General features: G+C 70.3%; 51 protein-coding genes, 1 tRNA gene and 1 riboswitch (1 of these 53 cut by a window edge). Of the genes, 22 read left to right on the top strand and 30 right to left on the bottom strand.

What is annotated here, in order from left to right; all coding sequences use genetic code 11:
- Window positions 1-30: 30 nt before the first annotated feature.
- From ACFC0D_RS21940 to ACFC0D_RS21950, 3 genes are read right to left on the bottom strand one after another with little or no spacing between them, the layout of a single operon-like run.
- Window positions 31-1,200, bottom strand: a complete 1,170-nt coding sequence (locus ACFC0D_RS21940) for a cystathionine gamma-lyase (RefSeq protein ID WP_376438385.1) — start codon at window positions 1,198-1,200, stop codon at window positions 31-33.
- Complete coding sequence (locus ACFC0D_RS21945) at window positions 1,197-1,685, bottom strand: low molecular weight protein-tyrosine-phosphatase (RefSeq protein WP_376438387.1); 489 nt, start codon at window positions 1,683-1,685, stop codon at window positions 1,197-1,199. Before ACFC0D_RS21945 ends, ACFC0D_RS21940 begins: the two co-directional genes overlap by 4 nt.
- A 9-nt stretch (window positions 1,686-1,694) precedes the next feature.
- Complete coding sequence (locus ACFC0D_RS21950) at window positions 1,695-2,072, bottom strand: phage holin family protein (RefSeq protein ID WP_376438389.1); 378 nt, start codon at window positions 2,070-2,072, stop codon at window positions 1,695-1,697.
- A 51-nt stretch (window positions 2,073-2,123) separates the two neighbouring features.
- Between ACFC0D_RS21950 and ACFC0D_RS21955 the strand changes: the two genes are divergently transcribed.
- From ACFC0D_RS21955 to ACFC0D_RS21970, 4 genes are all read left to right on the top strand, one after another.
- Window positions 2,124-2,441 carry a cupin domain-containing protein gene (locus ACFC0D_RS21955; protein WP_329118392.1) on the top strand — a complete coding sequence of 106 codons (318 nt, stop codon included), beginning with the start codon at window positions 2,124-2,126 and terminating at the stop codon, window positions 2,439-2,441.
- Between the two features lie 132 nt (window positions 2,442-2,573).
- On the top strand, window positions 2,574-2,792 hold the full coding sequence (locus ACFC0D_RS21960; protein ID WP_376438394.1) for a DUF5326 family protein: 219 nt from the start codon (window positions 2,574-2,576) through the stop codon (window positions 2,790-2,792).
- Window positions 2,793-3,073: 281 nt separating this feature from the next.
- Window positions 3,074-3,844 (top strand): IclR family transcriptional regulator, encoded by a 771-nt coding sequence (locus ACFC0D_RS21965; RefSeq protein ID WP_376438397.1) that lies wholly within the window; start codon window positions 3,074-3,076, stop codon window positions 3,842-3,844.
- Between the two features lie 136 nt (window positions 3,845-3,980).
- Window positions 3,981-4,415, top strand: a complete 435-nt coding sequence (locus tag ACFC0D_RS21970; protein WP_362369274.1) for an SsgA family sporulation/cell division regulator — start codon at window positions 3,981-3,983, stop codon at window positions 4,413-4,415.
- 61 nt (window positions 4,416-4,476) lie between these two features.
- Here the strand turns inward: ACFC0D_RS21970 and ACFC0D_RS21975 are convergent, their stop codons facing one another.
- Entirely contained in the window at window positions 4,477-5,817 is a 1,341-nt protein-coding gene (locus tag ACFC0D_RS21975) for a YibE/F family protein (RefSeq protein WP_376438400.1), read from the bottom strand.
- A 71-nt stretch (window positions 5,818-5,888) separates the two neighbouring features.
- Window positions 5,889-6,035, top strand: a riboswitch (TPP riboswitch).
- Between ACFC0D_RS21975 and thiC the strand changes: the two genes are divergently transcribed.
- Window positions 6,029-7,801 (top strand): phosphomethylpyrimidine synthase ThiC, encoded by a 1,773-nt coding sequence (gene thiC, locus ACFC0D_RS21980; RefSeq protein WP_376438403.1) that lies wholly within the window; start codon window positions 6,029-6,031, stop codon window positions 7,799-7,801. Its footprint overlaps the riboswitch before it by 7 nt.
- An 87-nt stretch (window positions 7,802-7,888) precedes the next feature.
- On the opposite strand, the gene ACFC0D_RS21985 is transcribed toward thiC, so the two are convergent.
- The 3 genes from ACFC0D_RS21985 to ACFC0D_RS21995 form a co-directional block, all read right to left on the bottom strand.
- Window positions 7,889-8,725 carry a hypothetical protein gene (locus ACFC0D_RS21985; RefSeq protein ID WP_376438406.1) on the bottom strand — a complete coding sequence of 279 codons (837 nt, stop codon included), beginning with the start codon at window positions 8,723-8,725 and terminating at the stop codon, window positions 7,889-7,891.
- Between the two features lie 159 nt (window positions 8,726-8,884).
- Complete coding sequence (locus ACFC0D_RS21990; protein WP_376438409.1) at window positions 8,885-10,231, bottom strand: metallophosphoesterase; 1,347 nt, start codon at window positions 10,229-10,231, stop codon at window positions 8,885-8,887.
- A 251-nt stretch (window positions 10,232-10,482) separates the two neighbouring features.
- Window positions 10,483-11,589: a LacI family DNA-binding transcriptional regulator gene (locus ACFC0D_RS21995; RefSeq protein ID WP_137994523.1), complete on the bottom strand. Its 1,107-nt coding sequence runs from the start codon at window positions 11,587-11,589 to the stop codon at window positions 10,483-10,485.
- 378 nt (window positions 11,590-11,967) lie between these two features.
- On the opposite strand from ACFC0D_RS21995, the gene hisC reads away from it, so the two are divergent.
- The gene (gene hisC, locus ACFC0D_RS22000) at window positions 11,968-13,065 is read left to right on the top strand and encodes a histidinol-phosphate transaminase (protein WP_376438514.1); all 1,098 of its coding nucleotides are present in this window, start codon (window positions 11,968-11,970) and stop codon (window positions 13,063-13,065) included.
- Window positions 13,066-13,098: 33 nt separating this feature from the next.
- On the opposite strand, the gene ACFC0D_RS22005 is transcribed toward hisC, so the two are convergent.
- Window positions 13,099-13,479 (bottom strand): cyclophilin-like fold protein, encoded by a 381-nt coding sequence (locus tag ACFC0D_RS22005; RefSeq protein ID WP_376438412.1) that lies wholly within the window; start codon window positions 13,477-13,479, stop codon window positions 13,099-13,101.
- Window positions 13,480-13,683: 204 nt separating this feature from the next.
- Between ACFC0D_RS22005 and ACFC0D_RS22010 the strand changes: the two genes are divergently transcribed.
- From ACFC0D_RS22010 to ACFC0D_RS22025, 4 genes are read left to right on the top strand one after another with little or no spacing between them, the layout of a single operon-like run.
- Window positions 13,684-15,192 carry a cytochrome ubiquinol oxidase subunit I gene (locus ACFC0D_RS22010; protein WP_376438414.1) on the top strand — a complete coding sequence of 503 codons (1,509 nt, stop codon included), beginning with the start codon at window positions 13,684-13,686 and terminating at the stop codon, window positions 15,190-15,192.
- Window positions 15,193-15,210: 18 nt separating this feature from the next.
- The gene (gene cydB / locus ACFC0D_RS22015) at window positions 15,211-16,215 is read left to right on the top strand and encodes a cytochrome d ubiquinol oxidase subunit II (protein ID WP_376438417.1); all 1,005 of its coding nucleotides are present in this window, start codon (window positions 15,211-15,213) and stop codon (window positions 16,213-16,215) included.
- Between the two features lie 34 nt (window positions 16,216-16,249).
- Entirely contained in the window at window positions 16,250-19,840 is a 3,591-nt protein-coding gene (gene cydD, locus ACFC0D_RS22020; RefSeq protein ID WP_376438420.1) for a thiol reductant ABC exporter subunit CydD, read from the top strand.
- 20 nt (window positions 19,841-19,860) lie between these two features.
- Window positions 19,861-21,573 (top strand): GAF domain-containing sensor histidine kinase, encoded by a 1,713-nt coding sequence (locus ACFC0D_RS22025; RefSeq protein ID WP_376438423.1) that lies wholly within the window; start codon window positions 19,861-19,863, stop codon window positions 21,571-21,573.
- A gap of 17 nt (window positions 21,574-21,590) precedes the next feature.
- Here ACFC0D_RS22025 and ACFC0D_RS22030 read toward each other — a convergent pair whose 3' ends face one another.
- Window positions 21,591-22,448 (bottom strand): Cof-type HAD-IIB family hydrolase, encoded by an 858-nt coding sequence (locus ACFC0D_RS22030; RefSeq protein WP_376438425.1) that lies wholly within the window; start codon window positions 22,446-22,448, stop codon window positions 21,591-21,593.
- Between the two features lie 126 nt (window positions 22,449-22,574).
- Between ACFC0D_RS22030 and ACFC0D_RS22035 the strand changes: the two genes are divergently transcribed.
- Window positions 22,575-23,477, top strand: coding sequence for an LLM class flavin-dependent oxidoreductase (locus ACFC0D_RS22035; protein WP_376438427.1), 903 nt, complete (start codon window positions 22,575-22,577; stop codon window positions 23,475-23,477).
- A 168-nt stretch (window positions 23,478-23,645) separates the two neighbouring features.
- Here the strand turns inward: ACFC0D_RS22035 and ACFC0D_RS22040 are convergent, their stop codons facing one another.
- The 5 genes from ACFC0D_RS22040 to ACFC0D_RS22060 form a co-directional block, all read right to left on the bottom strand.
- Window positions 23,646-24,098 carry a hypothetical protein gene (locus ACFC0D_RS22040; RefSeq protein ID WP_376438430.1) on the bottom strand — a complete coding sequence of 151 codons (453 nt, stop codon included), beginning with the start codon at window positions 24,096-24,098 and terminating at the stop codon, window positions 23,646-23,648.
- 55 nt (window positions 24,099-24,153) lie between these two features.
- Window positions 24,154-24,708 carry an RNA 2'-phosphotransferase gene (locus ACFC0D_RS22045; RefSeq protein WP_376438433.1) on the bottom strand — a complete coding sequence of 185 codons (555 nt, stop codon included), beginning with the start codon at window positions 24,706-24,708 and terminating at the stop codon, window positions 24,154-24,156.
- A 141-nt stretch (window positions 24,709-24,849) separates the two neighbouring features.
- Window positions 24,850-25,785: a MerR family transcriptional regulator gene (locus tag ACFC0D_RS22050; RefSeq protein ID WP_376438516.1), complete on the bottom strand. Its 936-nt coding sequence runs from the start codon at window positions 25,783-25,785 to the stop codon at window positions 24,850-24,852.
- Window positions 25,786-25,962: 177 nt separating this feature from the next.
- Complete coding sequence (locus tag ACFC0D_RS22055; RefSeq protein ID WP_376438435.1) at window positions 25,963-27,741, bottom strand: SDR family oxidoreductase; 1,779 nt, start codon at window positions 27,739-27,741, stop codon at window positions 25,963-25,965.
- Window positions 27,741-28,586, bottom strand: coding sequence for a M24 family metallopeptidase (locus tag ACFC0D_RS22060; RefSeq protein ID WP_376438438.1), 846 nt, complete (start codon window positions 28,584-28,586; stop codon window positions 27,741-27,743). Before ACFC0D_RS22060 ends, ACFC0D_RS22055 begins: the two co-directional genes overlap by 1 nt.
- Before the next feature lie 247 nt (window positions 28,587-28,833).
- On the opposite strand from ACFC0D_RS22060, the gene ACFC0D_RS22065 reads away from it, so the two are divergent.
- Genes ACFC0D_RS22065 through ACFC0D_RS22080 form a run of 4 tightly spaced genes read left to right on the top strand, consistent with a single transcriptional unit; the run spans window position 28,834 to window position 32,384 of the window.
- Entirely contained in the window at window positions 28,834-29,796 is a 963-nt protein-coding gene (locus tag ACFC0D_RS22065; protein ID WP_376438519.1) for an ABC transporter ATP-binding protein, read from the top strand.
- Complete coding sequence (locus ACFC0D_RS22070; RefSeq protein WP_376438441.1) at window positions 29,793-30,689, top strand: ABC transporter permease; 897 nt, start codon at window positions 29,793-29,795, stop codon at window positions 30,687-30,689. The genes ACFC0D_RS22065 and ACFC0D_RS22070 overlap by 4 nt, the downstream gene beginning before the upstream one ends.
- Before the next feature lie 49 nt (window positions 30,690-30,738).
- Complete coding sequence (locus ACFC0D_RS22075) at window positions 30,739-31,650, top strand: ABC transporter ATP-binding protein (RefSeq protein ID WP_376438444.1); 912 nt, start codon at window positions 30,739-30,741, stop codon at window positions 31,648-31,650.
- Between the two features lie 14 nt (window positions 31,651-31,664).
- The gene (locus tag ACFC0D_RS22080; RefSeq protein ID WP_376438447.1) at window positions 31,665-32,384 is read left to right on the top strand and encodes an ABC transporter permease; all 720 of its coding nucleotides are present in this window, start codon (window positions 31,665-31,667) and stop codon (window positions 32,382-32,384) included.
- Between the two features lie 304 nt (window positions 32,385-32,688).
- Here the strand turns inward: ACFC0D_RS22080 and ACFC0D_RS22085 are convergent, their stop codons facing one another.
- Together ACFC0D_RS22085 and ACFC0D_RS22090 are read right to left on the bottom strand one after the other, a co-directional pair.
- A complete protein-coding gene (locus ACFC0D_RS22085; RefSeq protein ID WP_376438450.1) occupies window positions 32,689-33,945 on the bottom strand; it encodes a CynX/NimT family MFS transporter in 1,257 nt (418 codons plus the stop codon).
- The gene (locus ACFC0D_RS22090; RefSeq protein WP_376438453.1) at window positions 33,942-34,739 is read right to left on the bottom strand and encodes a FadR/GntR family transcriptional regulator; all 798 of its coding nucleotides are present in this window, start codon (window positions 34,737-34,739) and stop codon (window positions 33,942-33,944) included. The genes ACFC0D_RS22085 and ACFC0D_RS22090 overlap by 4 nt, the downstream gene beginning before the upstream one ends.
- A gap of 135 nt (window positions 34,740-34,874) precedes the next feature.
- On the opposite strand from ACFC0D_RS22090, the gene lpdA reads away from it, so the two are divergent.
- The 3 genes from lpdA to ACFC0D_RS22105 all read left to right on the top strand — a co-directional run bounded on the left by lpdA (window position 34,875) and on the right by ACFC0D_RS22105 (window position 37,250).
- Complete coding sequence (gene lpdA, locus ACFC0D_RS22095; protein WP_376438456.1) at window positions 34,875-36,278, top strand: dihydrolipoyl dehydrogenase; 1,404 nt, start codon at window positions 34,875-34,877, stop codon at window positions 36,276-36,278.
- A 35-nt stretch (window positions 36,279-36,313) separates the two neighbouring features.
- Complete coding sequence (locus ACFC0D_RS22100) at window positions 36,314-37,000, top strand: rhomboid-like protein (protein ID WP_376438458.1); 687 nt, start codon at window positions 36,314-36,316, stop codon at window positions 36,998-37,000.
- A gap of 165 nt (window positions 37,001-37,165) precedes the next feature.
- A tRNA-Ser gene (locus tag ACFC0D_RS22105) sits at window positions 37,166-37,250 on the top strand.
- Window positions 37,251-37,360: 110 nt separating this feature from the next.
- Here ACFC0D_RS22105 and ACFC0D_RS22110 read toward each other — a convergent pair.
- The 9 genes from ACFC0D_RS22110 to ACFC0D_RS22150 all read right to left on the bottom strand — a co-directional run bounded on the left by ACFC0D_RS22110 (window position 37,361) and on the right by ACFC0D_RS22150 (window position 47,173).
- Window positions 37,361-38,167: an HAD family hydrolase gene (locus tag ACFC0D_RS22110; protein WP_376438461.1), complete on the bottom strand. Its 807-nt coding sequence runs from the start codon at window positions 38,165-38,167 to the stop codon at window positions 37,361-37,363.
- Complete coding sequence (gene serS, locus ACFC0D_RS22115; RefSeq protein ID WP_376438463.1) at window positions 38,164-39,453, bottom strand: serine--tRNA ligase; 1,290 nt, start codon at window positions 39,451-39,453, stop codon at window positions 38,164-38,166. The genes ACFC0D_RS22110 and serS overlap by 4 nt, the downstream gene beginning before the upstream one ends.
- Window positions 39,454-40,030: 577 nt before the next feature.
- Window positions 40,031-40,966, bottom strand: coding sequence for a prephenate dehydratase (gene pheA, locus ACFC0D_RS22120; protein ID WP_376438466.1), 936 nt, complete (start codon window positions 40,964-40,966; stop codon window positions 40,031-40,033).
- Window positions 40,967-41,016: 50 nt separating this feature from the next.
- Window positions 41,017-42,288, bottom strand: coding sequence for an iron uptake transporter deferrochelatase/peroxidase subunit (gene efeB / locus ACFC0D_RS22125; RefSeq protein ID WP_376438469.1), 1,272 nt, complete (start codon window positions 42,286-42,288; stop codon window positions 41,017-41,019).
- A 5-nt stretch (window positions 42,289-42,293) separates the two neighbouring features.
- The gene (locus tag ACFC0D_RS22130; protein ID WP_376438472.1) at window positions 42,294-44,237 is read right to left on the bottom strand and encodes a copper resistance protein CopC; all 1,944 of its coding nucleotides are present in this window, start codon (window positions 44,235-44,237) and stop codon (window positions 42,294-42,296) included.
- Between the two features lie 24 nt (window positions 44,238-44,261).
- A complete protein-coding gene (locus ACFC0D_RS22135; protein ID WP_376438475.1) occupies window positions 44,262-44,732 on the bottom strand; it encodes a copper chaperone PCu(A)C in 471 nt (156 codons plus the stop codon).
- Window positions 44,729-45,460: an SCO family protein gene (locus tag ACFC0D_RS22140; protein ID WP_376438478.1), complete on the bottom strand. Its 732-nt coding sequence runs from the start codon at window positions 45,458-45,460 to the stop codon at window positions 44,729-44,731. The genes ACFC0D_RS22135 and ACFC0D_RS22140 overlap by 4 nt, the downstream gene beginning before the upstream one ends.
- A gap of 29 nt (window positions 45,461-45,489) precedes the next feature.
- A complete protein-coding gene (locus ACFC0D_RS22145) occupies window positions 45,490-46,230 on the bottom strand; it encodes a YcnI family protein (protein WP_376438481.1) in 741 nt (246 codons plus the stop codon).
- A gap of 139 nt (window positions 46,231-46,369) precedes the next feature.
- The gene (locus ACFC0D_RS22150; RefSeq protein WP_376438484.1) at window positions 46,370-47,173 is read right to left on the bottom strand and encodes a hypothetical protein; all 804 of its coding nucleotides are present in this window, start codon (window positions 47,171-47,173) and stop codon (window positions 46,370-46,372) included.
- 221 nt (window positions 47,174-47,394) lie between these two features.
- Between ACFC0D_RS22150 and ACFC0D_RS22155 the strand changes: the two genes are divergently transcribed.
- A complete protein-coding gene (locus ACFC0D_RS22155) occupies window positions 47,395-47,832 on the top strand; it encodes an ATP-binding protein (protein ID WP_376438487.1) in 438 nt (145 codons plus the stop codon).
- A gap of 73 nt (window positions 47,833-47,905) precedes the next feature.
- Here ACFC0D_RS22155 and ACFC0D_RS22160 read toward each other — a convergent pair whose 3' ends face one another.
- Together ACFC0D_RS22160 and ACFC0D_RS22165 are read right to left on the bottom strand one after the other, a co-directional pair.
- Window positions 47,906-49,363 (bottom strand): aminopeptidase P family protein, encoded by a 1,458-nt coding sequence (locus tag ACFC0D_RS22160; RefSeq protein WP_376438489.1) that lies wholly within the window; start codon window positions 49,361-49,363, stop codon window positions 47,906-47,908.
- Between the two features lie 163 nt (window positions 49,364-49,526).
- Window positions 49,527-51,134, bottom strand: coding sequence for a PP2C family protein-serine/threonine phosphatase (locus tag ACFC0D_RS22165; RefSeq protein WP_376438522.1), 1,608 nt, complete (start codon window positions 51,132-51,134; stop codon window positions 49,527-49,529).
- 381 nt (window positions 51,135-51,515) lie between these two features.
- Between ACFC0D_RS22165 and ACFC0D_RS22170 the strand changes: the two genes are divergently transcribed.
- Window positions 51,516-52,196, top strand: coding sequence for a bifunctional DNA primase/polymerase (locus ACFC0D_RS22170; RefSeq protein WP_376438492.1), 681 nt, complete (start codon window positions 51,516-51,518; stop codon window positions 52,194-52,196).
- A gap of 326 nt (window positions 52,197-52,522) precedes the next feature.
- On the top strand, window positions 52,523-53,104 hold the full coding sequence (locus ACFC0D_RS22175; protein ID WP_376438495.1) for a hypothetical protein: 582 nt from the start codon (window positions 52,523-52,525) through the stop codon (window positions 53,102-53,104).
- Between the two features lie 212 nt (window positions 53,105-53,316).
- Here the strand turns inward: ACFC0D_RS22175 and ACFC0D_RS22180 are convergent, their stop codons facing one another.
- From ACFC0D_RS22180 to ACFC0D_RS22190, 3 genes are all read right to left on the bottom strand, one after another.
- Window positions 53,317-54,285 (bottom strand): DUF5926 family protein, encoded by a 969-nt coding sequence (locus tag ACFC0D_RS22180; RefSeq protein ID WP_376438498.1) that lies wholly within the window; start codon window positions 54,283-54,285, stop codon window positions 53,317-53,319.
- A gap of 202 nt (window positions 54,286-54,487) precedes the next feature.
- Window positions 54,488-55,090 (bottom strand): ATP-binding protein, encoded by a 603-nt coding sequence (locus ACFC0D_RS22185; protein ID WP_376438500.1) that lies wholly within the window; start codon window positions 55,088-55,090, stop codon window positions 54,488-54,490.
- A 73-nt stretch (window positions 55,091-55,163) separates the two neighbouring features.
- Entirely contained in the window at window positions 55,164-55,985 is an 822-nt protein-coding gene (locus ACFC0D_RS22190) for a glycerophosphodiester phosphodiesterase (protein WP_376438503.1), read from the bottom strand.
- Between the two features lie 177 nt (window positions 55,986-56,162).
- Here ACFC0D_RS22190 and ACFC0D_RS22195 point away from each other — a divergent pair, with 177 nt between their 5' ends.
- Window positions 56,163-56,467 carry the start of a S1C family serine protease gene (locus ACFC0D_RS22195; RefSeq protein ID WP_376438506.1) on the top strand. It continues 1,120 nt past the right edge of the window, so only the first 305 of its 1,425 coding nucleotides appear in the window; the start codon lies at window positions 56,163-56,165; its stop codon lies off the right edge, out of view.

Consider the following 56,467-nt stretch of genomic DNA (forward strand, 5'->3'; position numbering starts at 1 on the left):
CCCTGCGGCTCTGCCGCAGGGCGCCGTAGGTCAGCCGGCCGCCTTCCCGGCTCCGTCGAGAGCGCGCAGTACGTCCGCGATCAGGTCCTCCGGGTCCTCCGCACCGACGGAGAAGCGGATGAAGCCCTCCGGCACGGAGTCACCGCCCCACCGTCCGCGCCGCTCGGCCGTGGAGCGCACCCCGCCGAAGCTGGTGGCGTCGTCCACGAGACGCAGCCCGTCGAGGAACCGCTCCGCCCAGGCCCGGTCGGGCAGGACGAAGGACACCACCGGCCCGAACCGCTTCATCTGCGTCGCCGCGACCGGGTGCGAGGGGTCGCCGGGCAGCCCCGGATACCGCAGCCCGGTTACGTCACCCCGCTCGCCCAGGGCCTCCGCGAGGGCGAGCGCCGAGGTGCACTGCCGGTCGATGCGGAGTTGGAGTGTGGCCAGGGAGCGGTGCGCGAGCCAGGCCTCCATGGGGCCGGGGATGGCCCCGACGATCTTGCGCCAGCGTCGTACCTCCGCCGCCCGCAGCGGATCACGGCAGCTGACATGGCCGAGCAGGATGTCGCCGTGCCCGGTCATGCCCTTGGTGTCGCTCGCGACGGAGAAGTCCGCGCCGAGCTCCAGGGGCCGCTGACCGAGCGGCGTGGCAAGGGTGTTGTCGACGGCGACGAGCGCTCCGCGTTCGTGGGCCGCGCGCACCAGGCGGCGGATGTCGCAGACGTCGAGCCCCGGGTTGGACGGGGTCTCGATCCACAGCAGCCGGGCTCCGTCCAGGACGGCCAGCTGGGCGTCGCCGCCGGTCGGCGCGGTGCGGACCTCGATCCCGTACGCCCTGAGCTGCTCGTGGACGAGAGGCAGCGCCTGGTAGCCGTCGTCCGGCATGACGACCGTGTCGCCCGCCTTGAGCTGGGAGAAGAGGACGGCGGAGATCGCGGCCATGCCCGAGGCGAAGACGAGCGTCTCGACAGCCGGCTCCCCCGGTGCCTCCAGTTCGCCGATGGCGCGTTCCAGATGGGTCCAGGTCGGGTTCTCGTCCCGCCCGTAGGTGTAGGGGCCGGTGGGGTCGCCCGGCAGGTGGAAGTGGGCGGCGAACACCGGCCCCGGCAGGGTCGGTTCGTACTTGACCGGCTCGGGGAGCCCGGCGCGCACCGCCCGTGTCCCGTCGCCGACGGCGTCGAGGCCCTCGGCGCCCCTGAACGTGTCCCTGCTCATACCGCTTGTTCCTCCACACGCTCGCGTACCGCGGCGAGGAGTCCCTCGCTCGCGGCCTCCACCATCTCCAGGCACTCCTCGAAGCCTTCCGTCCCGCCGTAGTACGGGTCGGGCACGTCGAGCTCGTCGGCGGCCGGATCGTACGAGCGAAGCAGCCGCACCTTCGCCACGTCGGCCGGGGTCGGGGCGAGTCGCCGAAGCTCCCGCAGATGGCTCTCGTCGAGAGCGATCACCAGATCCAGCGCCGGGAACCACGAGGCGCGGAACTGGCGGGCGGTGTGGTCGGAGTCGTAGCCGTGGTCCTCCAGGACGGCGACCGTGCGCGGATCGGCGGAGTGGCCCTCGTGCCAGCCCCCGGTGCCCGCGCTGTCGACCTCCACCGCCTCCGCCAGGCCGGCCTCCTCCACGCGGGCGCGGAAGACGGACTCGGCCATCGGCGAGCGGCAGATGTTGCCGGTGCAGACGAAACAGACGCGGTACGTCATCGTCCGCACTCAGTCCCCATCGGGAAGAACGACGTTGAGGGCCCAGGAGACGATGGAGATGATCAGGCCGCCGAGGACGGCGGTCCAGAAGCCCTCGACATGGAAGCTGAGATTGAGCTGGTCGGCCAGCCAGGAGGTGAGCAGCAGCATCAGGGCGTTGATCACCAAAGTGATCAGGCCAAGTGTGAGAAAGAACAGCGGAAGTGAGATCAGCTTGACGATCGGCTTCACCAAGAAGTTCACCAGACCGAAAACCAGGGCGACGAGTATCAGCGTCCAGGCCTTCTTGCCGGTGCTGTCACCGGTCAGGGTGATGTCCTGGAGCAGCCAGATGGCGACTCCCAATGCGCCCGCGTTCGCGAGCGTCTTGACTACGAAATTCTTCATGTGTCTGATCGTGGCAGACATGATCGGGCCAATGGCAGGGGCGGACGCACGATGAAGGCATTCCGACTGGACGAACTGGAGGCGGAGCGCGCCGCCAACGACGGCGCATACCTCCAGTTCCTGCGCGAGCGGAACATGTCGGTCGGTCTGTACGCGCTCGACGCGGGGGCGCTCGACCCGCAGCAGCCGCACGGCCAGGACGAGGTGTACTTCGTCGTCAGCGGCCGGGCCGCGATCACGGTCGGGATGGAGACGACCCAGGTCGCGCGCGGCAGCGTGGTCTACGTGCCTGCCGGGGTGGCCCACAAGTTCCACCACATCACCGAGGACCTGCGGGTCATGGTGGTCTTCTCGCCGCCGGAGTCCTGACCTCCCCTAGGGGTCGGATCAGGGGAGATCAAGGGCCACGAAGCCCCCGTCGACCCCATTGCCGCCCCTAGCATCGACAGTGTTCGGCGCAGAGCGCGCGGAGTGAGGTCTTCGGGAGACGAGGTAAGCGCGATGGCTGTACGAGAGATTCTCGCGGGGATGCCCTGGTGGGTGAAGTGGGTCGCCATACCGCTCATCGCCCTGGTCGTCTTCGGCGGCCTGATCACCAGCATCGCGATGTTCGTGATCGGACTGCTCTTCAAGGTCCTGGTCTTCGTTGCCCTGGTCGGTGGACTGATCTACGTCGTACGGAAGTTCACCGCCTCGTCGACCTCGCGTGAGGATTGGTAGCACAAGCTACCCAGCGGTATGACCGGGCTGCTCGCTGTTAGCCCGGCCGAGGGATGCGGAGAGGGAAACCGCGACCGTGCCTGGAGGCTGCCATTAGAGTGGAAATCTCTGCCGCCCCCGGGGAAAACTGGCGTAGACCTACACGCTGACCTGCGGGTTCTTCATCTGTCCCGGGAGGGTCCTTGACCGGACCCCACCGGTTCCCCAGGCCGCGGCGGGCGCGCGGGGGCGGCCCCCGCGGGCGGGTGCGAGGCACCCGTCACCACGCCTGGGGGTGACCTTTGGCCACGGCTACGCAGTCCGCCGTCCCTACCCTGATCGGCTCGGTGCAGCGGGCGCTGAGACTTCTGGAGGCCGTGGGCTCCCACGAGGACGGAGCCCCCGCCAAACAGCTCGCGCGCGAAGCGGGACTCCCGCTTCCCACCGCGTACCACCTGCTCCGCACCCTGACGCACGAGGGCTATCTGCGCCGCGAGAAGGGTGTGTTCGTGTTCGGCGACGCGGCCGGTCGGCTGGCCGGCGGCGGAGTTCTGCAGAATCGTCGCACCAAGATCGAAGACTCACTCGCACACTGGCGCGACGAGATCGGCGTCCCCATCTACTTCGCGATCTACCGCGAGGGCGAGATCGAGCTCGTCGCCGTCGCCGACACCCCCTCCGCCCCCGCCGTGGACGAGTGGGCCGGCTTCCGAGAGACCGGCCACGCCCATGCGATCGGTCAGTGTCTGCTCAGTCAACTCGATCTGAAGAGTCGTCAAGACCACCTCGACCGCCATCCGGTGGAGGCCATCACTCCGTTTACGGTGCGTAACCGGCGGGTGCTTTTGGAGCGTTTGGGCGGTATGGGGCGAATGGAGCCCCTGGTGGAACGTCAGGAATATGCACTGGGCACAGTTTGTGCGGCCATCCCCATCACCGCGGGGTCCACGGCGGCCACCCTGGCCATTTCCGTACCCCTTCACCAGGCAGAACGGTTGCTGCCCGCAGTCGCTCGACTACAGAATGAGATCGGAAGGCTCTTCAACTCCTTCGCTTTCTCTATCAGTATCTGAAAAATCACTCCTTGTGATCCGCTGGCGCTTACAGCACGATTGCGTCACCAAGGCCATGGGGATCATTCCTGGCCGTTTCGATCAAAGCTTCAGTAGCCGTGTGCACACAACTGCTTCATCTACTGCGGGGTACAAGATGCGAGAGTCGGTCCAGGCCGAGGTCCTGATGAGCTTCCTCGTCTCCGAGGAGCTCTCTTTCAGGATCCCGGTGGAACTCCGGTACGAGACCCGGGATCCCTACGCGGTGCGGATGACCTTCCATCTCCCCGGAGACGCGCCCGTGACCTGGGCGTTCGGGCGGGAACTGCTGCTGGACGGGATCAACCGACCGAGCGGCGACGGCGATGTGCACATCGCGCCGACCGATCCCGAGGCGCTCTCGGACGTCTCCATCCGGCTCCAGGTCGGCAGCGACCGCGCCCTGTTCCGGGCCAGCGCCCCGCCGCTCGTCGCCTTCCTCGACCGTACGGACAAGTTGGTTCCGCTCGGTCAGGAACGGACGCTGGGTGACTTCGAGGACAACCTGGAAGCCGCGCTCGGCCGGATTCTGGCAGAGGAGAACGCCGGCTGAACCACCCCCGGCGCCCCGTCGCCAAGAGCCCTCCGGGGCCGAAAGAGGGGCTCCGGAGCAGTCACTTCGCCCGACGCCGGCGTCCACCCCCGGACGAACGCTTCTCCGGATCGCCCGGCCGGTCGGCGGAGACCACCAGCGCGGCGAGCACGGTCGTGACGGGCACCGAGGCGACCAGACCGATCGATCCCACGAGCGTCCGGACGATCTCCTCCGCGACCAACTCGCTGTTCGCCACCGTCCCCACACTGCTCTGCGCGATGGTGAAGAGCAGCAACAGGGGCAGCGCCGCACCGGCGTAGGCAAGGACCAGCGTGTTCACCACGGACGCGATGTGGTCGCGGCCGATCCGGATCCCGGCCCGGTACAACGCCCGCGGTCCCATACGGGGATCGGCCTGGTGCAGCTCCCACACCGCCGAGGTCTGCGTCACCGTCACATCGTCGAGGACGCCGAGCGAACCGATGATGATGCCCGCGAGCAGCAGACCGGACATGTCGATGTCCGGGTACAGGCCGTGGATCAGACCGGTGTTGTCGTCCGTGTTGCCGCTGAGCGACGCCCAGCTGATGAAGTACGAGCCGAGCAGCCCGATCAGCAGCAGCGAGATCAGGGTGCCGAGCACCGCGACCGAGGTGCGCGCCGACAGACCGTGGCACATGTAGAGGGCGATCAGCATGATCGCGCTCGACCCGACCACCGCCACCACCAGCGGGTTCGATCCCTGAAGAATCGCCGGCAGGATGAAGAGGGTCAGGATCAGGAAGCTGATGGCGAGCGAGATGAGCGCCATCACTCCGCGCATCCGGCCGACCAGCACGACCACGACCGCGAAGATCAGCGCGAGGACGGTGAGTGGAACCTTGCGGTTCACATCCGTCACCGAGTACTGCAGATCACGTGGGGCGTCGGGCGCGTAGGCCACCACCACACCCTGCCCCTCGTCCAGTTGACGCGGCGCGTCCGGCTGCACGATCTCGATGAAGGTGCGGCCCTTGTCGGGGCCGTCCGTGACCTCGATCGTCGCCTTCTCGCACTGCCCCTGCTGGGCGTTGGCGGCCTCACGGCCCTGAGGTGTGGAGGGGTCCTCGGTCGGCGGGACCTGGGCGGCGTTCACATCCTTGCAGTCGACCTTCTCGACCGAGACGACCTTGCCCGCGTAGGTCTGCCGGTCGAAGCCGACGCCGGTGCGCTCGTGCTCAGGTGTGCCGCCCGGCCACAGCACGACAAGACCGACCACCACGGCCGTGGCGAACGGGATCAGGACCGCGGCGATGACTCTGCGCAGATGCCGGGAGACCGGCGCCGCCGGCCCGTGGCTGTGGCTGTGGCCGTGCCCGTGGCCGGCGTCCCCATGTCCATCGTGGCCGTCGGGTTCCGGGGTCTGCTGCGAGGAAGTCACCGACAGATCATCGCAAGAACGGTGGGGGCCCACTGTTCAGCACGCCCGGGTTGACGCTAGCGTGGTGGCACCTTTGCACACGCGGGAGCTCGGAGCACCGGGCTGAGAGGGCGCTGATCACCGTACGCGCGTACTGATGTACGTACGGGAGGAGGCTGCGCCGACCGCCGAACCTGTTACCGGGTAATGCCGGCGTAGGGAGATCGGTCTCATGACCATTCAGGATGCACGCACGCCTGCCACCAGCCAGGACGAGCGCAAGCCGGGCTGGCACAAGGGATACGTCGAGGGCTCGCGCCCCGACCTCCGAGTGCCTGTCCGACAGGTGCACCTCACCAACGGCAAGGACGTGACGCTGTACGACACGTCCGGTCCGTACACCGACCCCACCATCGACACCGACGTGCGGCGGGGCCTCCCGCCGCTGCGCGAGAACTGGATCATCAGCCGCGGCGACACCGAGGAGTACGCGGGCCGCCCCGTCCGTCCCGAGGACGACGGCATCAAGCACACCTCGCCGCGCGGTGGCCTCAAGAACCTCGACGCGGTCTTCCCTGGCCGCCCGCGCCAGCCCCGCCGGGGCCGCGACGGGGCCGCGGTGACCCAGCTCGCGTACGCCCGCCGGGGCGAGATCACCCCGGAGATGGAGTACGTCGCGATCCGCGAGAACGTCTCCCCCGAGGTCGTACGGGAGGAGATCGCCGCAGGTCGCGCAGTGCTCCCGGCGAACGTCAACCACCCGGAGATCGAGCCGATGATCATCGGCAAGCGGTTCCTGGTGAAGGTCAACGCCAACATCGGCAACTCCGCCGTCACCTCCTCCATCGAGGAGGAGGTGGAGAAGATGACGTGGGCGACCAAGTGGGGCGCCGACACGGTCATGGACCTGTCCACCGGCCGCAACATCCACACCACCCGCGAGTGGGTGCTGCGCAACTCCCCCGTGCCGATCGGTACCGTGCCGCTCTACCAGGCCCTGGAGAAGGTCGACGGCAAGGCCGAGGAGCTGACCTGGGAGATCTACAAGGACACGGTCATCGAGCAGGCCGAGCAGGGCGTCGACTACATGACGGTCCACGCCGGCGTGCTGCTGCCCTACGTGCCGCTGACCGCCCGCCGCAAGACCGGCATCGTCTCGCGCGGCGGCTCGATCATGGCCGCCTGGTGCCTCGCGCACCACAAGGAGAACTTCCTCTACACGAACTTCGAGGAGCTCTGCGAGATCCTCGCGACGTACGACGTCACGTACTCGCTGGGCGACGGTCTGCGCCCCGGCTCCATCGCGGACGCCAACGACGCGGCGCAGTTCGCGGAGCTGAAGACTCTCGGCGAGCTCAACACGATCGCCAAGCGTCACAACGTGCAGACGATGATCGAGGGCCCGGGCCACGTCCCGATGCACAAGATCAAGGAGAACATCGACCTTCAGCAGGAGATCTGCGAGGAGGCGCCGTTCTACACCCTAGGCCCGCTCACCACGGACGTCGCTCCGGCGTACGACCACATCACCTCGGGCATCGGCGCCGCGATGATCGCCTGGTGGGGCACGGCGATGCTCTGCTACGTCACGCCCAAGGAGCACCTGGGCCTGCCCAACCGCGACGACGTGAAGACCGGCGTCATCACGTACAAGATCGCGGCGCACGCGGCCGACCTGGCCAAGGGACACCCGGGGGCGCAGGAGTGGGACGACGCGCTGTCGGACGCGCGCTTCGAGTTCCGCTGGGAGGACCAGTTCAACCTGGCGCTCGACCCGGACACGGCGCGTGAGTTCCACGACGAGACGCTGCCGGCGGAGCCCGCGAAGACCGCGCATTTCTGCTCGATGTGCGGCCCGAAGTTCTGCTCGATGAAGATCTCGCAGGACATCCGGCGCGAGCACGGCGGCGACCTCGGGTCGCAGGAGATCGAGGCCGGGATGGCGGAGAAGTCCAAGGAGTTCGCGGCCGCCGGCAACCGCGTGTACCTCCCGCTGGCGGAGTAGCCGCACGTATCGGTACGTCCAGGGCGGGTACGGACCGCACGGCCACGGGGGGTCGTGCGGCGCGTGCCCGCCGTGCCGTTGCCCGGATCACTCCGGCCGGTGCTCCGGGGGGCCGAAGTCCGGGCTGGTGAAGTCCGGGCTGCTGAACCTGGGTCGGCTTCCCGAGGCTCCCTCGCTCGGACTCGAGAAGTCCGGTCCGCTGTAGCCGATCTTCGGTATGCGGTCCGTACGGTCCGAGGGCTGCGACGGCAGGGGCGAGGCCGGGTACGCGGCGGGGTCGGCCAGCGCCTCCCGCAGGAACGGGAGGATGCCCCGTTCCAGCAGGGCGCGGCGCCAGGCGTCGCGGGCCCGGGACAGTTCGTCGTCCGGCTCGCCGCCGGCCCCGGCGCCCGCGGCCACCTCCGTGGAGCGGTTGCGCAGTGCGGTCACCAGGAGGCCGACGGCCGCGCAGAGCAGCCCGGCGGCGGCGACGGCGCCGAAGAACCAGGCCGCCGTCAGCAGCGTGTCGGCGAACACGAGCGTGGGTGCCAGCACCTTCAGAACGGCCCCGACCAGCAGGAATATCAGCGCGGCGGTGCCTGAGAGCACCGGTGCCAGGACCGTGAGGACCGCGACGATGCCCGCGCCGGGACCCGCGCTCGCGCCGTCCCCGTCCGCCACGAGAACGGCGTCCATCACGCTCGTACCGCTCGTCGCACGGCCTTCCGCGCGGACCTTGACGAAGTGGTCGTACTCCACCGCGGCGGCCGCGGTGATCAGCGCCGTCGCGCTCATGGCCATCGAGCGCAGTTGTTCGGGCGTGAGCCGTTTCCCGACCACGCCGAGATCCGGACGGTCGTGCGCGTTTCGCAATGCGTCGCCGAGGATGCGCTCGTACTCGGCGCGGTCCTCGGTCAGCAGGTGCGGAGCCACGTTCATGTGCATCCCCCGATGCTCCGTAAGGCCTGGTTGACCGTGGGAAACGGGCAGTTGGGCGGAAACGGAGGAGAGCCTGCTACGGATGATCCGATGGTATTGCGGTTACGGCACAGGGTGACAGGGGGTTTCCCGAAATCGACTTCCCCGGATGCGCAGGGTTATGCGTCAGCCCTGCAGGGGGAGCTGGACGACCAGCAGCTTTCCGGCCATGGTCACACCGCCGTCCATGGCGATCGCCAGACCGTCCGCGTAGACATGCGGACCGTCGACGACCGGACCCGATCCGTCCTCGCCGTCCTCCGTTCCGACCTGCCCGAGGAGGTACGGGATGGGGCTGTGACCGTGCACGACGCGGCGGCCGCCGTAGGTGCCGAGCAGCTCCTGGACGGCCTGCGGGCCCGCGTCGTCGCGGAACGCGAAGCGCTTGGTGAACTTCCGGAACAGGTCCCAGACCTCGTCGGCGTCGTTCCGGTTGATGATCTCGTGGACCGTCTCGTTGACGTCCTCGATGGTGCTGCCGTACTCGAGGTAGGCGGTGGTGTCGGAGTGCATCAGGAGGTGCCCGTCCTCCTCCACCACGGCGTCGAGCCGGGACATCCACTGGAGGTGCACGTCCTGGAGGCGGTCCATGTCGTGCTTCTGGCCGCCGTTGAGCAGCCAGGCCGCCTGGAAGGTGGCGGTGCCCGCACCGGAGTTGACGGGGGTGTCGGCGAAGCGCTTGGCGCCGATCAGGAGCAGCTCGTGATTGCCCATCAGGGCCTTGCAGTAGCCACCGGCGGCCGCGGCCTCCGCGGACAGCCGCATGACGAGATCGATGACGCCGATGCCGTCGGGACCGCGGTCGGTGAAGTCGCCGAGGAACCAGAGGCGGGCGTTGCCCGCGGACCAGGCGCCGTTCTCGTCGATGAGGCCCTGGGCGCGGAGGGCGGCGATGAGCTCGTCGAGATAGCCGTGGACGTCACCGACGACGAAGAGCGGGCCCGGGCCCTCGGCGGCCGGGGCGGGCGCGGGGGCCTGTTCCGGGTCGACCAGGACCTGCACGGTGTCACCCCGATTGATGACGGGGAGATCGCGCTCGGTGGGGGTGTAGCCGTCGGGCAGGGCCTCGTCGGGGAAGGCGTTCCCGGGGTGGCCGGTCGCGACGGCGACGATGGAGGACATGCCGACGGCGAGGGGGAGGTGGAGCGTGGGGTCGAGCGACCCGGCGGGAACGACGGGTTCGCGGACGGGGCGCGGTTCGAAGCGAACGCCGTGCTCGACCGGGGCGTCGGGTTCGAGGTAGGCGCCGGGCTCGGGGAGGGGGCGCGGTTCGGGGAACGCGCCGGGCTCCGGAACGGCGCCGTTCGGGGCGGGCTCAGGGTATGCACCGGGCTCGGCAAAGGCGCCGGTCGGGGTCCCGGTGGGAGGCTCGGTGGCGTGGCCCTGCACGGGCACGCGGGCGTACGGCGGTACGCGGAAGTCACGCAATGTCGCCGTGCGGACCACGGGTTCCTGCCCGGCCCCCTGAGTCATCGACCCCTCCACCACCGTCGCGATGCCCTGTACAACGCGGACCGGCCTGGTCGGGGTGGTCCGCGGTGTCGTGCGCCCATCATAGGAATGAGGGTCCGCCTGTGTGACGCACCAGGGGTGGTGAATCCGGGTCCACTCCGGGTTCACCGGTTGTTTCGCCCGAATTGAGAAGGTCCAGGCCAGGGTCGGGACCGGGCTGGGCTGGGTTTGGGCCCTGCCCGGCCCGGATTCCGGCCGGTACTGATCGTTCGCTAGTCCTTCGAGGGTGACCGTGGCGGGCTGACCGTCGTGCGCGGCGAACGCCTCTGGGAGGACGTCCGGACGATGAGTTCGGTCGGTATGACCTGCTCGACCGGTCCGTCGGTGTCGATCCCCTCGATGGCGTCGATGAGGAGCTGGACGACGGCCGTGCCGATCCTTCGGGGCTTGAGCGAGAGGGTCGTGATGGGCGGTTCGGTGTTCGCGTAGACGGTCGACTCACTGCAGCAGACCAGCAGCAGATCGTCCGGGACGCGCAGTCCGTAGCGGCGGGCCGCCGCCAGCAGATCGGTTCCGTTGGGGTCGAAGAGTCCGTAGACGGCGTCGGGTCGGTCCGGGCGGGCGAGCAGCCGGTCGGCCGCGACGGCGCCCGCGCACGGGTCGTGCGCCGGATAGGCCTCGTAGACGGGGTCCTGTCCGACCCGCTCGCACCAGTTGAGGTACGCGGTGGTGGACAGGCGGGTGTAGGTGTCGGTGGTGGTGCCCGTGAGCAGGCCGATCCGGCGGGCGCCGGCGTCGGCGAGGTGGTCGAGGAGGTCGAGGACGGCGGCTTCGTGGTCGTTGTCGACCCAGGCGGTCACCGGGAGCGTGCCGGCGGGGCGTCCGTCGGAGACGACGGGGAGACCCTGGCGGACGAGCTCGGTGACGACCGGGTCGTGGTCGGAGGGGTCGATGACGACGGTGCCGTCGAGGGCGACGTTCGACCAGACGTCATGGCGGGATGTGGCGGGCAGGATGACCAGGGCGTAGCCGCGCGCGAGCGCGGCGGATGTGGCGGCTCTGGCCATCTCCGCGAAGTACGCGAATTCGGTGAAGGTGAAAGGTTCATCCCCGTAGGTCGTCACGGTCAGGCCGATGAGGCCCGACTTGCCGGTACGGAGCGTGCGGGCCGCCGCGGATGGGCGGTAGCCCAGCCGGTCTGCGACCTCGCGGACGTGGCGGCGGGTGGCGTCCGGGAGCCGGCCCTTGCCGTTGAGCGCGTCGGAGACAGTCGTGATGGAGACCCCGGCGGCGGCGGCCACGTCCCGGATGCCCGCTCGTCCCTGCCGGCTTCCCCGGGTCTGTGCCCGGCTCACCTGGTGCTTCCCTGCTGCTGTCATGGCGAGCCGATAGTAGGGCGAGGGCGGGTGGTTGGGCCGGTCGCATATTCACTCGTTGACAGGCACGATTCTGCATGATCAAACCACGCCAAGTACCTGCGAAACCAAGGGACTTAAGGCCTCGCGGGTGTGATCTACGGTTGTCGAAACGCATGGACCTGCCACAGAGCCGATGTCTCGAAGAGGTCTCAACTCACCTCTACGGGGGATGCGCGCCACGGCGCCCGCCACCGGCGCGCGCCACCCATGGCCGCGCTCCCCCTGTTGTCCACAGCTTGTCCGACCCGTTGTCCACAGCCCATTCGCAGCGGAGGCGAATCCTCATAAGGTGAGGAGTATTGGTGGTACGGACGGTCGAGGAGGACCACAGTGAGTTCAGTGAGCGAGACCGGCGGGACGAGCGCGGGCGGCCCGAAGCTGCGCGCCGTGCTGGACGGCGTCCCCACGTACAAGCCGGGCAAGCCGGCCGCCGCGGGCGGTCCGGTCGCCTTCAAGCTGTCCTCCAACGAGAACCCGTATCCGCCGCTGCCGGGCGTGATGGAGAGCGCGCTGGCCGCGGCCTCGAACTTCAACCGGTACCCGGACATGGCCTGCACCGGCCTGATGGCGGAGCTCGCCGACCGTTTCGACGTCCCCCTCTCGCACCTGGCCACCGGCACCGGCTCGGTCGGTGTCGCGCAGTCGCTGCTCCAGGCCACCTCGGGCCCGGGCGACGAGGTCATCTACGCCTGGCGGTCCTTCGAGGCGTACCCGATCATCACGCAGATCAGCGGGGCGACCTCGGTGCAGGTGCCGCTGACCGACGGCGAGGTGCACGACCTCGACGCGATGGCCGCGGCGATCACCGACCGGACCCGGCTGATCTTCGTCTGCAACCCGAACAACCCCACGGGCACGGCGGTGCGCCGGGCCGAGCTGGAGCGGTTCCTGGACCGGGTGCCCTCCGACGTCCTGGTGGTGATCGACGAGGCGTACCGCGAGTTCGTCCGCGACGCCGACATCCCGGACGGCATCGAGCTCTACCGCGACCGGCCGAACGTCGCCGTGCTGCGGACGTTCTCCAAGGCGTACGGCCTGGCCGGGCTGCGGGTCGGTTTCGCGATCGCCCACGAGCCGGTGGCGGCGGCGCTGCGCAAGACGGCGGTGCCGTTCGGCGTGAGCCAGCTGGCGCAGGACGCGGCGGTGGCCTCGCTGCAGGCCGAGGACGAACTGCTGGGGCGGGTCGGCTCGTTGGTGGCCGAGCGCGAGCGGGTCCGTGCGGGGCTCGTGGCCCAGGGCTGGACCGTGCCGGACACCCAGGCGAACTTCGTCTGGCTGCGGCTCGGTGAGCGGACGATGGACTTCGCGGCGGAGTGCGAGCGGCACGGCGTGGTGGTGCGGCCGTTCGCGGGTGAGGGCGTGCGCGTCACGATCGGTGAGTGCGAGGCGAACGACCTGTTCCTGAAGACGACGGAGGGCTTCCGCAAGGAGGGCTGATCAGCCCGGTGGGAGTGGGTCGAGGGCGGTCGGTCAGTCCTCGACGCGCTCGACGCGGATCGGGTCGCCGTCCCTGACGGTGGCAAGGACGCGCGGATCGCCGTCGAGCGAGCCCAGGAGGTTGCACGGGCTCGCGAGCCGGCATTCGGAGCCCCGGGATATCGGGGTGGGGCCGTAGGGGAGTGCGAGTGCGTCGCCCTCGGTCCAGAAGGCGACCGTGCCCGGCTCCACCACCTGCTGCGCGTCGGACTCGACCGCGGTGGAGACCGGAGTGTCGAAGTAGACCTCCTCGCCCCAGGTCCGGGCGGTGGACGAGATCGGGAGAACCCCCACGAGCGCCTTGCTCGTGGGGGTTTCTTCGAGGGTGGCCGTGGTGTGCCCGGCCGGCCAGGAGATGCGGATCTGAAGGGTCATGCCCTGGATTCAACAATATGTTGAAGGCCCTGGGAAGGGGTGACCTTTGGTAGGGGTACCCCCGGTCTTACGTACGGATTTCGTATGAGCCATAATGCTTGTGAATGTGAACGCGTTCACAAGCGTGTCTCGTTCGTGCCGAGATTGGTGGGATTAAAGGGGCAAACTGCCCTCGTGCCCGTGGCGATGTAAGGAGAAGACGACGTGGACCTAGCTCTGGCGCCAGAGACTCTGGCGCGATGGCAGTTCGGCATCACCACCGTCTACCACTTTCTCTTCGTTCCGCTGACGATCTCCCTCGCCGCGCTCACCGCCGGTCTGCAGACCGCCTGGGTGCGTACGGAGAAGGAGAAGTACCTCAAGGCGACGAAGTTCTGGGGCAAGCTCTTCCTGATCAACATCGCGATGGGTGTCGTCACCGGCATCGTGCAGGAGTTCCAGTTCGGTATGAATTGGTCCGACTACTCGCGCTTCGTCGGTGACGTCTTCGGTGCCCCGCTGGCCTTCGAGGCGCTGATCGCCTTCTTCTTCGAGTCCACGTTCATCGGTCTGTGGATCTTCGGCTGGGACAAGCTCCCCAAGAGGATCCATCTGGCCTGCATGTGGATGGTGTCGATCGGTACGATCCTCTCCGCGTACTTCATCCTGGCCGCCAACTCCTGGATGCAGCATCCCGTCGGCTACCGGATCAACGAGGAGCGGGGCCGGGCCGAGCTCACCGACTTCTGGCTGGTGCTCACCCAGAACACCGCCCTCACCCAGTTCTTCCACACCATGACGGCCGCGTTCCTGGTCGGCGGCGCGTTCATGGTGGGCATCTCCGCCTTCCACCTGGCGCGCAAGAAGCACGTCCCGGTGATGCGGACCTCCCTGCGGCTCGGCCTCATCACGCTGATCATCGCCGGGCTCGGCACGGCCATCAGCGGTGACCTGCTCGGCAAGGTCATGTTCAAGCAGCAGCCGATGAAGATGGCCGCCGCCGAGGCGCTCTGGGACGGCGAGGCGCCGGCGCCGTTCTCGATCTTCGCCTACGGCGACGTCGACCAGGGCCACAACAAGGTGGCCATAGAGATCCCGGGACTGCTGTCCTTCCTCGCGAACGACGACTTCAGCTCCTACGTCCCGGGCATCAACGACATCAACAAGGCCGAGCAGGAGAAGTTCGGCCCCGGCGACTACCGGCCCAACATCCCCGTCGCCTACTGGGGCTTCCGCTGGATGATCGGCTTCGGCATGGCCTCGCTGACCATCGGCATGATCGGCCTCTGGCTGACCCGCAAGAAGTTCATGCTGTCGCCGGGGATGCGGACCGGTGAGGACGAGGTGCCGAATCTGGTCCTGTTCAAGCGGAAGGCTCTCAGCCCCCGCCTGGCCAAGTGGTACTGGATCGTCGCCCTCTGGACGATGGCCTTCCCGCTGATCGCCAACTCCTGGGGCTGGATCTTCACCGAGATGGGCCGCCAGCCCTGGGTCGTCTACGGCGTGCTGCGCACCCGGGACGCGGTCTCCCCCGGTACCTCCCAGGGCGAGGTGCTGACGTCGATGATCGTCTTCACCCTGCTCTACGCCGTGCTCGCGGTGATCGAGGTCAAGCTGCTGGTCAAGTACGTCAAGGCCGGACCGCCCGAGCTCACCGAGGACGACCTCAACCCGCCCACCAAGATCGGCGGGGACCACCGCGACCCCGACCGGCCCATGGCCTTCTCGTACTGAGGCTCAGGAGATCGAGGCATGGAACTCCACAACGTCTGGTTCGTACTCATCGCCGTCCTCTGGATCGGCTACTTCTTCCTCGAGGGCTTCGACTTCGGGATCGGCGTCCTGACCAAGCTGCTCGCCCGGGGTCGCTCGGAGAAGCGCGTTCTGATCAACACCATCGGTCCCGTCTGGGACGGCAACGAGGTGTGGCTGCTGACCGCCGGCGGCGCGACCTTCGCCGCGTTCCCCGAGTGGTACGCGACCCTCTTCTCCGGCTTCTATCTGCCGCTGCTGATCATCCTGGTCTGTCTGATCGTGCGCGGTGTCGCGTTCGAGTACCGGGCGAAGCGGCCCGAGGAGAACTGGCAGCGCAACTGGGAGGAGGCCATCTTCTGGACCTCCCTGATCCCGGCCGTGCTCTGGGGCGTCGCCTTCGGCAACATCGTCCGCGGCGTGAAGATCGACCAGGACATGGAGTACGTCGGCACCTTCGGGGACCTTCTCAACCCGTACGCGATCCTCGGCGGCCTGGTCACCCTCTCCCTCTTCACCTTCCACGGGGCGGTCTTCGCCGCGCTCAAGACGGTCGGCGACATCCGGGCCCGGGCGAGGGCGCTCGCGCTGAAGCTGGGTCTCGGCTCGGCCGTGCTCGGGCTCGGTTTCATGATCTGGACCCAGGTGGACAAGGGCGACGGCGGCAGCCTGGTCGCCATGGTCGTCGCCGTCGTGGCGCTGGTCGGTGCGATCGGGGCGATCAAGGTGGGGCGCGAGGGTTGGTCGTTCGCGCTCTCGGGCATCACGATCGCCGCGGCGGTGGCGATGCTCTTCCTGACGCTCTTCCCCAACGTCATGCCGTCTTCACTCAACCCCGAGTGGAGCCTTACGGTGACGAACGCATCATCGAGTCCGTACACGCTGAAGATCATGACGTGGTGTGCGGCGATCGCGACGCCCTTGGTGCTGCTCTACCAGAGCTGGACCTACTGGGTGTTCCGTAAGCGGATCGGTACACAGCACATCGCCGACGCAGCTCACTGAGAGGGCTGCCGCTCACCACGAGGGAATGTTTCACGTGAAACCGATCGACCCGCGTCTGCTCCGGTACGCCCGGGCCACCCGTCTCTTCCTCACGGCAGTGGTGGTGCTCGGCCTGGCCGGGGCGGCGCTGGTCGTCGCCCAGGCGATGCTCATCGCCGAGGTGGTGGTGGGGGCCTTCCAGAAGGGCCTGTCGGTTTCCGACCTGACCACGCCGCTGCTGCTGCTCGCCGGTGTCGCGGCGGGGCGGGGGCTGGTCTCCTGGCTGACCGAGCTGGCCGCCCACCGGGCGAGCGCGGCGGTCAAGTCCGAGCTGCGCGGACGACTGCTGGCGCAGGCGGCCGAGCTGGGGCCGGGATGGCTCAGCGGGCAGAAGGCCGGCTCGTTGGCCGCCCTGGCGACGCGAGGGGTGGACGCGCTCGACGACTACTTCTCGCGCTATCTGCCGCAGTTGGGGCTCGCGGTGGTGGTTCCCGTGGCGGTCCTGGCGAGGATCGTCACCGAGGACTGGGTCTCGGCGGCGATCATCGTCGTGACCCTGCCGCTCATCCCCCTCTTCATGATCCTGATCGGCTGGTACACCCAAGCCCGGATGGACCGTCAGTGGAAGCTGCTGTCCCGGCTCTCGGGCCACTTCCTGGACGTGGTGGCCGGGCTGCCGACGCTCAAGGTGTTCGGACGGGCGAAGGCGCAGGCCGAGTCGATCCGTGCCATCACGTCGGAGTACCGGCAGGCGACGATGAAGACGCTGCGCATCGCGTTCCTGTCGTCCTTCGCCCTGGAGTTGCTGTCGACGCTGTCGGTGGCGCTGGTTGCGGTCGGCATCGGCATGCGGCTGGTCCACGGGGACCTCGACCTGTACACCGGCCTGGTCATTCTGGTGCTGGCGCCCGAGGCCTACCTCCCGATCCGTCAGGTGGGGGCGCAGTACCACGCGGCCGCGGAAGGGCTGGCCGCCGCCGAGGAGATCTTCGAGGTCCTCGAGACCCCGGTGAAGGAGCGCGGGACGGGCGCGGTGCCGTCGTCTCCGCGTATCGAGCTGGAGAACGTGACTGTGCGTCATGCGGGTCGCGCGGAGCCTTCGTTGGACGCTGCCTCGCTCGTGCTGGAGCCGGGTGCGACGGTGGCGCTGGTGGGCCCGAGCGGGGTGGGCAAGTCGACGCTGCTCGATGTCGTGCTCGGGTTCGCGGCCCCGGAGGAGGGTGGCTCGATCCGGGTCGGGGGCGTGCAACTCGGTGCGTTGGACGTGGAGGAATGGCGGTCGCGGATCGCCTGGGTGCCGCAGCGTCCGCACTTCTTCGCGGGCACCATCGCCGAGAACGTCCGTCTGGCCCGACCGGACGCCTCCGACGAGGCGGTCCGGGAGGCGCTGCGCGACGCCGGGGCCGATGGGTTCGTGGCGGGGCTCCCCGAGGGGGTCGAGACGCCGCTGGGCGAGGACGGCATGGGCCTCTCCGCGGGGCAGCGGCAGCGCCTCGCCCTGGCCCGCGCGTTCCTCGCCGACCGGCCGCTCCTGCTGCTCGACGAGCCCACGGCCGCGCTGGACGGCGAGACGGAGGCGGCTGTGGTCGACGCGGTCCGCCGTCTCGCTTCCGGCCGTACGGTGCTTCTGGTCGTCCACCGGCCGGCGCTGCTGGCGGTCGCGGACCGAGTGGTGGAGCTCCGGCGGGCCTCCGCCGTGGACGTGGTGGAGCCGGCCGCGGCGGACGGGACGCCGGACGTGTCGGCTGCTCCCTCCGCGGCCCGGGCGGCGACCGTCGTGCCCGGTACGGGCGAGACGGCGACGGAGCCTGCCGAGGCCGAGACCGGTGCCGAGACCGGTGCCGGGACGGGCGGCGGGGCCGGGGGTTCGGTCTTCGGGCGCGTCCGGGACATGGCGGGGGAACTCAAGGGCCGCATGGGGCTCGCCCTGCTGCTCGGAAGTCTGGCGCTGGGATCCGCCGTCGGACTCATGGCGGTGTCCGGATGGCTCATCTCGCGGGCGTCCGAACAGCCGCCCGTGCTGTATCTGATGGTGGCCGTCACCGCCACGCGGGCGTTCGGCATCGGGCGGGCGGTGTTCCGGTACGCCGAGCGGATCGTGTCCCACGACGCCGTACTGCGGATGCTCGCGGAGCTGCGGGTGTCGGTCTACCGCCGCCTGGAACGCATCGCCCCCGCCGGGCTGCGCCGCACCCGCCGAGGCGACCTGCTCTCCCGGCTCGTCCAGGACGTCGACGCCCTCCAGGACTACTGGCTGCGCTGGCTGCTTCCCGCAGGCGCCGCGCTCGTGGTGGGGGCCGGTTCCGTCGGGTTCACCGCCTGGCTGCTGCCCGAGGCCGGGGCCGTGCTCGCCGCGGGACTGCTGGCTGCCGGCGTGGCCGTCCCACTGCTGAGCGGCGCCCTCGCGCGCCGGGCCGAACGACGGCTCGCACCGGCACGGGGCGCCCTGGCCGTCGCGGTCCTCGACCTGCTGCGCGGTTGCGCCGAACTGACCGTCGCCGGGGCGCTGAAGGACCGAATCGAGCGGTCCAGGGCGGCCGACCGTACGCTCACCTCCATCTCCTCCCGGCAGGCCGCCGCCACCGCGGTCGGGGCCGGCCTCTCCGCGCTCGCCTGCGGAGTGACGGTCGTCGCCGCCGCGTTCGTCGGCGTCCAGGCCGTCCGCGACGGCCGCCTCGACGGTGTGACGCTCGCCGTCGTCGTCCTCACCCCGCTCGCCGCCTTCGAGGCCGTCACAGGCCTCCCGCTGGCCGTCCAGTACCGCCAGCGCGTGAAGCGCAGCGCCGAGCGGGTGTACGAGGTGCTCGACGCCCCCGTTCCCGTGCACGAGCCCGCGCGGCCCGCCGTACCCCCGCAGAGCCCGTTCCCGCTGGAGCTCGCCGGCCTCTCCGCCCGCCACGCGGGGCAGGACCGGGAGGCGCTCGGCGACTTCACGCTCACCCTGGAAGCCGGGCGCAGGGTCGCCGTCGTCGGCGCCTCCGGATCGGGCAAGACGACCCTCGCCCAGGTGCTGCTGCGCTTCCTGGACGCCGACACCGGTTCGTACCGGCTCGGCGGGGTGGCGGCTTCGGAGCTCGACGGCGACGACGTCCGTCGCTTCGTCGGGCTCTGCGCCCAGGACGCCCACATCTTCGACAGCACCATCCGGGAGAACCTCCGCCTCGCGCGCACCGGCGCCGACGACGAGGAACTGCGGGCCGCCCTCGGCCGGGCCCGGCTCCTCGACTGGGTGGACGGGCTGCCGGACGGCCTCGACACGCAGGTCGGCGAGCACGGCTCGCGGCTCTCCGGCGGGCAGCGACAGCGCCTCGCACTCGCCCGGGCGCTCCTCGCCGACTTCCCCGTCCTCGTGCTCGACGAGCCGGCCGAGCACCTCGACCTCGCCACGGCGGACGCGCTCACCGACGACCTGCTGCGGGTCACCGAGGGCCGCACCACCGTCCTGATCACCCACCGGCTGCGCGGCCTCGACGCCGTCGACGAGGTGGTGGTCCTGGACGGGGGCCGGACCGTGCAGCGCGGGACGTACGCGGAGCTGGCGCGGGCCGAAGGCCCCTTGCGGCGGATGCTGGAGCAGGAGCGGGAGACCGATCTCCTGCTCGCTGCGGGGGGAACGACGGGGCGCCCGACTTTTCTCGCCAAATAGGACTTACTAGGCTCAAGGCCATGACCGCCGCCGTGCCCGATGTCCCGGACCCCCTGGAAGCCGCCACCCAGGCCACCCGCAGCCTCCAGGGCCTGTCGACCGAGCTCACGGCACGGGTGCCACAGCTCCTCGAGGCGATGCGCTCGGTGGGGACCGGGCTCGAACTGCACTCGACGCTCGACCGGATCTGCGAGACCGCGGCCGAACTCGCCGACGCCCGTTACGCCGCGATCGGGGTCGTCGACGAGGAGGGCGAGGGGCTCTCGGACTTCGTCACCTTCGGTGTCGACGACGAGGTCGCCCGCCGGATCGGGCGGCGCCCGAATGGGCACGCGGGGCTGCTCGGCGCGCTGATCCGCGAGCCCGAGACGATCCGGCTGGCTGATCTGTCCACGGACCCGCGCGCCGCTGGATTCCCGCCGGGGCACCCTCCGATGCGGACCTTCCTCGGTGTCCCGATCCGGGTCCAGGGGGAGATCTTCGGCAATCTGTACCTCGCAGAGAAGCACGGCGGCGGCGAGTTCAACGACTACGACGTCCACATGGTCCGGGTCCTCGCCACCGAGGCCGGGATCGCCATCGGCAACGCCCGCCTCTACGAGGCCGCCCGGCAGCGCGAGCGCTGGATCGACGGCTCGGTCGCGGTCACCACCGCCCTGCTCTCCGGCGGTGACGCGGACGACGCCCTCGCGGTGGTCGCCGAACAGGCCCGCCGGCTCGCCGACGCGGCCGCCGGGATCGTGCTGCTGCCCGCACAGGACGGTGGCCTGGAGATCGTCGCCGTCTCCGCCGACCGGCCGAGCAGCTCGCTGGGCGTGGTGATCCCGCCCGAGAGCGCCGTGGTGGAGCGGCTGCTGGGCGGTGAGGCGGTCTTCGTGGACGACGCCTCGGGCGATCCGCGCATGATCAGCCGGCTGGCGGCCCAGTACGGGCCGAGCATGCTGCTGCCCCTGCACAGCGGCGGCAAGGTGCTCGGCGCGCTCGCCATGCCCCGCGCGAGGGGCGGCCGGCCCTTCACCGAGGCGGAGCGGACACTGGCCACGCAGTTCGCCTCCCAGGCGGCGCTCGCGCTGATGATGGCCGACGCGCAGCGCGACCGGGAGCGGCTCGCCGTCTACGAGGACCGCGACCGGATCGCCCGTGACCTGCACGACCTGGTCATCCAGCGGCTGTTCGCCACCGGGATGATGCTGGAGAGCGCGCAGCGCAAGTCGATCGTGCCCGCGGTGCGCGAGGGGGTCGGCAAGGCCGTGGACGAGCTGGACGTGACGATCCAGGAGATCCGTACCGCGATCTTCGCGCTCCAGCAGGGACCTGCCGAGGCGCCGTCCGGGCTGCGCACCCGCGTGCTGCGGGAGATCAACATGGCGGCCGTGCCGCTGGGTTTCAAGCCCGCGCACCGCTTCCTCGGCGCGATCGACTCGACGGTCGGCGATCTCACCGGCAAGAACCTCATCGCCGCCCTGCGCGAGGCCCTCTCCAACGCCTTCCGGCACGCCGAGGCGACCCGGATCGAGGTCGTCGTCGACGCGGGCGCCGAACTGCCCGACGGCGCCGCCGGGGTCCGGCTCTCGGTCGCGGACGACGGCGTCGGCATCCCGGAGGGCGGCCGGCGCAGCGGACTGCGCAACCTGGCGCGGCGCGCGGAGTCGCTGGGCGGGTCGAGCTGGTGCGGTCCGGGGATCGGGGAGGACGGCGGGGGTACGACGGTGGTGTGGCAGGCCCCGCTGTAGCCCCGGGGCCGGACTCGTCAGCCGTCGAGGGTGCCGTCGAGGATCCGTTCGATGACGACGGCCACGCCGTCCTCGTTGTTGGCGACGGTACGGCCGGAGGCGGCGGCGATCACGTCCGGGTGGGCGTTGCCCATCGCGTACGAGCGTCCGGCCCAGCTGAGCATCTCGATGTCGTTGGGCATGTCGCCGAAGGCGACGACCTCGTCGGCGGAGATGCCCCGCTCGGCGCAGCAGAGGGCCAGAGTGGACGCCTTGGAGACGCCGAGGCCGCTGATCTCCAGGAGCGCGGTGGGGCTGGACCGGGTGAACGAGGCAAGCTCGCCGGCGGCCGCGCGGGCGGTCGCCAGGAAGGTGTCGGGGTCGAGTTCCGGGTGCTGGGCGAGCAGCTTGAGCACCGGGGCGGCGGCGCCGGGCTCCTCTTCGAAGAGGAGCTTCTCGGCGATCGCGACGGTCGCGCCCGGGTCGAGGAAGAAGGGCGGGTACAGGGGCTCGTAGTGGATGCCGGTGGTGAGCTCGACCGCGAACGTGGTCCCGGGGGCGGCGGCGCGCAGCGTGCTCACGACCTCGAGCGCGACGCTCCGCTCCAGCGGCCGTACCTTCAGGAACGATCCGCCCGCGTGCAGATCGACAACGGCCGCGCCGTTGGCGCAGATCGCGAGGCCGTGGCCGTGGACATGGTCGCTGACGACGTCCATCCAGCGGGCCGGCCGTCCGGTGACAAAGAAGACCTCGATCCCGGCCCGCTCGGCGGCGGCGAGCGCCGCGACCGTCCGCTCCGAGAGGGACTTGTCGTCACGCAGCAGGGTGCCGTCGAGGTCGGTGGCGATCAGCCGGGGGGCCGGGGCGGCGGGGCGCGGGGAGTCGAGTGAGGTCACCGATCCATTCTTCCGCACCAGGTGCACGGGCGTGCGAGGGGCGCACATCTGAGAGGGCTGTTTCCGTCGGTCTGTCCGTGCCCGCGTGGTGGGAGGGGGTGGTGGCGCGGTCGTAGGCTCGTGGGTATGACCTTGCGCCTGAGCACCGTGATCCTTCCCGTCCATCGCTGGCACGAGGGTGGCCGTGACCGTTGGCAGCGAGCCGAGGAGCTGGGCTTTCATGCTGCGTACACCTATGACCACCTGTCCTGGCGGACCTTCCGAGACGGGCCCTGGTTCGGCGCCCTGCCCACGCTCACTGCCGCCGCGACCGCCACGGAGCGGATGCGTCTGGGCACCCTGGTGACGTCGCCGAACTTCCGGCACCCGGTGACGCTCGCCAAGGAGCTGATCTCCCTGGACGACATCTCGGGCGGCCGGGTCACGCTCGGCATCGGCGCCGGCGGCAACGGTTTCGACGCCACCACGCTCGGCCAGGAGGCATGGTCGCCGAAGGAGCGCGCCGACCGGTTCGGCGAGTTCCTGCCGCTGCTCGACCGGCTGCTCACCGAGGGCGCCGTCTCGCAGCGGGGCACGTTCTACTCGGCCGAGGAGGCCCGGAACATCCCCGGCTGCGCGCAGAGCCCGCGACTGCCGTTCGCGGTCGCCGCGACCGGGCCGCGCGGTCTGAAGCTCGCCGCGCGCCATGGGCAGGCGTGGGTGACGACCGGGGATCCGAAGCTGTACGAGGAGGGCACGCCGGAGCAGTCGGTCGAGGCCATCCGCGGCCAGGTCGAGAAGCTCGGCAAGGCGTGCGCGGAGATCGGCCGGGACGTGGCCGAGCTGGACAAGGTGCTGCTCACCGGCTTCACCCCGGATCGGGGCCGCCCGCTGGAGTCCGTGGACGCCTTCGTGGACTTCGCGGGCACCCACCGGGATCTCGGCTTCACCGAGATCGTGATCCACTGGCCGATCCCCGACTCCGACTTCGCCGCCGACCAGGCCGTCTTCGAGAAGATCGCCACCGAGGCCGTCGCCCAGTTGGGCTGAGCGCGAACGACTCGGCCGACGGCGCGGGGTACGTTCACGCTCCGCGCCCGGCCTGCGTTCGCCACAGCGCCGGCAGCACCGGCGAGTCGCCGAAGCCATGAAGCGGATGCTTGTACGCCTACCGACACACGCCCCGGGGCCGCGGGTCGCATGGCCCGAGTCGCGGGTTCAGCGGACCCGTCGGCTCATCCAGGGACTGAGCCTGTGGTGCAGAACGAGCTCCTTGTACGTCTCGTCACCTGGGAGGGGGACGACCAGCCACCAACCCGGTGGGAAGAACGTGCCCTTCACATGGGCGAGCCCGCCATGGACGGAGCGCAGGAAGGCGGGGACGGAGTCGCGGGGCACGTCCTCGAACTCCACGCCGTCGACGGTGATCTTCGCGTCGTCCTCGGCGAAGAGCTGGACGCTGACCGCGGGCGAGCCGCCGAGCTCGACGAACGCCTCGTGCGGGAGGGAACCGTCCGGGTCCAGGACGGTGAAGACACCGGCGGACGTGCGGCGGGAGATCTGGTCCGCACCGATGTCGTCGGTGACGGTCATCTCCAGGTCGAACTCGCGGGCGATCTCGCGGATGGCCGCCACGGCCGACTGGGTGGTGGGCAGATGCGGGTGTCCCATGGGAACGATCATGCCTCGGCGCCGTTCCGCGCGCCTCGGCCGTGAGGACGAGAGCTCAGCCGGGGAGGCGGAGGAACTTCGGCGGGACGGTGTCGGTCAGCCAGACCCCGTTGGCGCTGACGTGGAAGACGTACCCGGCCCGGTGCATCGCGCCGGCGTCCACGCTGAGGACCACCGGGCGGCCACGACGCGCGCCGACCCGGGTTGCGGTCTCGCGGTCGGGGGAGAGATGGACATGGTGACGGGCCATCGGCCGCAGGCCCTCGGCCCGGATGGCGTCCAGGTGGGAGGCGACCGTACCGTGGTAGAGGTACGCGGGCGGCTCGGCGGGCGGAAGGTCCAGGTCCACGGTGACGGTGTGGCCCTGGCTGGCCCTGATCCGCGTTCCTTCGACCGCGAAGCGCTTCTTGTCGTTGGCGGCGACGACATGGTCCAGCTCGGCGCGGCTGATCGGGAAGCCGTGCTCGGCCGCCGCCCGCAGAAGCGTGTCGATCTCGGTCCAGCCGTTCGCGTCGAGGACCAGTCCGATCCGCTCGGGCTGGTGGCGAAGGTGCTTGGACAGGTACTTCGACACCTTCACGGTGCGTCTCTCTGCATCGGATCTGTTCATGGCGTCAGGATGCCGGAGGGCCGCTCGGCGGACCATTGAATTGCAGCACTGATGTTTGATCCACAGCCAAGTGCAGTTATCCACAGGGGAATTGGTGATTCTGTGGACAACAGGCCTACCTTTCAAGGGTGATTGGGCTACTTAGCCCTCACTCAAGGGGTTTGAGGAGAGTGCGTCCAATGTTCGTGTCTGCACCTCGCGTTCCGCCGCCGCAGCGATGAACGCCGCCACGTTCTCCGCGCCAACAAGCCGCTGAACGGCCCGAATCGTCCCCGACGGAAGCGTCACCGGGCGAGGCTCGTCGTCCCGCACCGGCGGAGGGTCGGCAGACAGATGGTGCTGCAGATGGCGGGTGGCGAACAGCCGCATCGCACGCGCGAGTTCGGCGTCGACCGTCTGCTGGGCGAGCGGCCGCAGCCTGCGGACCATCGTCGCCGCCTCGGCCGCGTCGGCGTCCGTCGGAGGCCGGTGCTCCAGATAACGTGCGAAGACGTGCTCGGTGGTGAACTCCAGGAAACGCGAGGCGATGTGCTCGACCTGGACGCGAAGCTCCCGCAGATGGCCGGAGATTGCGGTGAGCGGTACGCCCGCCTCGTACAACTCGGCCGCCACCGCCAGCTCTTGGGGGCTCGGAACCAGAAACTCGTCGTCCCGGTCCGGGACCCGCTCCAGGACCCCGAGCTCGATCGCCTCCCGGATCGCGTCCTCGTCGGGCTTTCCGCCGAACGTGGCGTCGAGGTCCTTGCGGGAGATCCGGTCGGCCTTCTCGTCCGTCCACGGACCGTCGACCTCGGCGACCAGGCCCAGTACCCCGCCCAGGCCGCGGCCGGCGTCCCAGGCCTCCAGCAGCTCCTTGATGGAGGCCAGGGTGTAGCCGCGGTCCAGGAGATCCGCGATCTGCCGCAGCCGGGCCAGATGCGTGTCCCCGTACACATTGGACCTGCCCCGGCGCTCCGGCCGGGGCAGCAGACCGCGGTCCTGGTAGGCGCGGATCGTCCGGACCGTGGCGCCGCTGTGGTGGGCCAGATCCTCGATCCGGTACTCCGCCGGTGCCGGCCGGCCGCCCCCGGACGACAGCCCGGCCGGCCCCGACAGCCCCGGCAGGCCGGCCTGACCCGTCGGCCCGGCCGGCCCCGCCGACCCCGACAGCCCGGCCTGACCCGACGGCCCCGGCTGCCCCGCCTGTGCTGACTGCTCCGACAAACCCGCTCCCACCCGCTTGCTCCGGCTACGAGGGATGGTACGACCGCCGGCTCACACCGGCGGCTCCAGCCGGGCTATCGCCCGCAGCGCCCTGGGGGCGAATCGCGACATGAAGTGGGCGCCCCGCGCCTCCGGGGTGACGGGGACGACGGCCTGGTTGCGCACCACGGCCCGCAGGATCGCGTCCGCGACCTTCTCCGGCGGGTAGTTGCGCAGGCCGTAGAGGCGGGAGGCCTCCTTCTGGCGGCGCTTCTGGTCCTCCTCGCCGGCTCCGGCGAACCGGGCCGTCGCGGTGATGTTGGTGTTCACGATGCCGGGGCAGATCGCCGAGACCCCGATGCCCTGGCCGGCCAGCTCGGCGCGCAGGCACTCGCTCAGCATCAGCACCGCCGCCTTGGACGTGCTGTACGCGGGCAGGACGCGGGAGGGCTGGAAGGCCGCGGCGGAAGCGGTGTTGACGATGTGCCCGCCCTGGCCGCGCTCGGCCATGTGGCCGCCGAAGATCCTGCAGCCGTGGATGACGCCCCAGAGATTGACGTCCAGGACCTTCTTCCACTCCTCCGCCGTCGTCTCGAAGAACGAGCCGGACAGTCCGATGCCCGCGTTGTTGACCAGGACGTCGACGATTCCGTACTCGCTCGCCACCTTCGCGGCGAGCTTCTCCATGGCCTGCTCGTCGCTGACGTCGACGGTCTCGCCCCATGCCTCGGGCGCGCCGATCAGCCGTGACATCTCCGCCGTCCGCGCCGCGCCCTCGCCGTCCCGGTCGACGGCGACGACCCGCGCGCCCGCCTCGGCGAAGGCGAAGGCGGTGGCACGGCCGATACCGCTGGCGGCGCCGGTCACCAGGACCAGCCGGCCGCCGAACCGCTCGGCGTAGACCGGATCGGCCGGGCTCTTCGCGGCCGTCTTCGGGGCCCTGGTGGACGGATCCTCGTTCGCCCGGACGAACTCACCGATCCACGACGCCAGCTGGTCGGGTCGGGTGCGCGGGATCCAGTGCTTGCCCGGCAGGGAGCGGCGGGTCAGCTCCGGTACCCAGGTCGCGAGGTCGTCGTAGAGCCGCTCCGACAGGAAGGCGTCGCCGGTGGGAGTGATCAGCTGGACCGGCGCGTGCGCATAGGCGTCGGCGCGCGGTCGGCTCAGCCGCGCCCGGATGTTGTCCCGGTAGAGCCAGGCGCCGTGCGCCGCGTCATTGGGCAGCGACGGCGTCGGATAGTCGCCCGCCGGGACCTTCTCGACCCGCTCGAGGAGCCTCGGCCACCGCTTGCCGAGCGGTCCGCGCCAGGCGAGCTCGGGCAGGACGGGGGTGTGCAGCATGTACACGTACCAGGACTTGGCGCCCTGGCCGAGGAGCTGGCCGACCCTGCGCGGAGTGGGCCGGGCCATCCGCTGCTTGATCCAGTGTCCGAAGTGGTCCAGGGACGGGCCCGACATCGAGGTGAAGGAGGCGATCCGGCCCTCGGTGCGCGGGACGGTCACGAACTCCCAGGACTGCACCGAACCCCAGTCGTGCCCCACGAGGTGGACGGGCCGGTCCGGGCTCACCGCGTCGGCGACCGCCAGGAAGTCGTCCGTCAGCTTCTCCAGCGTGAAGCCGCCGCGCAGCGGGGCCGGAGCCGTGGACCGGCCGTGGCCGCGGATGTCGTACAGCACCACATGGAACCGTTCGGCGAGCCGGTGCGCGACCTCCGACCAGACCTCCTTGGAGTCCGGATAGCCGTGCACGAGCAGCACGGTCGGCCGGCTCTCGTCGCCCAACTCTGCGACGCACAGCTCGATCCCGCCCGTACGGACCCAGCGCTCGCGCGCCCCCTTCAGCACGGCCATCACACGTCCCCCTCGTTCCAGCGCCGCACGTGCGGCAGATCGTCGTCCAGCCAGAACGCGCTCTGCTCGGGGTCCTTGGAGTCGGTGACGACCAGGATCTCCTCGAACTTCGCGCCCGTACCCCGGAACCCGAGGTGCGGCTCGACCGCCCACAGCCCCGGCCGGGGTGGATGGTCGGAGAACTTGTACGGCGACCAGAGCGGCGACCAGCCGTCGCGGTGGCCGTGGATCGCGTCGCTCGCGAGCCCCTTCAGCGACTGGGTGCCGAAGCCGAAGAGCGTGGGCGACCAGCGGCGCTCCTTCACCCGGTCGATCTTGTGCGCGATCACGCCGAAGGGATACGCGCGATGCCGGTTGGCGTACCCCTGGCGGACCATGAGCCGGTCCACGTTCTCGTAGATCTCGCGCAGGGAGCGGCGCTCGCGCACCTCGCTCAGGATCAGCTCGCGGTGCGCCTTCAGATCGGCGAGCAGTTTGTCGTGCACCGGGTTGAGGCCGAGGCAGCCGGAGTACCCGATGTCCGAGGTGTAGCCCTTGTACACCGGGGCCATGTCGAGGATGAACGGCATGCCGGCCTCGAGCCGCCGGTTCGTGGGGAAGAACTGGAGCGGGATCTTGAAGTCGACGAAGGCCGTACGGTCGCCGAACCAGGCGAAGGGCCGGTGGAACCAGTCCCGCACGCCCCGCTCGTACAGCCAGTCCCGCTGCATCTTCGCGGCCTCGCGCTCGGTCACCCCGGGCTTGAGCTGGGCCGAGACGGCTTCCGCGCACTCGTAGGAGAGGCGCTGCACTTCCCTGAACCCCCGCAGCTCCGCGGTCAGTTCGCTTGTCACTGCTGAGGCCATGCCACCCGCCCGTCCGTGAGCGTATGCGTGCGCTACGCGGTCGTAACTTGACACTGATGAATGTGACAATGCTCGGAGGCTGCGTCAAGAGGTGTGCAGGACGCCTGTGGAAAACTCGACGCGGGCAGGTGGCGAGCGACTTTGGTCTTGACTCCCCTACGGGTCCGTACACCTGGAGTCGGACAAGGAACGAGCCGTTGGGCTGACGACTCCTGTGGCGTACGCCACTACCGTCAATGGCGTGACTGTGATCGCCACCGAAAGCCTCAGCAAGCGGTTCCCCCGGGTGACCGCTCTCGACCGGCTCTCCCTGGACATCGGGCCCGGTGTGACCGGACTGGTGGGTGCCAACGGAGCCGGTAAGTCCACGATGATCAAAATCCTGCTCGGTCTCTCCCCCGCAACGGAAGGCCGGGCCGAAGTGCTCGGCCTGGACGTCGCCACCTCCGGCGCCCAGATCCGTGAACGCGTGGGGTACATGCCCGAGCACGACTGCCTCCCGCCGGACGTCTCGGCGACCGAGCTCGTCGTCCACATGGCGCGGATGTCGGGCCTGCCCGCCACCGCCGCCCGTGAGCGGACGGCCGACACCCTGCGCCATGTCGGCCTGTACGAGGAGCGGTACCGCCCCATCGGCGGCTACTCGACCGGTATGAAACAGCGGGTGAAGCTGGCCCAGGCGCTGGTCCACGACCCGCAGCTGGTCCTCCTCGACGAGCCCACCAACGGCCTCGACCCGGTGGGCCGCGACGAGATGCTCGGCCTGATCCGGAGGGTCTGGACGGACTTCGGCATCTCGGTGCTCGTCACCTCCCACCTCCTCGGCGAGCTCGAGCGCACCTGCGACCACGTCGTCGTCATCGACGGCGGAAAGCTGCTGCGCTCCAGCTCCACCAGCGACTTCACGCAGATCACCACGACCCTCGCGGTCGAGGTCACCGACTCCGACAGCCACCCCGACGGTGCCCAGGCCGTGCGAGCCGCGCTCGCCGCCGCGGGCGTCACCCTCCACGAGGGTGTCGAGGACGGGCTGCCCGGCGCCGGCCACATCCTCCTGGTGGAGGCCGAGGGCGAGGACACGTACGACCTCGTCCGCGACACCGTCGCCGACCTCGGCCTCGGACTCGTACGGATGGAGCAGCGGCGGCACCACATCGCCGAGGTCTTCCGCCCCGACGCCAAGCAGCAGGAGGAGGTGCCGGCGCGATGAGCTCCCAGGCCCCCGAGACCACACAGATCCACAACATCGGCTACCGCAAGTACGACGGGCCGCGCCTCGGCCGCGCGTACGCGCGCCGGGCGCTGTTCTCGCAGTCGCTGCGCGGAGCGTACGGACTGGGCCGCAGCGCCAAGTCCAAGGTGCTGCCGATGATCCTCTTCGCCGTGATGTGCGTGCCCGCGCTGATCATGGTGGCGGTGGCGGTCGTCACCAAGGCGAGCAAGCTGCCGCTCGACTACACGGCCTACGCGATCTACCTCCAGCTCGTGATCGGCATCTACCTGGCCGCCCAGGCCCCCCAGTCCGTCTCCCGCGACCTGCGGTTCAGGACGGTGCCGCTGTACTTCTCGCGCCCGATCGAGCGGATGGACTACGTCCTCGCCAAGTTCGGCGCGATGGCGTCGGCGCTCTTCGTCCTCACCGCCGCGCCGCTGGTGATCCTCTTCGTCGGGGCGCTGCTCGCGAAGCTCGACTTCGCCGACCAGGCCAAGGGCTTCGGCCAGGGTCTCGTCTCCGTGGCGCTGCTGTCACTGCTCTTCGGTGGTATCGGCCTGGTCATGGCCGCGCTCACGCCGCGCCGCGGTTTCGGCGTCGCCGCCGTCATCGCCACGCTGGTGATCTCCTTCGGCGCGGTCTCCACGCTCCAGGGCATCGCCTACGGCACGGACAACCTCGACGCCATCCAGTGGATGGGCCTGTTCTCGCCGATCACGCTCATCGACGGGGTGCAGACCGCCTTCCTCGGCGCCACCACCTCCTTCCCCGGAGGGGAAGGCGTGGGACCGGGCGCCGGAGTCGGCGTGGTGTACCTGCTGGTCGTACTCGCGCTCATCGCCGGCTCGTACGGAGTCCTGATGCGCCGCTACCGAAAGGTGGGGCTGTGACCGCCCTCCCGTCGCCCACCACCACCCTTCCAAAGAATGGGCTGCGCCCATGAGCACTCTTTCCATCGACCACGCCTCTCGGTGGTTCGGCAACGTCGTCGCCGTCAACGACGTCACCATGACGATCGGCCCCGGTGTCACCGGCCTCCTCGGCCCCAACGGCGCGGGAAAGTCGACCCTCATCAACATGATGGGCGGATTCCTCGAGCCCTCCACGGGCGCCGTCACCCTCGACGGCGAGGCGATCTGGCGCAACGAGTCCGTCTACCGGCAGATCGGCGTCGTGCCCGAGCGGGAGGCGATGTACGACTTCCTCACCGGGCGCGAGTTCGTCGTCGCCAACGCCGAGTTGCACGGCCTCGGCGACAAGGAGGCCCAGCGCGCGCTCGCCACCGTGGAGATGGAGTACGCGCAGGACCGCAAGATCGCCACGTACAGCAAGGGCATGCGCCAGCGCGTGAAGATGGCCTCCGCGCTCGTCCACGACCCGTCCGTGCTCCTGCTGGACGAGCCGTTCAACGGCATGGACCCGCGCCAGCGGATGCAGTTGATGGACCTGCTGCGCCGTATGGGCTCCGCCGGCCGCACGGTGCTCTTCTCCTCGCACATCCTGGAGGAGGTCGAGCAGCTCGCCTCGCACATCGAGGTGATCGTGGCCGGGCGCCATGCCGCCTCCGGCGACTTCCGCAAGATCCGTCGGCTGATGACGGACCGGCCGCACCGCTATCTCGTGCGGTCCAGCGACGACCGGGCGCTCGCGGCCGCGCTCATCGCCGACCCGTCCACGGCCGGCATCGAGGTCGACCTCGCCGAAGGCGCTCTGCGCATCCAGGCGGTGGACTTCGGTCGCTTCACGGAACTGCTGCCCCGGGTCGCCCGGGACCAGGGGATCCGGCTGCTGACGGTCTCGCCCTCGGACGAGTCCCTCGAATCGGTCTTCTCGTACCTCGTAGCGGCCTGAAAGGAGCCTGACCGATGTACAACCCCACAGTCGCCCGGCTCACCTACCGGGCACTGCTCGGCCGCCGGCGGGCGCTGATCCTCTTCGCGCTGCCCGCACTCCTGCTGGTGATCGCCGCCGCGGTACGGGCGTTCAACGGCGCCGACGACCAGATCGCGGCCGACGTCCTCGGCGGTTTCGCGCTCGCCACGATGGTGCCGCTGATCGGTGTCATCGCCGGAACGGGCGCGATCGGCCCGGAGATCGACGACGGTTCGATCGTCTATCTGCTGTCCAAGCCGGTGAAGCGGTCCTCGATCATCTTCACCAAGCTGATCGTCGCGATCGCCGTGACCATGGTCTTCTCGGCGGTGCCCACCTTCATCGCCGGCCTGATCCTCAACGGCAACGGGCAGCAGGTGGCGGTGGCGTACACCGTCGCGGCGCTGGTCGCCTCCATCGCGTACAGCGCGCTGTTCCTGCTGCTCGGCACGGTCAGCCGCCACGCGGTGGTCATCGGCCTGGTCTACGCACTGGTCTGGGAGGCCCTGTTCGGCTCACTGATCTCCGGGGCGAAGACGCTCAGCGTGCAGCAGTGGGCGCTCGCGGTGGCCCAGAAGGTCAGCGGCGAGGGCCTGGTCACGTCGGACGTCGGTCTGACGACGGCGGTGGTGCTGCTGATCGGCGTGACGGTCCTCGCGACCTGGTACGCGGGCCAGAAGCTGCGGACGCTGAAGCTGGCGGGCGAGGAGTAGAGGAGTCGAGGCACGGAGCCCGGGGCCGGGACCCAGCCGGGTCCCGGCCCGGGGTGCAGGTGCTGGGCACGCAGCCGGGTCCCGGCCCGGGGTGCAGGTGCTGGGCACGCAGCCGGGACCCGGCCCCGGGTTGCAGGTGCTGGGCACCCAGCCGGGACCAGACCCCGGGTTGCAGGTGCCGGGGACCAGACCCCGGGTTGCAGGTGCCGGGCACCCAGCCGGGACCCGATCCCGGCTCCAGGCGCCAGACACCCGGCCGGGCACCGGAGCCCGTGCGACAGCGGCCAGGGGCCTCTGCCGAGGTTCAGACCTTGGCGTCCCTGGCCGCCGGAAGTCCGACCCCCAGGGCCGCCGCGCAGACACACAGGACCAGCACGATCGGCACCGTCCAGGAGCCGGTCGCCTGGTGGACGGCTCCCGCGGCCAACGGCCCGGCCGCGGCGAGCAGATAGCCGACGGTCTGGGCCATTCCGGAGAGCCGGGAGGCGGTGACCGCGTCGCCCGTCCGCAGCACGATGAGGGTCAGGGCGAGCCCGACCGCCCCGCCCTGCCCGATGCCGAGCAGCGCGGACCACAGCCAGGCACCCTGCACCGGGGCGACCATCAGCCCCGCGTAGCCCGCCGCGACCAGCGTCGTGACGAGGACGACCAGCCGGCGCTGGCTCCGCATCCGGCCCGCCAGGAGCGGCACCGCGAACGCCCCCGCCACCTGGATCAGGTTGTTGAAGGCGAAGACCACGCCGGCCGTCGAACGGCTCATCCCGTGGTCCGTGAAGATCGTCGGCATCCAGGCGATCAAAACGTACGACCAGAGCGACTGCAGCCCCATGAAGAGGGTGACCTGCCACGCCAGCGCCGAGCGCCAGACGCTCCTGGCGGGCGCCGCCGGGACGATCCGTACCTCATCTCCCGTACGGCCCCTGGCGATCAGGACCTGCGGCAGCCAGGCGAGCGCGGCGAGCGCCGCGAGCAGCGACCAGAACCCCAGGGATCCTTCCCAGCCGCCTCCGAGGGCCTGCTCCAGCGGCACCGAGGCCGCAGCCGCCACCGTGGCGCCCGCGATCATCGCCCCCGTGTAGAGCGAGGTCATCGAGGCGGCCCGGTCGGGGAAGTCCCGCTTGATCAGGCCGGGCATCAACACGTTGAGCAGGGCGATCGCCGTGCCGACCAGGACACCGCCGCCGTACAGCGCGTACACCGACGGCAGGACGCGCACCAGGATGCCGGCGCCGAGCAGGACCAGCGCCGCGAGCAGCACCCGTTCCGCGCCGAAGTGCCGCCCGAGCCAGGGCGCCACCAGCGCGCCGACACCGAGGAAGAGCACCGGCACGGACGTCACCAGCGAACTGGCCGTCGACGACAGGCCGAAGGCCGCCGCGATCTCTCCCACCAGCGGGGACACGCTCGCGAGCGCCGCCCGCATGTTGAGCGAGGCCAGCACGATCCCGACCAGCAGCAGGACCGGATGGCCGAGCGAAGCCCGTCGCCCCGCCGTCCCTCGGGCCGAGGGACGGGCATCGGCCTCCGCGTCGAGGACCGGCGGCCGGTACCCGGTCCTCACAGCACCTCACCGGTCCGCTCGTCACCGGTCCGCTCGTCACCGGTCCGCGCCTCACGAGCGTCACGAGCCTCATGCACTTCACGAGCTTCATGTGCTTCACGCATCTCATGGACCTGACGCGTCTCACCGGTCAGCGCCGTGATCGTCTCCATCGGCACCCGCAGCAGCTCCCGCGCCCCCGCCTCCGCCGCCTCCGCGTCCCCCGCCTCGACCGCGGCGACCAGGGCCTCGTGCGCGTCGATGTCGACCGGCGGCATCTCCCGGTCGCCGAGCGCCTCCACCAGCACCTCGTGCACCTGTGTGGAGAAGAAGCGGTACACCTCGGTGAAGGCCGCGTTGTGCGTGGCCTCGACGACAGCCAGGTGGAACGCCATGTCCGCGTCCGCGGCACGGTCGCCCTCCTCGCGGAGGGTCGCCAGCGCCGCCCGCAGCCGCAGCAGGTCGTGGGTGTCCCGCCGTACCGCCGCCAGGCGCGCCGCCTCCGCCTCCAGGGCCATCCGCAGCTCCATGACGTCGCGCGCACCCGCGTGGCGCACTCCGCGCAGGACGGCGGCCGGATCGGCGGTCGACCTGACAAAGGTGCCGTTGCCCTGGCGGGACTCCAGGAGACCCGCGTGGACCAGAACCCGCACCGCCTCGCGGACGGTGTTGCGCCCGACGCCCAGCTGCTCGGCGAGCGTGTGCTCGGTGGGAATGCGGTCCCCGACCTCCCACTCGCCCTGCGCGAGCTGGTCGCGCAGCTGCTCCACCACGGAGTCCACCAAGGAGGTCCGCCCCGCCGCCTTCAGCCCCATCACCACTCCACACGAGATAACGCGAGATATTCGCCCGGTTGCCCAGTCATCCTACAACTGACCTCGCGGCAGGCACCGGACTACTGTGGGCCCGTACGCGGACACGAACACCCTCACCACCTTCGGGAGTCAGTCATGTCAGACCGCTTCGACGTCGTCGTACTCGGAGCTGGCCCCGGCGGCTACGTCGCCGCCATCCGCGCCGCCCAGCTGGGCAAGCGGGTCGCGGTCGTCGAAGAGAAGTACTGGGGCGGTGTCTGCCTGAACGTCGGCTGCATCCCCACCAAGGCGCTCCTGCGCAACGCGGAGCTCGCCCACATCTTCAACCACGAGGCGAAGACCTTCGGCATCAAGGTCGACGGCACGGTCTCCTTCGACTACGGCGAGGCGTTCAGCCGCAGCCGTACGGTCGCGGACGGCCGGGTCAAGGGCGTCCACTTCCTGATGAAGAAGAACGGCATCACCGAGTTCGACGGCCGCGGCACCTTCGTCGACGCGAACACGATGCAGGTCGCCAAGTCCGACGGCACCACGCAGACGATCACCTTCGACAACTGCATCATCGCCACCGGCGCCACCCCGCGCCTGCTGCCGGGCACCGCCCGCAGCGAGCGCGTCGTGACGTTCGAGGAGCAGATCCTCGCCGAGGACGTGCCGCAGTCGATCATCATCGCCGGCGCCGGCGCGATCGGCATCGAGTTCGCGTACGTGCTCCACAACTACGGCGTGAAGGTCACGATCGTCGAGTTCCTGGACCGGATCGCGCCGCTGGAGGACGCCGACGTCTCCAAGGAGCTGGCGAAGCAGTACCGCAAGCTCGGCATCGACGTCCTGACCTCGACCCGTGTCGAGGCGATCGACGAGTCCGGCCCGCAGGTCCGCGTCACCGTCACCGGCAAGGACGGCGCGCAGAAGGTCCTGGAGGCCGACAAGGTCCTCCAGGCCATCGGCTTCGCCCCCAACGTCTCCGGCTACGGCCTGGAGACCACCGGCGTGGCGCTGACCGAGCGCGGCGCGATCGACGTCGACGGCCGCTGCCGCACCAACGTGCCGCACATCTACGCCATCGGTGACGTGACCGCGAAGCTGATGCTCGCGCACACCGCCGAGTCCATGGGTGTCGTCGCCGCCGAGACCATCGGGGACGCCGAGACCATGGAACTCGACTACCCGATGATCCCGCGCGCCACCTACTGCCAGCCGCAGATCGCCAGCTTCGGCTGGACCGAGGCGCAGGCGCGGGAGAAGGGGTACGACGTCAAGGTCGCCAAGTTCCCCTTCACCGCCAACGGCAAGGCGCACGGCCTCGGTGACTCCACCGGCTTCGTGAAGATCATCGCCGACGCGCAGTACGGCGAGATCATCGGCGCCCACCTGATCGGCCCCGACGTCACCGAGCTGCTGCCCGAGCTGACCCTGGCGCAGCAGTGGGACCTGACGGTCAACGAGGTCGCGCGGAACGTCCACGCGCACCCGACGCTGGGCGAGGCCGTCAAGGAAGCCATCCACGGTCTTGCCGGACACATGATCAATTTCTAGGGATTCCCCCAGTTCGTAGTGATAGGCACTGAAGAGTGCCGAGTGAATCCCTCCCTGCTGGTGCACCGGGTGGCGAACCGTCCCGACCGATCAGGTCGTGGGTGCGGTCGTCACCCGGTACGCATCTCTGGCTGCTCGTCATCGCGGTCACCAGCGTCGTCATCGCGGTCTCGTCGGACGGCCTGGAGCACTACCTCCTGCACCGCAACTCCAGCAATCTGCACCAGCTCTCCCACCACCCGCTCCAGGCGCTGCTAGGCAGTGCGTTCTGGATCGAGGACCCCTCCGACTTCGTGCTGTACGCGGTGCTGTTCGAGGTCTTCCACGCGCCCGTGGAGCGCTGGCTGGGGACGCTGAGATGGTTCCTCACGGTCGCTACGGCGCATGTCGCGGCGACCCTCATCAGCCAGCAGGTCGTCCTGGACGCGATCCAGGACCACGACGTGCCGCGCAGCATGGCGCACGTCGTGGACATCGGGGTGAGTTACGGGATCGCCGCGTCGATCGGCATCCTCACGTACCGGATCCCACGGCCCTGGCGGTGGCTCTACCTGGCGGGGGCGGTGGCCGTCTTCGCCGTACCGCTCTTCACGAGCCATACGTACACGGATCTGGGGCACGCGATCTCGCTGGTGATCGGTCTCGCGTGCCGGCCGCTCACCTGGGGCGTGGACCCGCCGGGTAATTCGGTGGCCGTCGAACGTCCGTCGCGCGCACACTAGTTGTGCGGGAGACACCCGCCGTGAGACCGGGGAGGAGCGCGACGATGACCGACACCAGTTCGAGCCGGAGTTCGAGTCCGTCGAGCTCCCTGCAGGGCGGCGCCCCCTAGCGCCGCCGGGGCGGCCGCTTCGAGCGCGCGGGTTCTCCGCGCGGGCCGCCCACCCGGAGGATTGGCCGAGTGGTAAGGCAGCGGCTTGCTAAGCCGTCGTCGGGGTCACCCCCGCGCGCGTTCGATCCGCGCATCCTCCGCGTGGCCCTTGGGCGGGCGGCAGCCAGGGCGAAGCCCTCGGGCTCGCCGCACGAGCGCCAAGTGGCCCCGGGCCGTACGACGACAGACGTGCCCTTCGGGCGAAGCCCGCCTAGGCCGCGAGCAGACGCTCCAGCACCACCGCGATGCCGTCCTCCTCGTTCGAGGCCGTCACCTCGTCCGCGATCGACTTCAGGTCGTCGTGGGCGTTCTCCATCGCCACGCCCCGCGCTGCCCAGCCGAACATCGGGATGTCGTTCGGCATGTCGCCGAAGGCGATCGTCTCCGCCGCCTTCACGCCCAGCCTGCGCGCCGCGAGCGACAGGCCCGTGGCCTTGGTCAGGCCCAGCGGGAGGATCTCCACGATTCCCGGGCCGGCCATGACCACGTCCACCAGGCTTCCGACCGTCCGCCGGGCGGCGCCGGCCAGCTCGTCGTCCGACAGCGTGGGGTGCTGGATGTAGAGCTTGTTCAGCGGAGCGGACCACAGCTGCGTCGGGTCCTCGAAGACGACCACCGGCAGCGGTCCCTCCTGAACCCGGTACTCGGGGCTGACCAGGACCTCGCCGTCGAGACCGTCGCGGCTGGCGGCCAGCGCCAGCGGCCCGACCTCGGCCTCGATCTTCGACAGCGCCAGGCCGGCCAGCTGCCGGTCCAGCGTCACCGACGTCAGCAGCCGGTGCTCGCCCGCGTGGTAGACCTGCGCGCCCTGACCGCACACCGCGAGGCCCTCGTAGCCGAGGTCGTCGAGGATGTGCCGCGTCCAGGGGACGGCCCGGCCGGTGACGACGATGTGCGCGGCCCCCGCCGCCACCACGGCGGCGAGGGCGTCACGCGTACGGTCCGAGACCGACTCGTCGGCGCGCAGCAGCGTGCCGTCGAGGTCCGTCGCGACGAGCTTGTACGGGAACGGGCTCACTTGGAGATCGGCTCCAGGACCTCACGGCCACCCAGGTACGGCCGCAGAACCTCCGGCACCCGGACCGAACCGTCCGGCAGCTGGTGGTTCTCCAGGATCGCCACGATCGTGCGCGGTACGGCGCAGAGCGTGCCGTTCAGCGTCGCCAGCGGCTGGACGACCTTCTTGCCGTTCCGCTCGTCACGCATCCGCACGGACAGCCGGCGGGCCTGGAAGCCGTCGCAGTTCGAGGCCGAGGTCAGCTCGCGGTACTTGCCCTGCGTCGGGATCCACGCCTCGCAGTCGAACTTGCGGGAGGCGGAGGAGCCCAGGTCGCCGGTGGCCACGTCGATGACCTGGAAGGGCAGCTCGAGGCTGGTCAGCCACTGCTTCTCCCAGTCCAGGAGCCGCTTGTGCTCGTTCTCCGCGTCCTCCGGAGCGACGTACGAGAACATCTCGACCTTGTCGAACTGGTGGACCCGGAAGATGCCCCGGGTGTCCTTGCCGTAGGTGCCGGCCTCGCGGCGGAAGCACGGCGAGAAGCCGGCGTAGCGCAGCGGCAGCTTGTCCGCGTCGATGATCTCGTCCATGTGGTACGCGGCGAGCGGCACCTCGGACGTACCGACGAGGTAGAAGTCGTCCTTCTCCAGGTGGTACACGTTCTCCGCGGCCTGGCCGAGGAAGCCGGTGCCCTCCATGGCACGCGGGCGGACCAGCGCCGGCGTCAGCATCGGGATGAACCCGGCCTCGGTCGCCTGCGCGATCGCCGCGTTGACGAGGGCCAGCTCCAGCAGGGCGCCGACACCCGTCAGATAGTAGAAGCGCGAGCCGGAGACCTTGGCGCCCCGCTCGACATCGATGGCGCCCAGCGCCTCGCCCAGCTCCAGGTGGTCCTTGGGCTCGAAGCCCTCGGCCGCGAAGTCGCGGATGGTGCCGTGCGTCTCCAGGACGACGAAGTCCTCCTCGCCGCCGACGGGCACGTCCGCGTGGACGATGTTCCCGAGCTGGAGCAGGAGTGCGCGGGCCGACTCGTCGGCCTCGTTCTGCTCGGCCTCGGCGGCCTTGACGTCGGCCTTGAGCTGCTCGGCCCGCTGCAGGAGCTCGGCGCGCTCCTCGGGGGTGGCCTTGGGGATCAGCTTGCCGAGCGACTTCTGCTCGGAACGGAGCTCGTCGAAGCGGACGCCGGACGACCTGCGCCGCTCATCGGCGGAGAGCAGGGCGTCGACAAGGGCGACGTCCTCTCCACGGGCGCGCTGGGAGGCGCGAACACGGTCGGGGTCCTCACGGAGCAGGCGAAGGTCAATCACCCCACCAGGCTACCGGTGCGGGCTCCTGACACCTCAACCGGATATAGCCTTGCGTGTCGCTTTGCCCGAATTGCCGGGATTGGGAAATGCTCTCCCTATTCGTCAATAAACTGGCCGCGAGCCCCCGAAAAGGGGCGGATCGGCCTGTGTGGCTTGACCGAATCGCCGTGTGGATCAAGGGACTTCTCCACAGGGGAGTCGGGGTTCCGGCAGTTATCCACAGGCTGTGTGGAAGGTCTGTGGATTGCGGAGGAGATCATTCCGAATCACCTTCGCGGGCCTCAGGATTCCCCGATCAAACCTCTCTCACACACTCATTCGGGTGGGAATTCCTCGCCCTAAAGAGTTGATCAATGGAATTGAGGTGACACCGGCCAACTCGGCGCACTGTGGACGCTTGTGGAGTGACTAGGGTGATTTGTCGACCATGTCTGCATGTGTTGTCGACTTGTCCCCAGGTCGAGAAGCGCGCCTGTGGATAACTTCTGTGGGCAACCGAAAAGTATGCAGGTAGGACTAGTGGTTCACACCTGTGGACGACCGCCCCCGGCAACGGGAGCGGTGGGGCACTCTCGGATCAGGCCCGACCGTCCTGGGCCCTCGCCAGCCAATCGGAGGCCGCCGTGAACTCTTCGTCCGACGTCCCGCGCCGAAGCCCCCGCACGTCCTCCCGCGAGACGCCGGCCCGCGGGTACGACCCGAGGAAGCGCACCTTCGGGCAGATCCGCTTGAGGCCCATCAGCGCCTCGCCCACCCGCCGCTCGGAGATATGACCCTCCGCGTCCACGGCGAAGCAGTAGTTCCCGATGCCCGCGCCCGTCGGCCGGGACTGGATCAGCATCAGGTTGACCCCGCGCACCGCGAACTCCTGGAGCAGTTCGAGGAGGGCACCGGGGTGGTCCTCGCCCAGCCACAGCACGACCGAGGTCTTGTCCGCGCCCGTCGGCGCGGACGGCCGGGCCGGCCGTCCCACCAGGACGAACCGGGTCTCGGCGTTCTCGGCGTCGTGGATCTCGGTGACCAGGGCCTCCAGGCCGTAGGTCGCCGCGGCGAACTCGCCGGCGAAGGCCGCGTCGAAACGGCCCTCCTGGACGAGCCGGGCGCCGTCCGCGTTCGACGCCGCCGACTCCCACAGGGCATCGGGCAGGTGGGCCCGCATCCAGTTCCGGACCTGCGGCTGGGCGACCGGGTGCCCGGTGACCGTCTTGATCTCGGACATGGTGGTGCCCGGCCGTACGAGCAGGGCGAAGGCGATCGGCAGGACCACCTCGCGGTAGATCATCAGCGGCTCGCCGGAGGCCAGCTCGTCCAGGGTCGCGGTGACCCCGCCCTCCACCGAGTTCTCGATCGGCACGAGAGCGGCGGCGGCCTCTCCGTTGCGTACGGCGTCCAGCGCGGCCGGGACGGAGACCATCGGGACGAGCTCCCGGGTCGCGGCCTCGGGCAGCGTACGCAGCGCGGCCTCCGTGAAAGTGCCTTCGGGACCGAGATACGTATACCGGGTGGCTGACATACGGTCACCCTAATAGGCGCGGGACCTGCCGACCCCCTGCCCGCCCGGGCTCAGGACTCCAGCAGCCGCTGGCCCACGTACTCGCCCTCGGCCGCCCCGCCCGGCACGGCGAACAGGCCGCTCGCCTCGTGCCGGATGAAGGTGGAGAGCGCGTCGCCCCGGTCGAGCTTGCGCTGCACGGGCACGAAGCCCCTCAGTGGATCGGCCTGCCAGCAGACGAAGAGGAGTCCGGCGTCGGGTGTGCCGTCCGGCCCGATGCCGTCGTGGAAGGAGAAGGGCCTGCGGAGCATGGCCGCTCCGCCGTTCTGTTCGGGGGCGGAGATCCGGGAGTGCGCGTTGTCCGGGATGACGAGCCGGCCGTCCGGTCCGACCTTGTTGAGATCGAGTTCGGTCGTCTCGCTCCCGCCGGTGAGCGGGGCACCGTCGGACTTCCGTCGGCCGATGACCTTCTCCTGCTTGTCGAGGGAGAGCTTCTCCCAGTCGTCGAGCAGCATCCGGATCCGGCGTACGACGGCGTAGGAGCCTCCGGCCATCCACGCCGGGGCCGTGGACGTGCCCGACGCGGACTCGGGGACGAAGATCCGCCGGTCGAAGTCGGGGTCGGAGGGCTTGGGGTTCCCGGTGCCGTCGACCTGGCCCATCAGGTTCCGGGCCGTCATCGGCTTGGCGGTGGCCCCGGCGGAGCGGTTGAAGCCGTTCATCTGCCAGCGGACCTTGGCCGCCGCGCCCGCGTCCTTCTGGAGTGCGCGCAGTGCGTGGAAGGCGACCAGGGCGTCGTCCGCTCCGATCTGCACCCAGAGGTCGCCCTCCGACCTCTTCGGGTCGAGCGCGTCGGCGGAGAAGGCGGGCAGCGGATCGAGCTGCGTCGGGCGGAGCGCAGTGAGTCCGGTGCGGCCGAAGAAGGAGTGGCCGAAGCCGAAGGTGACCGTCAGCGAGGAGGGGCCGGCGTCCAGGGCGATGCCGGTGTCGTCGGTCGACGGCTTGCCCGCCATCAGCGCCTTGGCAGTCGCCGACCAGCGGCGCAGCAGTGCGGCTGCCTCCTTGCGGCCCGCTCCGGGCGCGAGGTCGAAGGCGATCAGATGGCCCCGCGACTGAAGCGGAGTGGTGATCCCCGCTTGATGTTTCCCGTGAAACATCGCCTGCGTCGCCCCGACCGTCGTCAGCGCCTTCGCGTCGGTGGTCGTCGAGGAGCCGGAGTCGGTGACCGCCGCGTACACCCCGGCGCCACCGCCGGCGCCGAGCGCGATGCCGGCGGCGCCCGCCGCGCCGACCGTGCCGAGCACACGCCGTCGGGAGATCTCAAGCTTGTCGTCGTTGCTCACGTGGGTCAGCCGATCTTCACGTTCTTGTCGATGGTGGTCTGGTCGATGTCGGAGGTACGGACCGTCACCTGGATCTGCCATTCACCGGCCATCGGGATCTGGACGCCGTTCGCGCTCCAGTGCCCGGTCTGGATCCGGTCGGGTGCGACCGGCAGCGGGCCGACGTTCTTCTCCTTCAAGGTGAAGGCCACCTTGATCTCGGGGACGTCCAGCGGGCGGCCGTTCGGCCGGTCGACATAGATGTGCAGGGCGTTGGCGCCCGTAAGACCGGGGTCGAGGCTGAGTCGTACCGTCCCCTTGCCGTCCACGCCGCCGGTGTCGAAGGGCAGCCGGATGTCCACGGGCCGGTCGGGTACGGCGGTCGAACCGGACGTCGACTGGGAGCGCCCTGCCTCCTCCTCCGTACGGGCGGGCTCGGTCGAGGTGAGGACGGTGGTCACGGCGAGCAGGACCACGGCGACGACGGTCTCGGTCAGGACCGAGCGGCGCAGGCCGTTGCGTTCGGGGTCGGCGTCGCGGTCGCGCTTCTTCCGGGCGGTGGCGACGGCGGCCCGCTGGCGGGCGAGCTGGGCAGCCCGCTCGGGGGCGACTGAGGCGCCTTGGTCGGCCGCTTCGGAGCTGTCGTCGGCGGTCTCGGGGGAGTCCTCGTCGACGTCGACGTCGTTCTCGGCGTCCTCTGTGGTGTCCTCGACGGCGTCGGCCTTCGCCGGTGCGCCGAGTCGCTGGGTCCAGCGGCGGGAGACCCAGGCGATCCCCACGAGCACGGCCACGAGCCCGACCTTGACCAGCAGCAGCTGTCCGTACGACGTGCCGGTCAGGGCCGACCAGGAGCCGACCTGTCGCCAGGACTGGTAGAGCCCGGTCGCGGCCAGGACGATCACCGAAGCGAAAGCGACCTTCGAGAAGCGCTCGACGGCGGCGCGCTCGATGTCGGGGGCCCGGTAGAGCGCGACGAGCAGCGCGGTCAGGCCGCCCAGCCAGGCCGCCACCGCCAGCAGGTGCAGGATGTCGACGGGCATCGCGATGCCCGGCTGCAGGCCGGTGGAGGCGTGTTCGGCGAGTGCCCAGGTGCCCGCGATGCCGGCGGCAACCACGGTGCCGCCGATCGCGAGGCCGAAGGTGAGGTCCTTCTTCTCCTTCTCGTCGTTCCGCCTCGTGTACGCACCGAACAGCACGGCGACGAAGAGTGCCGCAGCGCCCAGCAGCATCAGCCGGGAGATGAGCGCGGCGCCGGTCTTCGTCTCCAGGACGGACTTCAGTCCGCCGAGGTCGAAGGCGTCGGCGAGTTCGCCGGAGCCGGTGTACGGGTTGCGCAGGAGCAGCATGACGAGGGTGGCCGCGGTGAGCGTCAGCCAGCCCCGGACCACGAGTCGCTGCACCGGGCGCGCCCCGGCGCCACGCGGCCAGCAGGCGAGGACGAAGGCGGCGCCGCCGACGAGGACGACGAAGCCGGCGTAGGAGACGTAGCGGGCGATGCCGTACAGCGCGCCGACGAGTCCGCCGCCGGCTTCCTGGTCGGGCAGGGCGACGGAGGTCTGGGAGGGGGCGCCGATGGAGAAGGTGAAGGCGCCCGCGATGGGGTGGCTGTCGGCGGAGACGGTCTGCCAGGCGACGGTGTAGGTGCCTTCGGGCAGGCCGGAGCGGAGTCCCACTCCGTACTTGACGATCGATCCGCTGCACAGGTCGCGGATCTCTCCGGTGTCCACGCGCTTCCCCGCCGGGTCGAGGACCCGGATCGAGTCGGTGCTCATGGCGACCTGCTCGGAGAAGGTGAGGTTGACGTCCTTGGGGGCGGTGGCGACCACCGCCCCGTCCTGGGGATCGCTGCCGGTGAGCGCGGCGTGCGCGGACGCGGGGGCGGCGCCGGCGAGCAGCGTGCCGAGGAGCGCGGCCGTGACGAGCAGCAGCCGGGTCAGGGCGGTTCCGAGGCGCGGGGCGGTGGCTCTCATGTGTGTGTCAGTCCCTCAACTAGCTCAGTGCTGCTTCGGGTTGTGAGTGGCCGCCTCGACGGGCAGGTCGATCTTGATGGGAGCGGCCTTCTCGAAGTGCAGCTCGATGCTGACCTTCTCGCCCTGCTTCGGCTTCGTCTTCAGCCCCATGAACATGATGTGGCTGCCGCCGCGTTCGAGCCTCAGCTCACCATTGGCAGGGATGTCGAAGGACTTCACCTGCTGCATCTTCTGGTTCTTCGTCTCGTGGATCTGGACGTCGTCTGAGACCGGGCTGGTGACGGAGGTCAGCTTGTCGGCCGTACCGCTCTCGTTCTTGATGGTCAGGAAGCCGCCGGCCATGTCCATCACGGGCTGCGGCATGAACGCGCCGCTGACCTTCAGTTCGGGCTTGCCGTCCGCCTTGTCTGAGGAGCTGTCGGACGAGCACCCCGTCAGCGCCAGGCTCCCGGTGAGAGCGACGGCGGCGATCAGGGTGGTGGTGCGGCGGTTCACGGGTTCTCCCCCTTGATGATCTTCGGCAGGTCCTTGGCGTAGTCGTCGATCGTGGTGTCCTCGCCGTACAGGACGTAGCCCTGGTCGGTCGTGGGCGAGAACGCGATCACCTGGGCTCCGTGCATGGAGACGACCGTGCCGTCCTTGCTCTTCTTCGGCGGGTCGATGCCGATGCCGATCTGGCGGGCGCCCGCCTGGATCGTGGAGAAGTCGCCGGTGAGACCGGTGAAGGTGGGGTCACCGGCAGCCGGGAGCCACTTGGCCAGTTCGGCCGAGGTGTCCCGCTCGGGGTCGGTGGTGACGAAGACGACCTGGAGCTTGTCCTGGTCCGCCTTGGGGAGCTGCTTCTTGGCGATGGCGATGTTGCTCATCGTCAGCGGGCAGACGTCGGGGCAGTGCGTGTAGCCGAAGTAGATCAGCGTGGGCTTGCCCTTGGTCCGCTCGCGCAGGTCGAACTTCTGGCCCTTCGTGTCCGTGAGGACGAGGTCGGGCTTGGTGAACGGGCGGTCGAGGACCGTCGCCGCCTTGGTGGAGTTGCCGTCGGCGGAGACCTCGGTGACCGCTCCGTTGCCGGAGCCCGTCGCCTTGTCGTCGCCTCCGCCGAGGCCGACGACGGCCGTCACCGCGAGGGCGGCGACGACCGCGACGGCCGCGGCGATGAGCGGGGTGCGGCGGCTCGGCCGCGCCTGCTCATCGGTCTTCGGGTCGGTCGACTTCTGGACTGACATGGATCGTGTTCTTTCTTGCGGAAGGGGGTTCAGGCCGAGCGGCGACGGCCGGCGAGCACACCGAAGGCGACACCCGCGACGCCCACGAGGATGCCGATGACACCCAGCACACGGGCGGTGGTGTCGCTGCTGTCGGAGCCGACGGCCTCGGTGTGGGACTTCTCGGCCCCGGCCTTGTCGTCGTGACCGGCCTTGTCGTCCGTCTTCGTGGCGCCGCCGCCGTGGTGGTCCTCGGTGGCCGCGGAGAGCTTCAGCACGGGAGCGGGGTTCTGCGGCTCGGCCGCGCCCTCCTTCGGCTCCTCGATCCAGCGGACGACCTCGTTGTTGTCGTAGGTCTGGATGGCCTTGAGGACGAGCTGGTCGGCGTCCTCCGGCAGCTGGCCGAGCGAGAGCGGGAACTGCTGGAACTGGCCCGGGCCGATCTTCGAACCGTCGGCGGTCCAGGTGACCTTGGAGACGGCCTCGTTGATCTTCTTGCCGTGCAGCTCCAGCGGCTTGGCGAGCTTGGACTTGGTGACCTCGGCCTTCCAGCCCGGCAGCGGCTGCGGCATCACGGACGCGAGCGGGTGGTCGGTGGGGAAGTTGACCTCGACCTTGATGGTGGAGGCGTTGTCGCGCTCGTTGGGGACCTTGACGTTGACGGTCGCGTAACCGCCCTTGGCGGCCTCGCCCTGCGGCTGCACGCTGACGTGCGCGAAGGCGGTGCCGGAGAGCAGGACGACGGAGGAGACGGCGATGCCACCGGCGAGGGCGATACGGGAGACGTTCATGGCAGAAGAAACTCCAGCTCGGGAGGAAGGGTGAGAGGTCCGCCGCGCCGACGGCCGGACGACGCGAGCGAGCGCGAACGACCGGGTACGGGCGCAGGGATGCGGATCACCGCGGCCCGCTCCCTGTGAGCGGTCCGCGTCAGGCTGCGAGGACGCAGTCGGCGGCCGGCGGGCCGCGCCGGATCACCGTGTGCTGGAGTGCCTCCGCGACGGGTGGCGCAGAGGAGTCGGCCGCGGTACGGGCGGGGCGGCGCGGACCGGCCGCCGGGAGCCCGGGAAGGCCGGCGAGGAGCGCCCGTACGAGAGCGAGCGCGGCGCGCAGGGAACGGACGAGGGCGCCTTCGGCGAGCTCGGTCGCTCCCTGGGCGGAGAGCCGGACGAGCCGGCCGAGGGCGAGGTCGCCACGGCGCAGCAGCCAGCCGGTGGCGAGCGCGGCCAGCAGGTGGCCGAGCGCCATCGGAAGGTCGGGCAGCAGGTCGGCGTTCTGCGCGGCGCCGGTCGCCAGGTGGGCGCCGTGGGTGGGGTGCGGCTGGGCGGCCGCGGCGGCCGGGTCGAGACCGGCGTCGGTGATGATGCGGGTCGCGTCGGCGGGGCTGAGCGACGCGGCGCCCGCGCCGCAGACCAGCTTGGCCGCCATGCGGATCAGTGCGTCGTCGGAGGCCGGGCCGAGTGCGCCCGGCGTCAGCGGACGCTGTCCGAGGCCGAACAGCACATGCAGCCCGAGCTGTCCGCCGGCCAGCGCGGTGACGATGACGGGCAGCGAACGCTCGCGCCCGGCGAAGAGCACGGTGATGCCGAAGATGCCGAGGAATCCGGCGACCACGGTCCACAGGGCGATGCCCGCGCACGCGGCGATGGCGTGTCCGAGCCCGGACAGCACGACGCAGACCGCGGTGAACACCGCGGCCCTCAGCAGACGTGGTGCGAGCGCGGGGGCAGACATGGCGGGGCCCATCATCGCACCAGGCCCCCACCTGCCATACGGCAGGTCCGGAAGATCACCCTTTGGCTGCTTCGGGCCTGACATACACCGGCGTCCGGCGTGCCCACATCCGCCGAATGAGGGCTCTTGTGTTCTCCAGGGGCTTACGGACCCCGTAGTGCGGCAATAGGTAACGGTATGTCGCGCCGCAGCATGTCGAGCCGCAGCCAGGAGGCTGAAGCATGAGCATCTGGTGGTCCCTCCATCTGAGGCGCGAAGCCGCGAGCGTTCCGCTCGCCCGGCGACTCCTTCTCGGCACGATGGAGACCGCGGGCGTAGACCCGGACGTGTCCTACGAGTTGTCGATCGCCCTGACCGAGGCGTGCGCCAACGCCGTCGAGCACGGTGGGGACACCGGTTCCGGCATGGCCTCGGAGGAGTACCGGGTCACCGCGTATCTGGACGGCGAGACCTGTCGGATCGAGGTGGCGGACTCGGGTCCGGGCTTCTCGGGGTCCCCGCTGCCCGCCGCCGCGGACGCCGAGAACGGCCGCGGTCTGCGGCTGATCGAGGAGCTGGCCGACCATGTCCACTTCGGCCGTACGGGCCGGGGCGGGGCGCTCGTCAGCTTCGACAAGATCGTCAAATGGCGGGCGGACGCGCCACTCGCGCTGACCTGAATCTGATGACGTGTGACAGAAAGGGCCCCCGCCGATCGCGTCGGCGGGGGCCCTTCGAGTACGTACGAGGTGATCAGCCCTTCAGGCCGGCCATCCATGCCTCGACCTCGTCCGAGCGGCGCGGCAGCGAGTCGGAGAGGTTCCGGTTGCCGTCCTCGGTGACGAGGATGTCGTCCTCGATGCGGACGCCGATGCCCCGGTACTCCTCCGGCACGCTCAGGTCGTCGGCCTGGAAGTACAGCCCCGGCTCGACGGTCAGGCACATGCCCGGCTCGAGGGTGGTGTCGACGTACGCCTCGGTGCGCGCGGCGGCGCAGTCGTGGACGTCCATACCGAGCATGTGACCGGTGCCGTGGAGGGTCCAACGGCGCTGGAGGCCGAGCTCCAGGACGCGGTCGACCGGGCCCTCGACGAGGCCCCACTCGACGAGCTTCTCGGCGAGCACCCGCTGGGCGGCGTCGTGGAAGTCGCGGTAGGCGGCGCCCGGCTTCACCGCGGCGATGCCGGCCTCCTGCGCCTCGTACACGGCGTCGTAGATCTTGCGCTGGAGCTCGGTGTAGCGGCCGTTGATCGGCAGGGTGCGGGTCACGTCCGCGGTGTAGAGCTCGGTGGTCTCGACGCCGGCGTCGAGGAGCAGCAGGTCGCCGGAGCGGACCGGCCCGTTGTTGCGGACCCAGTGCAGGGTGGTGGCGTGCGGTCCGGCGGCGCAGATGGAGCCGTAGCCGACGTCGTTGCCCTCGACGCGGGCGCGCAGGAAGAACGTGCCCTCGATGTAGCGCTCGCTGGTCGCCTCGGCCTTGTCGAGGACCTTGACGACGTCCTCGAAGCCGCGGGCGGTGGAGTCGCAGGCCTTCTGGAGCTCGGCGATCTCGAACGCGTCCTTGACGAGGCGGGCCTCGGAGAGGAAGACGCGCAGTTCCTCGTCGCGCTCGGCGGTGACCTTGTCGGTCAGGGCCGTCTCGATGCCGGCGTCGTGGCCGCGGACGGCGCGGACGGGGCCGGTGGCCTCCTTGAGGGCGGCGGCGAGCTCGCGCACGTCCTTGGCGGGGATGCCGAGGTGCCGCTCGGCCTCGGTCAGGGAGTGGCGGCGGCCGACCCAGAGCTCGCCCTGGCCGTCGAGCCAGAACTCGCCGTTCTCGCGGTTGGAGCGGGGCAGCAGGTAGATCGTCGCCGTGTGGCCGCTCTTCGTGGGCTCCAGGACGAGGACGCCGTCCTCGGTCTGGTCGCCGGTGAGGTACGCGTACTCGGTCGACGCGCGGAAGCTGTACTCGGTGTCGTTCGAGCGCGTCTTCAGGTTGCCGGCGGGGATCACCAGTCGCTCGCCCGGGAAGCGCGCGGAGAGCGCGGCGCGGCGGGCCGCGGTGTGCTCGGCCTGCGCGATCGGCCGCAGGTCGTGCAGCTCGGTGTCGGCCCAGCCGGACTTCATGTTCTCGGCGAGCTCGTCGGAGACGCCCTGGTACAGGCCGTTCTTACGCTGCTTGATCGGTTCTTCGGACTCGTCCGGGGTTTCCGGGGTGAGCTCGTCTGCCACGGGGGGTCTCCTTTGGTACGACACTGAACCCCCTCCATCGTACGGTCGTACGGAAGGGGGCCCAGGGCCTGAAGACCTATTACCGCTGAGTCACATGTGGTCTACACGCAGTTCCCCGAAGCTCGCTGCTCATCGAAGCGGCCGTTCGCCGGAGGCTCGCCGCTCACTCGAAGCGGGCCGCGAGCAGGACGACGTCCTCCCCGCCCGCGCCCGTGTCGAGGCCCTCGGGCAGCAGGGTCCGCAGCACGTGGTCGACGATGGCCCCGGGGTCGGTCCGGTCCGCCTTCGGCACGCTCGCGGCAGCCGCGTGGAGCCGTGCGAAAGCCCGGTCCATGGGGTCGCCGGTCCGGCGCAGCAGCCCGTCGGTGTACAGCAGCACCGTTTCTCCGGGGGCCGGGGCGATCTCGACGCTCGGCGCCTCCCAGCAGGCGAGCATCCCGAGCGGCGCGGACAGCGAGGTCTCGACGAACTCGGTGCGGTGGTCGCCGATGATCAGCGGCGGGGTGTGCCCGGCCCCGGCGAGGACGAGCTTGCGCTGCTTCGGCTCGGAGTAGGCGAAGAGCGCGGTGGCCGAGCGGGCGGGCTCGGTCAGCCGGAGCAGGAGCTCCAGGTCGGACAGGACGGCGACGGGGTCCTCGCCCTCCATGACCGCGTACGCCCGCAGGGAGGCGCGCAGCCGTCCCATGGCGGCGAGTGCGCTGGGGCCGGTCCCGGACACGGAGCCGACGGCGAGGCCGAGGGCGCCCTCGGGCAGCGGAAGCGCGTCGTACCAGTCGCCGCCGCCCCGGGGGCCGGTGCGGTGGCGGGCGGCGAGCTGGACGCCGGGGACCCGGGGGAGGCGGCTGGGCAGCAACTCCTCGGCGACGGTGGCGACCTGGACACGGGCGCGCTCCAGCTCCAGGAGCCGGGCGAGGTGTTCGGTGGCGTAACGGCAGTAGAGGCCGATCAGGTGGCGCTGACGCTCGACCGGTTCGGCGGGCTCGTCGTACAGCCAGACGACGGCGCCGAGCTTGCCGGCGGCCTCGGTGGCGAGGGGGAGGGCGTAACTGGCGGCGTAGCCGAGCCGGGCGGCGACCTCGCGGTGGCGGGGGTCGAGTTCGGCCTCGCCGAGGAGGTCGGGGACCGCGACCGGATCCGGGACGGCGACGGAATCGGGGGTGGCGCGCGGATCGCGGCCGGTGAGCGGGTCGCGCGCGGCTCTGGAGCCGGTCGGATCACGGAGGGCTCCGGGGCCGGCCGGTTCGGGGAGGCCGTCGAGGATGCGGCCGTAGGAGGTGGCGCTGCGCGGCACGGTCTCGATGGTGCCGAGGTCCGCGTGGGCGAGGCCGAGTCCGACGGTGGAGGTCGGGCCGAGTCCGTCGGCGGGTTCGAAGACGGCCATGCCGCGGCGGGCGCCGACGAGGGCGGCGCCGGCGCGCAGCACCTCACGCAGTGCTTCGTCGAGCGAACCGGTCTTGACCAGGCGTTCGGTGAGTTCGTGGAGGGTGGTGAGGTCCGAGACCCAGCCGGCCAGCCGGTCCTGGATCAACTCGCCGGGGATGTCGGGGAGGGGTGCGTCGGAGGGGATGACGGGCGGGACGGGCGCGGTAGTGTGCGCGGGCGACGGAACAGTGGAATCGATTCCGGCCACTTTCGGCAGGTGTGGGGCGCTCATGTCGACCGGCTTTCCGACCGGTGTGTTTCGCTCATTAGCATCGCAAACCCCCATGTCAATCTGCGCCGCTAGCAATGCATCCACATGTACACGCACAAGAGGAGCGATGTCCAGCATTGTCCCCACGGGACTTGTGGTGTCTATGGGGTTTGGCAGAAGGGTTGAAGTGCGGGCCAAGTTGGCTAAAAATAACCCCCACCGTGCACCTTTTGCGGTCGACTGGCGTCGTTTGAAAGCGCGTTGATTTGAACGTGATGGGTACGTAAACGGTGATGGCCAGGGGCAGTTGAAGCAGCCCCGGAACCTGGCAGGGTGCCTGGGCGTCCTCACCGCCGCAGGCCGCGCCCCTCGAGTGGACGACGAGCCTCAGCTCGGCCCCTCCCGCCCCACCGCACGGGGCGGTGATCCGCCGACCTTGTACGCGCTGATACGCACAGTGAAGTGATCTGCACATGGTGTGATGTGGATTCGGCGTTCAACGGAAAGGAACGAGCGCTCATGCGCGAGATCCTCGGAAGGCGACGCAGGCTCCGGTTCCGGCGCAAGGAGAGGACTGTCCAGCTCGACGCGGCGCTCGTCTGCGCCACCGAGTGGGACTGGCCCGTACTGCCCGGCGTGGGGCTGAAGACGACGACGCGTACGTCCGGAGGGGTGGGCTGCGCCTGCCCCGACCCGCAGTGTGTCGTTCCCGGCGCACACCCCTTCGACCCCGGCCTGCTCGCGGCCACGACCGACGAGCGCATGCTCCGCTGGTGGTGGACCCGGCGGCCGGAGGCCCCGATCGTCCTGGCCACCGGCGGCAGGGCGCCCTGCGCGGTGAGCCTGCCGGCCGTCGCGGGAGCGCGCGCCCTGGCCGCGCTCGACACGATGGGCATGAGGCTCGGCCCCGTGGTGGCGACGCCGACCCGCTGGTCGCTGCTGGTCGCCCCGTACAGCCTGGAACAGCTCGGCGAACTCCTCTACGCGAAGGACAGCGTGCCCAGCTCGCTGCGCTTCCACGGGGAGGGCGGCTATCTGCTGCTGCCGCCCTCGGTCGCGGGGACGGGCCAGGTGCGCTGGGAGCGAGCCCCGCTGGAGGGCTCGGCCACGCCGTGGCTGCCGGACGTGGAGGCGGTCGTGGACGCGCTGGTGGAGGCGAGCACGGGCGCACCGGAGGGCGGAAGCAGACTCGCGTACTGACGCGGTGGGCGGAAGGCTCGCGTACGGACGGGGCGAGGGAAGGCTCGCGTACGGACGCAGGGGCCAATGGTGTCGGCGTGTTCACGGGCGGGGCAGGGGGCCTAAGGGGCCCGCGTGTTCACGGGCGGGCGATCCGTGCCGTGGGTGCTCCGTCCTGCGGGCCGCGCCGGACTCGGGGCCCGTTCCGGCGTCTGCGTCACCCGTACGGGTGTGAGGCTGCCCGAGTTGTACGGGAAATGGGCGCGCGACGCGCTGAGCGCCCCCGATCCGCCGATATCTTCGGCCCACCGTTCACGAGTCGCAGCCAGCCGGGCAGGTGGGTCCCCATGAATCTCCGCATGATCGGGCTCGGGGCCGCCGTGGTGTGTGCCACGCTGCTGCCGCTGGTCGCCCTCGCCGGCCCGGCGGCAGGCCCGGGGCCAGGCGACGACGCGAAGCCGAAGGCCGACGGCGGCCTGCTGCCGGGCCTCGGCCTCGGCGCCCGCGAGGAGCGGCCGACGCCCGCGACCCCGGCTCCGTCCCCTCCGCGGCAGCCGTCGCCCTCGGACCTCCCCGGCCACGCCTCGCACTGCGGACCCGAGCTGACCTCGCCCGACGGGATCGAGGCACAGACCTGCGTCCTCACCGAGGGGCCCGACACCTGGGCGCGCACGTACTACCGCAATGCCACGGGCCAGCGACTGGACTCCGTACTCACTCTGATGGGTCCCGCCGGGCGAACCGTACAAGTGCGTTGTGCCATCCCGGCACAGGACGAACCGGGGGCTTGTGAGACGCCTCGGGAGCGCGCACGGGGCGTTGCTTCGGCATATTCGGCCGTCGCGGAATTCGCGGGCGCGGGAGAGGGCGACACCACGCCGCTCTTGCTGCGGTCGGGGAGCAACGCGGCGAGCACGGGCGGTAGTTGAGCGCGGGACGGGATCCGTCCGGGCATGAGAAGGCCCGATCGCTGGCGACGGGGGATGCACCAGCGACCGGGCTTCTAGAACCGTAACAAGAGATCTGCGGTTCGCAAATTCGATCTCGGTTATTCGGACAGGGATTTATCAGGTCGTGCGGCGGAGTTGTGGCGGAAGTCACCGACTGATCGGTCTGTCAGTGACGACAGCCACCTCGTGTGTCAGCTGAGAGTGACCTGACGGTTGGTGAGACCGCCGCGCGCCCGGCGCTCCTCCGGCGTCAGCGGGGCGTCGGAGGCCAGCGCCGCGGCGAGCCGCTCGGCGAACTCGGCGGCCGGCTTCTCGCAGTCCTCGGCACTCATCGAGGTGGGCAGGTCCCAGACGGGGACCATCAGGCCGTGCGCCCGGAAGGAACCGACGAGACGGGTGTCGTCGACGAGGGCGGAGGTGCCGGCGGCGTGCAGGCGGGCGAGCGCGTCGAGGAGCTTCTCCTCGGGGTGCGGCATGACCCAGCGCAGGTGGTTCTTCTCCGGGGTCTCGCACCAGTACGCCGAGTCCACACCGGTCAGCTTGACGGTGGGGATCGCGGCGGCGTTCGCGCGCTCCAGGGAGGCGGTGACCTCGGGGTTGGAGTTGTCGGCGGACTCCGGGATCCAGAATTCGAAGCCCTCGTGCACGACCGGCGCAAAATCGCTGTTCGGGTCGAGCAGGTCTTGCAGACGGGGGCCCTCGGAGGGCACACGGCGGGCGGCGACCGGGCTGCCGGGCTTCGCCTCCAGGGCGCGCTGGAGGGTGTCGGCGAGATCGCGGGCGAGGTCGCCGGAGGAGGAGTCGTTCTGCAGGGCGAGCAGAACGGAGCCGTCGTCGCGGCGCAGCGCCGGCCATGCCATCGGCAGCACGGTCGCGAGCGTCACGGAGGGCACGCCCTCGGGCAGGCCGTCCTTGAGGGTGAGCGGAACGGTGGCGGCGGGCACCAGCTCGCGCAGCGCGACCCAGTCGCACTCGCCGGGCAGTCCCTCGAAGGGGCGCTGGACGAGCTCGGTCACGGCGTGTGCGGCGGCCCGGCCGTGACACGCCTTGTAGCGGCGGCCCGAACCGCACGGGCACGGCTCGCGCGCACCGACGACCGGGATCTCCCCGTTCGTGACCTGTGCCTTGGCGGCCTTCGTCTGGGGGCGCTTCTTGGCCATGGTGTGGCTTCTCCCGATAGCGGCAGTGCGGTGGTGCAGGGCCGTGCTCGGTGCACGGCTCTGTGTCGGGCGAGCCTAGCCGTACGGAAGCGATGCGGGGCTCAGGCCGGGGCGGTCGGTGTCCGGTCTGTTGCCCGGTCCCGCTCGGGCGGTCGCTCGACGGCGCTGTCCGGGCTCCGGTCCACCCCTCGTAGGCGTCCGTTCAGTCCAGATCGTCGTACGCGTCCAGGAAGTCGAAGCCCGAGCCGCCGCCGACCCTCGCCGCGAAGTCCTCGCGCCGATGGCCCTCGGTGACGATCACCCAGACCGTGACCTCGCCGGTCGCGCTGTCCCGTACGCCCCAGTCCTGGGCCAGCGCGCCGATGATGTTCAGCCCACGGCCGCCGCGCGCGGTGACCGAGGGCGTCGAAGGAACAGGCCGTGTGGGACCACCGCCGTCCGTCACCTCGACCGTCAGGCCCCCCGACGCATCGATGCGCCACGCGGCTCGGACGTCCCCGTCGCCCACTTCGGCCCGCCCCAGCGGCCTGCCGTGCCGGCAGGCATTGCTGAGCAGCTCGGAAAGGATCAGTACCGCATCGTCGACGACCGATTCGGACATCCCGCTGCGGCTCAACTGCTCCCGCATACGGTGTCGCGCCTCACCCACGCCCGCAGGGCCATGGGGTACGGCCATGCTCGACGACGTGGGCACCTCCTGTGCCACCACCAACGCCACCCCCGAGACCTCCTTTGCCCCACGCCACGGTGTGGATGCCCCAATGGCCTGGACCGGAAACCGGCCAGAGAGCCTCCGGTGACGCACTCGTGACGATCGAGTACGGGCCGAACGCGCCGGTGCACTCCCCGTAAGCCCCGATACGGGTGGGGAGAACGGGTCAAACGCGGCCCAACTGGGACAGCACCTGCTTGGGGCGGTTGGTGATGATCGCGTCGACGCCGAGCCGCTCGCACAGCTCCACGTCCTCCGGATCGTCCACCGTCCACACATGGACCTGGTGCCCGGCCTTCTGGAGCCGAAGGATCACGGTGGGGTGATGGCGGACGATCCGGATCGACGGTCCGGCGATCCGCGCGCCCGCCGGCAGCCGTCCGTCGCGCAGCCGGGGCGTGACGAACTGGGACAGCGAGACGGTGGGGAGGGTCGGCGCGGCCGCCGCGATCCGGCTGAGGGAGCGGGGGGAGAAGCTCATGACACGCACGGGGGAGTCTTCCGGAGCCGACGGCTCCGCCAGGCCGAACCGCTTGAGGAGGGTCAGCAGCCGCTCCTCCACCTGGCCCGCCCAGCGGGTGGGGTGCTTGGTCTCGATGGCGAGTTCTATCCGCCGGCCGGCGTCGGAGACCAGCTCGAGGAGGCGTTCCAGGGTGAGTACGGAGGTGAGCTCGGGGTCCTTCCAGTCCGGGCTCTCGCCCGCCTCCTCGCGCCCCCTCCAGGTGCCGAAGTCGAGGGCGGCGAGGTCGGCGAGCTCCAGCGCGGAGACGGCGCCGCGGCCGTTGGAGGTGCGGTCGACGCGTCGGTCGTGGACGCAGACGAGGTGGCCGTCGGCGGTGAGCCGGACATCGCACTCGAGCGCGTCGGCGCCGTCCTCGATGGCCTTCACGTAGGCGGCCAGAGTGTGTTCCGGGGCGTCCTCGGAGGCTCCGCGGTGGGCGACCACCTGAACAGGGACGCGGTTGATGTGCTGCCGTGCGTGGGTCACCGCGTCATGGTGCCATTGGCAGGACGACCATTGCGGATCGTGTCCGTTCTGTCCGTAAATAAAGAATGGGGTGTGAACGCACAGCTCCGGCTTACAGTGGCCTGACGTCCTGTGGGAAAAGCTGTTCGCAGCACCCTGGCGATGGCATCCATCCGTGCAGTGAACGAGGAGAGAGCTGTGAGTACCGAGAACGAGGGCAACGCGGTTCCGGCGGACCCGAACGCCCCGTCCGTCCCTCCCGCCCCTCCGACCCCTCCCGCGGCCCCTTCCGCACCCCCTGCCGTGGACGCATCCGAGCCGCAGGCGGCCCCCGAGCCCGCCACTGCGCCGCTGCCCGTGACCCCTCCGGCGGAGGTTCCGGCCGGTGCGGCCGCAGGCGCCCCGGCGGGCGCGGGTGGCTGGCCGCCGCCCCCGCCGGCCGTGCCGACCTGGGGCGAGCCCGTCCCTCCCGTCCCCGCGGCCCCGCGGAAGAAGACCGGCGG

Source organism: Streptomyces sp. NPDC056222, assembly GCF_042264065.1.
In the GTDB taxonomy this organism is placed as follows: domain Bacteria; phylum Actinomycetota; class Actinomycetes; order Streptomycetales; family Streptomycetaceae; genus Streptomyces.

Coding starts and splice junctions, on each gene's coding strand:
- ACFC0D_RS21940 (WP_376438385.1), bottom strand. CDS start 1,200: ATGAGCAGGGACACGTTCAGGGGCGCCGAGGGCCTCGACGCCGTCGGC.
- ACFC0D_RS21945 (WP_376438387.1), bottom strand. CDS start 1,685: ATGACGTACCGCGTCTGTTTCGTCTGCACCGGCAACATCTGCCGCTCG.
- ACFC0D_RS21950 (WP_376438389.1), bottom strand. CDS start 2,072: ATGAAGAATTTCGTAGTCAAGACGCTCGCGAACGCGGGCGCATTGGGA.
- ACFC0D_RS21955 (WP_329118392.1), top strand. CDS start 2,124: ATGAAGGCATTCCGACTGGACGAACTGGAGGCGGAGCGCGCCGCCAAC.
- ACFC0D_RS21960 (WP_376438394.1), top strand. CDS start 2,574: ATGGCTGTACGAGAGATTCTCGCGGGGATGCCCTGGTGGGTGAAGTGG.
- ACFC0D_RS21970 (WP_362369274.1), top strand. CDS start 3,981: ATGCGAGAGTCGGTCCAGGCCGAGGTCCTGATGAGCTTCCTCGTCTCC.
- thiC (WP_376438403.1), top strand. CDS start 6,029: ATGACCATTCAGGATGCACGCACGCCTGCCACCAGCCAGGACGAGCGC.
- ACFC0D_RS21985 (WP_376438406.1), bottom strand. CDS start 8,725: ATGCACATGAACGTGGCTCCGCACCTGCTGACCGAGGACCGCGCCGAG.
- ACFC0D_RS21990 (WP_376438409.1), bottom strand. CDS start 10,231: ATGACTCAGGGGGCCGGGCAGGAACCCGTGGTCCGCACGGCGACATTG.
- ACFC0D_RS21995 (WP_137994523.1), bottom strand. CDS start 11,589: ATGACAGCAGCAGGGAAGCACCAGGTGAGCCGGGCACAGACCCGGGGA.
- ACFC0D_RS22005 (WP_376438412.1), bottom strand. CDS start 13,479: ATGACCCTTCAGATCCGCATCTCCTGGCCGGCCGGGCACACCACGGCC.
- cydB (WP_376438417.1), top strand. CDS start 15,211: ATGGAACTCCACAACGTCTGGTTCGTACTCATCGCCGTCCTCTGGATC.
- ACFC0D_RS22025 (WP_376438423.1), top strand. CDS start 19,861: ATGACCGCCGCCGTGCCCGATGTCCCGGACCCCCTGGAAGCCGCCACC.
- ACFC0D_RS22035 (WP_376438427.1), top strand. CDS start 22,575: ATGACCTTGCGCCTGAGCACCGTGATCCTTCCCGTCCATCGCTGGCAC.
- ACFC0D_RS22040 (WP_376438430.1), bottom strand. CDS start 24,098: ATGGGACACCCGCATCTGCCCACCACCCAGTCGGCCGTGGCGGCCATC.
- ACFC0D_RS22045 (WP_376438433.1), bottom strand. CDS start 24,708: ATGAACAGATCCGATGCAGAGAGACGCACCGTGAAGGTGTCGAAGTAC.
- ACFC0D_RS22055 (WP_376438435.1), bottom strand. CDS start 27,741: ATGGCCGTGCTGAAGGGGGCGCGCGAGCGCTGGGTCCGTACGGGCGGG.
- ACFC0D_RS22060 (WP_376438438.1), bottom strand. CDS start 28,586: ATGGCCTCAGCAGTGACAAGCGAACTGACCGCGGAGCTGCGGGGGTTC.
- ACFC0D_RS22070 (WP_376438441.1), top strand. CDS start 29,793: ATGAGCTCCCAGGCCCCCGAGACCACACAGATCCACAACATCGGCTAC.
- ACFC0D_RS22075 (WP_376438444.1), top strand. CDS start 30,739: ATGAGCACTCTTTCCATCGACCACGCCTCTCGGTGGTTCGGCAACGTC.
- ACFC0D_RS22080 (WP_376438447.1), top strand. CDS start 31,665: ATGTACAACCCCACAGTCGCCCGGCTCACCTACCGGGCACTGCTCGGC.
- ACFC0D_RS22090 (WP_376438453.1), bottom strand. CDS start 34,739: ATGGGGCTGAAGGCGGCGGGGCGGACCTCCTTGGTGGACTCCGTGGTG.
- lpdA (WP_376438456.1), top strand. CDS start 34,875: ATGTCAGACCGCTTCGACGTCGTCGTACTCGGAGCTGGCCCCGGCGGC.
- pheA (WP_376438466.1), bottom strand. CDS start 40,966: ATGTCAGCCACCCGGTATACGTATCTCGGTCCCGAAGGCACTTTCACG.
- ACFC0D_RS22130 (WP_376438472.1), bottom strand. CDS start 44,237: ATGAGAGCCACCGCCCCGCGCCTCGGAACCGCCCTGACCCGGCTGCTG.
- ACFC0D_RS22140 (WP_376438478.1), bottom strand. CDS start 45,460: ATGTCAGTCCAGAAGTCGACCGACCCGAAGACCGATGAGCAGGCGCGG.
- ACFC0D_RS22145 (WP_376438481.1), bottom strand. CDS start 46,230: ATGAACGTCTCCCGTATCGCCCTCGCCGGTGGCATCGCCGTCTCCTCC.
- ACFC0D_RS22150 (WP_376438484.1), bottom strand. CDS start 47,173: ATGTCTGCCCCCGCGCTCGCACCACGTCTGCTGAGGGCCGCGGTGTTC.
- ACFC0D_RS22155 (WP_376438487.1), top strand. CDS start 47,395: ATGAGCATCTGGTGGTCCCTCCATCTGAGGCGCGAAGCCGCGAGCGTT.
- ACFC0D_RS22165 (WP_376438522.1), bottom strand. CDS start 51,134: ATGCTGGACATCGCTCCTCTTGTGCGTGTACATGTGGATGCATTGCTA.
- ACFC0D_RS22170 (WP_376438492.1), top strand. CDS start 51,516: ATGCGCGAGATCCTCGGAAGGCGACGCAGGCTCCGGTTCCGGCGCAAG.
- ACFC0D_RS22175 (WP_376438495.1), top strand. CDS start 52,523: ATGAATCTCCGCATGATCGGGCTCGGGGCCGCCGTGGTGTGTGCCACG.
- ACFC0D_RS22180 (WP_376438498.1), bottom strand. CDS start 54,285: ATGGCCAAGAAGCGCCCCCAGACGAAGGCCGCCAAGGCACAGGTCACG.